Genomic DNA, 56,296 nt, shown 5'->3' with positions numbered 1-56,296 from the left:
AGCGCCGCGATGAGCTTGAAGAGCACGTAGGCGAGCGCCAGGCGCTTGGCCGTCGGGCTCGCGCCAATCGCCGCCAGCGCCGAACTCGTCGCTGTGCCGATGTTCTGTCCGATGATGAGCGCCGCCCCCTGCTCCAGCCCCACGGCACCGGCATAGAAGGCAGAAATGGTCACTGCGATGGCGGCAGTCGAGGATTGCATCACCGCCGTCATCGCGAGACCGACAACGATCAGCGTCAGCAGGCCGAGCAGCCCGGAAGGCCAGCCGACGCCGGGCATGCCGAGGACGGCCGGCAGGTCGGAGGGATTGAGGCTTTCGGCAAGGCCACCCATGCCCTGCTGCAGGGTCGTCAGCCCGTAGAGCACCAGCGCAAAGCCGGCAAGCGCCCCACCGGCGGCGGCAACCCGCCCGCCGCCCAGAAGCTTCATCAGCGCGCCCAGGAAGATCAGCGGCAGGGCATAACTCGACAGCGATACCCGCACACCGATCAGCGCCACCAGCCAGCCCGTTCCGGTCGTGCCGACATTGGCGCCGAAGACGAGGCCGAGCCCCTGCGGAAAGGTCAGCAAGCCGGCGCTGACGAGACCGATCGTCGTCATCGTCACCGCGCTCGACGATTGCACCAGCAGCGTGACGATCGCGCCCCAGAAGGCGCCGGAAAGCGGCGTCGCCGCCGCCTTGCCGAGCACCGTGCGCAAGGCGGATCCCGCCAGCGCCTTCAACCCGTCCGTCATGATCGTCATGCCGAGCAGAAACAGCCCGACCCCGCCGAGAATGGCAATTGCTGTCGACATTTACCCACCCCGCCTGCAAAGCAAACACGGCTCTCGCCAGGAAGCCCACAATGCAGCCGAAATGCACGCGGCGGAAGTACGTAACGGTAACGCGGCCCTCTCAAGCCATCACGGCATCTTCTCGACATCCGGCAGCTTCCAGGTCTTTTCGAACAGCGGCTTTTCCGGGCCGTAGAGCCGGAACAACAGCTCGAACTTGCGGCTCGGGTCGACCGGCACCCAGTTTGCCTCCTTGCCTGCGGGCGCCTTTGCGCCGAAATAAACGTCGACCGAACCGTCGGCGTTCTTCTTCACCCCTTCGCCGATCGAGGCGACGCTGGCCTTCTCCATGTTGCGGATCAGCGCATGGGTCTCGCGGTCATAGGCGGTCACCGACCAGTATTGCTTGACCGGGGCATCTTTCGGCACCACCAGCCGATAGTTGGCGGCGCCGTCGAAGGCGTTGCCGTCCTTGTCCTTGTTGGCCATCAGGTAGAACTGCGCCGTGCCGATGTGCTTGATGCCGGTAAAGCCGAGCGTGTAGGTCACGCCGCGGGCATCGACCGGGTAGCTGTTCGGGTCGGAATAGGCGTCCGAGGCGGCGGCCACCATGTCCGGGAGGCCGGCCGGAAACCAGCGGATGCCCTCGTTGATGACAGGAAAGCCCGCATCATAGTGGGCGGAAAGCTCGGCCCTCGCCTCGGCTGCCGCCGCGTCGAACAGCGTCTTCGTCTCGGCGCTGGGCTCGAAGGGCTTGCCCTTCTCGATGCCGAGCGACTTCAAATGATCGATCATGATCCGGTCGCGCTCGAGCCAGGGTTCCGTCTGCACGACGCGGTTCAGGTTGTCGAAGAAGCTCGCATCATAGCGGATGGTGCTGTCGAACAGCACGTCATAGGCATCGGTGAAGGTGGTCGCCGGTGGCTTGCCGGCGGCAGACATCGGATAGATCTTGATCGTCTTGCCATAGGCGACCGATTTTTCGATGTCGGCATCGCTGTGGCTCTTCAGGTTTGAGCGCAAAAGCGCAAAGCCGGTGAAGGTATCGGAGCGGAGCGCGATAAAACCTTCCGGCACCTCGCCCATATAGTCCGGTGGCAGGATCAGGTATCTGCCGCCCTCGCCCTTGTCCGCTCCTTCAGGGCCCGTATCTTCGAGCGGCATCTGCCAGGCATTGACGATATTGCCGGCGATCGAGCCGCCTTCGGCCGGCGGGATCTCGATGACAACAGGTCCGTCCTTCACGTTCCAGAACGACATGAGGTAGATCGAGTCCGGATTGGGCGTCAGCGTCTGGTTCTTCCAGTTCACCGGCCGCGACCAGTAGACGATCTCGTTGACCTTGGCCTTGGTTTTCGACAGCGCCTCCTGCAGCATGAGATCGGCATTGACCGCAGGCATGCCCCAGATGACGGCATCCGTGGCCCGGCGCTCGATGGCGCGGCGCTGAAGGCTCTCCGGCGAAAGTTCCTGCGCGGCGACCGCCACCGTCCCGGCAAGGAGGGCGAACGCGGTAAGGGCGATGCGAAGCATATCCATCCTCACTTTCGGCATCTGGGAACAAAGGCGCCAACCCACGCAGCACGCGGGCGCCTCGCCGATGAAATCTGCAGTCACCAAGTAGAGCCCGCATGCGCAAGGGGAAGTCCGTAACAGTTACCACTCACGGAAATCTGCTCGACAACGCGGCCCGGTTTGCACCCCTCAGTCTCGAGCCCTTGACTTCCGGTGAAAATAGGTAGATCGGTCTACCTAATTCATTGGAGACGACCATGACGGAAAAAGCGCCGGCACGAGAGCGATTGCTGAAGGCTGCAGCCGAATTGTTCTACCGCGACGGGGTCGGTGCCACCGGCATCGATGCGATCACGGCCCATGCAGGCGTCGCCAAGATGAGCCTCTACAACAACTTCTCGTCCAAGACCGATCTGGTGAACGCCTGTATCGAGGCCCGCCACAGGGAATGGCAGGCGCTTTACCGCGAGCGCCTGGCGCGCGCGGCAAGCCCACGAGAGCGCGTGCTGGCGATCTTCGACAGCTATGTCGACCACGCCGAAATGGCCTATTCCTGGGGGTTCCGCGGCTGCGGCCTGCTCAATGCGGCCGCCGAACTGTCGGTCGGCGATCCCGCCCGCGCCATTGTCGCCTCGCAGAAGGACGAGGTGGAAACGCTGTTCAAGCAGTATCTGCAGGACATGCGGCCCGACGCTGGTGCTCAGATCGACGAGACGGCCGAACACCTCTCCTTCCTGCTTGAAGGCGCCATGTCGCGCGCCGGCCTCGACGGTCACGACGCCAGGCTGAAGACCGCGCGCCGCATCGCCATCTCGATCATGGACCAGCTATGACCTCCCAGAATTCCGTTTCCTTCGTCGGCTTTGCCTGCGTGCTCGTCGCCTCGGCACTTTGGGGCACGACCGGCACCACCGCCACCTTTGCTTCCGGTGTCAGCCCGCTCGGCATCGGCGCCGTCGCCATGGGCCTCGGCGGCCTGCTTCTGGCGCTGACGGCACTGCACTCGATCGTCAAGAGCCGCCAGCGCATCGCCTCACACTGGCCGATGCTGATCCTCGGCTCGCTGTCGGTCGCGATCTACCCGCTCGCCTTCTACAGCTCCATGCATCTGGCCGGCGTCGCCATCGGCACGGTCATTTCCATCGGCTCCGCCCCGCTCGCCGCCTCGCTGATCGAGCGCATCTTCGACGGTCAGAGGCTGACGACGCGGTGGCTTCTGGGTGCCGCCACGGGACTGGCCGGCGCTGCGCTTCTCACTTTTTCCGAAAGCACCGGCCACGGCGGCACCAATGCCCAGGACGCAACTGCGGTGCTTTACGGCATCCTGCTCGGCCTCGTTTCCGGCCTGCTCTATGCGCTCTATTCCTGGGTGGCCCGCCGGCTGATGCAGGCGGGCATCCCGCCGCGCGCCGCCATGGGCTCGATCTTCGGCGTCGGTGGCATGGCTCTCCTGCCGGTGCTGGCCATGACCGGCGCTCCGCTTCTCACCTCCTGGACCAACGTCGCCGTTGGCATCTACATGGCGCTGGTCCCCGTGCTCGTCGCCTATGTGCTCTTTGCCTATGGCCTCGCCCGCGTCTCGGCCACCATGGCAACCACGCTCTCGCTGCTCGAGCCGGTCATCGCTGCCGCACTTGCCGTCGCCATCGTCGGCGAACGCCTGCCGGCCGAGGGCTGGGTGGGCATGGGGCTGATCGTCGGCTCGCTGTTCATCCTGACGGTGCCGTCTGGTCGCCGACGCCGTGGCGCCGATGGCGGCCGGTCCGCGGCGTCCAAGCGCGAGGCTTCCTACGCGCTCCCCTTGGACGCTTGAGATCATGAGCGAGTGCACAGCGCTCCCGACCAGCCAGCCAAGCCGCGTCTGGACAATCCTCGTCCTGGTCCTGCTCGAGGCTGCGCTGGTCATCTCCTGGAGCGCCGGCTTCGTCGGCATCCGTTTTGCCATCGACCATGCGCCGATCTTCCTTATCCTGATGTGGCGAAGCCTCGTTTCCGGCCTGCTGCTCCTGCCCTTCGCGCTGACGCTCGGGCCGAGGATCCGCCTGAAGGATGCCGCCCCGCAGATGCTGTTCGGTGCGCTCGCCATGTCCGGCTACCTCGCCGGTTTTGCGCTCGCCATCGACCATGGCGTGCCGACCGGCCTCGTGGCGCTGATCGCCGACATGCTGCCGCTGGCGGTCGCCATCCTCTCCTGGCCGGGGCTCGGCCAGGCACTGACAGCGCGCCAATGGCTCGGCTCGCTGATCGGCCTTGCCGGCGTGCTGATCGCGTCGGGCTGGTCGCTCGATGTTGGCAACGTGCCGCTCCTGGCCTATGGCCTGCCGGTTATCGGCACCCTGTCGCTGGCGCTGGCGACGCTTTTGCAGAAGCGCAGCCGGACAAGCGCCATGCCCGTCCACCAGAGCCTTTGCATCCAGTGCCTGTCGGCCGCCGCGATCTTCGCGCTTTTCGCCTGGCATGAGGGCGGCGTGTTTCCGGTCCTCGCGCCGGGCTTCATCGGCGGCATCCTGTGGCTGGTTTTCGTCGCCACCTTCGGCGCCTGGAGCCTCTATTACCTGGCGCTCAAGAAGTCCTCTCCCGCCCGCGTCACCGCGATCCTCTATCTGAGCCCGCCGGTGACGATGATCTGGGCATGGGTGATGTTCTCTGAGCCGCTCTCCTGGGCCATGGCCGGCGGCCTCCTGGTTTCGCTCGCCGGCATTGTCATCGTCGCACGCGCGCAGAAATCGACGCACGTTTAGGGAGTTCATCCACTGGCGGCTTGCATCTTGGAGTGGTACTTGCGAAAGTTCGAACCAAACCACGACGGATCGTTGCCGCGCCATGAGCTTTTCCGAAGTCAAACCACGTCACGTGCTCTGCCTGCTCGGCGGAAAACGCCCCTTCTCCGAGCTTTGCGACATGCTTCAGTCGGCGATCGACAGCTTCGCCGCGGGCTTCGAGGTCGACTATACGTTTTCCGAGGGCGCGCCCGATGACCGCATGCCGATGTCCTTCGAGGTATGCTGGGATCGCGTCCAGAAAGGCGCGTGGACAAAAGAGGACGAAGCGGCAGTCGGCGACCATCGTTCGGTGATCTATGTGCTCGGTCCGCCGATGACGGCCAAGGACGCCGTCCAGACCTCCGCAACCGCGCTTCGGCTTGTGGCACATGCACTGAGCCATGGCATCATTGCCGCCAAGGGCGAGAGCGCCGGCGTTGCGCACGGCATCGCCCGGTGGAATGAGCTTGCGCGCGAGGCGGAAGACCAGAAGGGCAGCGCCTTGGCCCGCCTCTGCCGCCTCGCCTTCGCCAAGCGCCCGATCGGCACTGCCGAGGTCGTCTACAGCATCGGCTTCCATCTCATCGGCCAGCCCGAGGTCTACGCGCCAAGAAGCCTTTCCGACGACGAACGGGCGTTGAGCGCGCAGATCGATACGGTTGCCGAGGAGGTCGCCCGCGACGGCGTCGAGGCGATCCTGACGCGCCGCGGCGCCAAGTTGCTGCCGGTCGACGCCTATGACGAGGACGAGTTCAAGTACAATCCCTATGGCGCCATCCATCTCGCGCCTTAGCTGGCTTTGGCAGATGCTTCTGCGCCTGTGCAGTCCACAGGGATTGTCTGTGGCTTCGTGCTTTGTCGGGCGGGAGGTTGGCGATGCGACCCCCGTCTTGCAACGCATCTCGATTCGTAATAATTGAAGTTACATGAAAAAAGACAGCCGCCTTTCCTCCGTCCTGCACGCGCTTCTGCACATGGCCGAGCGTGACGAGCCGATGACATCCGATGAGCTTGCGCTCTGCATGCGCACCAATCCGGTCGTCGTGCGCCGCACCATGGGCTTCCTGCGTGATGCCGGCATCGTCTCGTCCGCCCGCGGCCATGCCGGCGGCTGGGCGATCACCGCCGACCTCAAGACCGTGACGCTCCGCCAATTGCACGAGACGCTCGGCGAGCCTGCGATCTTTGCCATCGGCAACCGGCAGGAAATGCCGGACTGCCTCGTCGAGCAGGCGGTGAACGCCGCCCTCGACACCGCCTTTGCCGAGGCCGAGGCGCTGCTGCTCGACCGTTTTGCTCACGTCACGCTTGCCGATCTCGCCGAAGATTTCGCAAGGCGGCACAAGCTTCGATCGCATTGACTTCAGATCGACGCGCCTCATGGCGTGATTGATCCAGATACATGCGGGCGGGGCCGCACACATTCCCCGCTCGCGTACGCGGCAGTTCCAGGACCGAACATTCACCTCCGGAACTGCATCCATTCACGGAATCCCGGGACCGCGTGAAAGCGGTCTTCCGGCTGGAAGTCCATGTTCAAAGGCTCGGATCGAGGCACTGGTTCAGGAACCGGTGGGCTGGCTCGCGCCCAACAGAAAGGAAGATCCCATGCAACAGGACGTCATCATCATCGGCGGCAGCTATGCCGGCATGGCCGCCGCTCTCCAGCTGCTGCGCGCCCGCCGCCGCGTGGCAATCATCGACGAGGGCATTCGCCGCAACCGTTTCGCCAGCCACTCCCACGGCTTCCTTGGTCAGGACGGCATCGACCCCTCGCAGATCGCCGCCACTGCCCGCGAGCAACTGCTCGCCTATCCGACACTCACCTGGATCGACGGCCGCGCCGAGAGCGTGAGCGGCAAGCAGGACGCCTTCACCGTCACCACCGCCGATGGCGCCTCCCATCAGGGCCGGCGCATGCTTTTTGCCACCGGCGTCAAGGACGGCCTGCCCGAGATCGAGGGGCTTGCCGAGCGTTGGGGCAAGAGCGCCTTCCATTGCCCCTATTGCCACGGCTACGAGCTGAACGAGGGCGAGATTGCCGTGATCGCGGCAAGCCCGATGTCGGTCCATCAGGCACAGCTCATACCCGAATGGGGCAAGGTGACGTTTTTCACCAATGGTGCGCTTACGCTCGAGGCCGAAACGCGCGTCGATCTCGTCAGGCGCGGCGTCACCATCGACGAAACCCCGGTGGCGCGCCTTGGGGGCCATGCGGAGGTGGTGCTGACCGATGGCCGCCGCCTGCCCTTTGCCGGTCTCTTCGTCGCCACCCGCACCACGCCCGCAAGCGATATTGCCGAACGCTTCGGCTGCGACATCGAGGAAACGCCGATGGGCCTGCAGATCAGGACCACGGCCGCCAAGGAAACGACCATTCCCGGCGCCTTTGCCTGCGGCGATGTCGGCCGCGTCCCCCATTCCGTATCGCTCGCCGTCGGCGATGGCGCCTGGGCCGGGGCGCAACTGCACCGCTCACTGGTCTTCTGATCGGAGAGCGGCCGCCGTCCGGGGCCTCCCGGGGCACAGGTGGAACGGCCGAACGTGCGCATCCGTCTGCGCCGGTCGGCTTCCAGTCTTGTCAAATCAACGGCCAGCGTGCTTTGCATCGTTCCGTTCGAACGTAAGCTGGAGCTATCGATGCCCATCGCCCTCACCTGCTTTCAGGGTCGCGCCGGCGACCACAATGACCTGGCCATTCCGGGCGCCCGATCGATCGCCTCCCATCTCGCTCGAAGGCTCGGTCTTGAAACCGTCGTGATCGGAGAGCCGGAACCGGCACTGAACGGCCATTGGACGGTCGAGCTCGAAGCCGCGATGCCGGCACTCCGGCGCATGCAGGATCGCTTCGACGCGGTTTACGCCGAAGGATCGTTCTCGCTGGCGGCGACGAGCCGTTGCGCGGTGTCGCTGGCAACCCTGCCTGCCGTCGCCAGGCACCATGACGATGCCGTCGTCGTCTGGTTCGACGCGCATGGCGACCTGAACACGCCTGATACCAGCAGCACCGGCTATCTCGGCGGGCTGGCGCTTTCGGGGCCGTGCGGCCTCTGGAAATCCGGCCTTGGCCACGGCGTCTCTGTTCGCAACGTCGTACTGGTCGGCCAGCGCGACCTCGATGCCTTCGAAATCGACCTCATCAACGAGCGCAAGATCCCCCATGTACTACCCGGCGCCGGCCTTGCGCAAAGGCTGGCTGAAGCTGTCGCCGGCCGCCCCGTCTACGTGCACCTCGACTGCGACGTGCTCAATCCCGGCATCGTTCCGACCGACTATCGGCATGAGGACGGGCTTTCCCTCGATGATCTCAGCGCCTCCTGCGAAGTCCTTGCCAAAAACCGGGTCGTCGGCCTCGAAATCGCCGAATTTCAGAACGCCTGGTCAGAACACGGTGAACCCGTTTCGCCTCAACCACTTATCGAGGCATTGCAGCCGCTCCTCTCAGCGCTTCAACGCTGACGGCTGAGCTTCCAGCATTGCGGATCAGCGGTTTCAGCGTAGCATGCTTATTTAGCGACTGCTGAACCGCCCCGGCCACCATGAAACTGCGATCCGCATTTCTTGCCTGCGCTTGTCTCCTGGGCGGCAGCACCTCCGCCCAGTCGTTGCGCGTCGACCTCGCACTGGTGCTCGCCGTCGACGTCTCCTATTCGATGGAAGTGGACGAACAGCATCTGCAACGGCAGGGCTATGTCGCAGCCTTTCTCAACCCCGAATTGGTGCGCGCCGTTAAAGATGGTCCGCTCGGGCGCATTGCCGTCACCTATGTCGAATGGGGCGGAACCGCGGTGCAGGTCACGCCCTGGACGCTGATCGACGGCCGCGAGACGGCCGCGGAATTTTCAGGCGTGCTGCGTCGCCAGCCGATCCGGCGCATCGCCTTCACCTCCATTTCCAACACGCTTGCCTTCTCGCGACGGCTGTTCGACCTCAGCCCCTTCGAGCCAGGCCGCCGGGTCATCGATATCTCCGGTGACGGGCCGAACAATTCCGGCGTCCCTGCCCCGGTTGCCCGCAACTCCACCGTCGCGCGCGGCATCGTCATCGACGGCCTGCCGATCATGCCGCGCACGCAGGCCGACACCGCCTTCATTCCCGACCTCGACGTCTACTACCGCGAATGCGTGATCGGCGGCGAAGGCGCCTTCCTCATCAAGGTCACCGATGCCAGCCAGTTCGCCGAGGCCATCCTGAAGAAGCTCGTCATCGAGATCTCCGGCCTGCAGATGAGCCGCCTCGCGCCAAATGAGCAGCCGCAGCCGGTGCAATATGGCCTGGGCTACAATTGTTTCATCGGCGAGGAGATGCAGGAGCGGCTGATCGGGCGGTAGGCTGGCGACAATAAAGTGGTCGGAGAGCACCATTTCTCCACTGTCATCCTCGGGCTTGACCCGAGGATCCCTGCGCCGGCAACACCAGACCCTCCGACCACGGCTCCGGATGCGGTCAAGCCCGAGCATGACGACGGGAGCCGGACGCCAGCCAAGGCGCGCGGCGCTGGCGTCGGCAGCACCGTTGCAGGCGCGCCGCTCCTGCCCACGACCGGGATCTCCATCCACAGCCAACGACAGTGCAGCGTGTTGACACAGGGTTTGCAGCAGCATGAAACGATTTTCCGATCGATTTGCCCGATTTCAGACTGACAAGCAGACACGGAAAGCAGACCATGCCGCATTACCTGACCGAACTTTACAGCGCCAAGCCGGCGTGGCTGGCTCTCTCCCGGCAGGGACGCCAGCAGTTCTTCACCGCAATCGGTTCCGCCATGCCGGCGCTCAACGCCCTCGGCGTCGAGCTGATCACCTTCGGCAAGGTCGACCAATCCAAGCTGCATGCGGCATCGCAGACCTTCTTTGCGGTGTGGCGCTGTCCGGATGCGACGGCGCTGGAAGCGCTTGTTGCGGGGATCGCGCAATCCGGCTGGCACGAGTATTTCGACACCATCAACGCCGGCGGCAAAGGCACCGATCTTGCCGGCCACCTCGCCCAGCTCGGCGAGGCCGCTTGAGTCTTGCCGCCTCACTTCTCACTGCGGCGGCGCCACGCCTGAAAACCCCTGCCGCGTCCACTGATAGACCGACGTGTCGGTGCGGAAGCTGCCCACGCGTGCCGAGGCGAGGTCGAGGATGTTGACGATGATCGACGTCCAGACCAGCGTCAGGAGCACGATCAGGACACGCACCGGCCTGCCTTTGAGGCCGAACTGGTAGCCAAGCGCCCCCATGCTCAGGACCATCACCCCGATCAGCAGCCAGAAGATCTGCCATGGCAGGCGGATGCCGAGCGCATAGCGCTCCGCGGTACTGGCATCGAACGTGTCGTTGACGGCCGCCATGAGGGAGGCGGCGACCGGATCCGGGCGCGCGCGCACGATCGTCGTCACCTGCTGCCAGATCTGCTGCTGCAGCCTCGAAGTGTCGTCATTGGCCTTGGCCAGCGCCTCGCTGTTGCGCCCGGCCCGCACGAAGTCCTCGCGCGCCCTGGTGTAGTCCTCGAGAAGCTTGGCGATATCGAGCGCTTCCGGCGAACCGATCGCGGTCGCCCGCAGCCAGGCGGTGCCGATCGCATTGGCCTCAGTCAGCGTGCCCTGCCGGCGCTCGGTAAAACGCGTGGTCGAAAAGGAAAGCGTCAGCGCCAGCACGAAGGCGAGCAGCCCGAGCATGCCGGCAACGACCACCCCGACATTTTCGATCTGACCGCCCGCCCGCTCCTTGGTGCGAACGCCGAAACGGTAGCCGATTTCGTGGGCGGCAAGCTGGCCGACCAGCAAGACGGCGGCAAAAGCGATGACGCTGATCTCGGCAAGCGAAATGAGAAAATCCATCAAAGTCTCGCATCGTGTCGGGGCAACGGACTGTCTCCTGGAAAGAGATCCAAGCCGTGTGCTTTCTCGCCAGCCTGTGGTGGCGGTCAACAGGCGTTCCCGCCGCCAGCATCGACCGGCGGCGGGACTCTGCTGCGTTTACCGAGGAGCCAAGCGTTCCAGGTCGCCGAGGCGCTTCATCGCTGCCTGCTGCGCCAGCCAGCCGTAGTTGATACCGCTTGCATTCAGCGTGCTTCCGGTCTGGAACGGATAGTCGTTGAAGTCCTGGAAGAACTCCTTGATCTTGCTTTGGATCGGTACTAGCAGCCACATGTTGCGGGCGAGGAACTCGATCGCCCCGCCGCCGTCTTCCATGCCGCGTTCATAGGGGTCCATCCGCAGGTTGGCAATGACGGCCCAGCTCGGCACCTCGCGGGTGGCGGTGGCGATGTTGCCGTGGCTTGCCTGGGCAAAGCTCAGCTTCCAGTCGTTCCAGCGTATGGCGTTGAGGTTGCCGCCCTGGTCGAAATAGTAGACCGTGTCGCGCGGCGGCTCCTTCGCCTCGCCCTTCAACATTCCCGTCAGGTCGTAGCCGTCGAGATGCACTTTGAAGGTCTTCGACGTGCCCTTGAAGCCGGCCTTCATCTCCTCCTTGACATCGGCAATTCCGGCAGCCGCCGCAAAAGTCGGCAGCCAGTCCATCAGCGTCACCGGCTCGTTGATCTGCGTGCCCGGCTTCACCACGCCCGGCCAGCGCACCATCATCGGAATGCGGAAGCCACCTTCCCAGGTCGTACCCTTTTCGCCGTGGAACATCGTCTGTGCGCCATCCGGCCACAGCGCCAGTTCCGCGCCGTTGTCGGTGGTGTAGAGCACGATCGTGTTGTCGGCGATGCCAAGGTCGTCGAGTTGCTGCAGGAGCTGGCCAACATGGCCGTCATGCTCGACCATGCCGTCTGCATGGATGCCCTTGCCGGTCTTGCCGAGCGACTCTTTCTTCAGATGCGTGAAGACGTGCATGCGGGTCGAGTTGAACCAGCAGAAGAACGGCTTGTCGGCCTTCACCTGCCGGTCGATGTAGTCCTTGGCGGCCGCCAGGAATTCCTCGTCGATCGTTTCCATGCGCTTGGTGTTGAGCGCGCCGGTATCCTCGATCTTGCCATCGGCGCTCGACTTGATGACGCCGCGCGGGCCGAACTGCTTCTTGAATTCCGGATCCTTCGGATAGAAGTAACCTTCCGGCTCTTCCTCGGCGTTGAGGTGATAGAGGTTGCCGAAGAACTCGTCGAAGCCGTGCTTGGTCGGCAAGTGCTCGTCGCGGTCGCCGAGATGGTTCTTGCCGAACTGGCCGGTCGAATAGCCCTTGGTCTTGAGCACGTCGGCAATCGTCGGCATCCAGTCCTGGATGCCGTGCGGATCGCCCGGCATGCCGATCGTCAAGAGCCCGGTGCGGAACGGCTCCTGGCCGAGGATGAACGAAGCGCGGCCCGCGGTGCAACTGTTCTGGCCGTAGCTGTCGGTAAAGATCGCGCCTTCGGCGGCGATGCGGTCGATGTTCGGCGTGCGGTAGCCCATCAGGCCCATCGTATAGGCGCTGATCTGGGGAATGCCTATATCGTCGCCGAAGATGACCAGGATGTTCGGCGGCTTGCCGCTGGCGGATGTGGATTGCTGGGCCTTGGCCGGGCTCACCGAGGCGCCTGATGCCACCAGCGATGCGGCCGCAAAGATCGTTCCGCTCAAGAGCAGGTCACGGCGGCTCACGTCCGTTGCCCCATTTTCGGCCACCGATGGAATGGCCTTGCTACCGTCATGCGCGCTCATCGTTATCTCCTTGGCTTAGACGATGGTGAAATGCACTGCGATTTCGGGTTGCGGAGATGATGCGCTTCGAAGGCAGCCGGACAAGTACGTAACAGTTACGATGTGCAGGCGGCCGGCGCGCTCAACGGGGGCGGAGTTGAAGCGGCGCCAGTCGTTCGTGGAGGGTACGATGATCTGCGGCTGCATTTCGCGAGCACCACCGACAATGCCCGCGAATTGCGCGCTGGCTCTGCCGCCTAGCGCTTTCCATAGGCCGTGAAGACAAAGTCCGTCGCTTCCGCGGCCTGGTGACACGCAGCACCGCACTTGGCATCGTTGCCCTGCAGCTCCGTGTTCGGCGCAAGCGTATCCGATGCCGGATCATAGTCGAATTGGGCGTATCCCCAGCCGCCGGTATCGGCAAAGCGGCGGCTATCCTTCACCATGCAACCGACGCTCGCCAGCGTGTCGGGAACCTTCACGGCAAAAGGCGCAGCGCTGTGGTTCTTCGGCGTCACAGGATCTTCACGATCTTGGAACCGTCCGGGAAATGCTCTCCTTTTGCCGCTATTCCAGCCCGATAGGCCTCGATCATCGTCGGATTTGCGACGATCAGGTTGAGCTTGACCTCAGGCTCCTCCGGCAGGCTGCCGGCCAGTCGTCGTAGCCCCGACATTCCGACAGCGACAAACCACCGGCAACCTGCACGGTAAACTTGTCCTGCGCCGCGATCGCCACGCCTGCGACGACGACGAGTGCAACGGGGATGATCAAGCCAGTCCGGGGTCTTCTGCTCATGACACGTTCTCCTGAATGATCCTAAGGAAAGCCCGCGGGCCCCTGCGAGACGGGTCGGCGCGACACGCAAAGCTCGAAACTGTCGACATGAGATAGCCCGGGCGCGAAACGCCACTCTGCAGCCGCGGGTGCCGGCATTTTCCCACGCGGCGTCACGGGGGTCCATTGTGAACATCGGTGCGACAGAAACCAGAAGAGACCGTGGAGCCCGGCACGAGCCCGTAACCGTTAAGACGTGGAACGCCATCGCAGGCTGGCGCGTTTTCGCAAGCCGAGCGTGCGGACAAATATTCGGTGGATGAACCGGGCCTGGCCTGCCCGTTGCCCTCAGCCACCACTTCCGCATCGAGCCGGCGCAACTAAAGTGTCAGCAACCTGCCGTCGCTGTTGAAAAGGGAAACATGGGCTCGACAAAAAAAGGCAAAGGGCAGAAGACCGGCAAGACCGGGACGATCTTGCAGCAACTTGCGAGAGCGCCGGAGAAGCTGTTTTCGGGAGCCTTTCGCCAGCAATATGCAGCCCTGTGCTTCCGCCGCCCGAAGGACGGTCCCGGCATCGAGATCCTGGTGGTGACGTCGCGTGAGAGCGGCCGATGGGTAATCCCCAAGGGATGGCCGATGAAGCGCAAGAAGCCGTTCGAGGCGGCGGCGATCGAGGCCTTTCAGGAAGCCGGCGTTCGCGGAAAGGTCAGGAAGAAGCCGGTCGGCAGCTACACCTATCTCAAGGTGCTCGACGATGGCGACGTCGTCCCATGCGTCATCGATATATTTCAGATCGAGGTCGATGAACTCGTGGACGAGTTCAAGGAGCGCGGCGAGCGCACACTTGCCTGGGTAAGCCCCGACGAGGCGGCGCGCCGTGTTCGCGAAATCGAGCTGAAATCGCTCCTCGTCGATTTCGTGCCGCGTTGACGTCGTGCGGCCAACGGCATGACAGATTGACGCAATCGGCGGTCGCCATTTGGCGCAGGCCTTCGCAGCCCCTATATGAGGCCGGCAAAGCCAAGGATATGAGATGGACAACGAGTTGCAGGGCCGCCCCGCCCATGTCGCCGCAATCCGCGAGCGTGCGGAAAAAGAGATGCAGGCGATCGGCATCGATGAGGCCTTTGTCGGCCACCTGGTCGATACCTTCTACGCGCGCGTGCTTGCGCATCCCGAGCTCGGCCCGGTTTTCGACGCAAGGCTTTCCGGGCGCTGGCCGGAGCATATGGAGAAGATGAAGAGCTTCTGGTCGGCCGTCGCCTTCCGCACCGGCGCCTATGGCGGCAAGCCGGTGCAGGCGCATACGGGCGTCGCCAACATGACCCCGGACCTCTTCCCGAAATGGCTGGCGCTCTTTTCCGCGACGCTCGACGACATCGCACCGAACCAGGAGGCCAAAGCCTGGTTCATGGCAACGGCCGAGCGCATCGCCCGCAGCCTGACGCTGTCACTGTTTTACAACCCGGCGCTCGACGATCCCGCACTGAAGCGCGCTTAGAGCAATTCCAGCAAAAGTGTGAAGCGGTTTTGCGTCCGGAATTGCGTTCTTTCAAACAGTCTACGACCGCGCCCGCGATCCGGCGTCAGAGCGAGCGGCCCTCGATCAGGATGTCCTCGGCCTCCTCAAGTGACATCGCAAACACCCGCTTGCCGAGCTCGAAGCTGAAGCCGCCCCGGGCAAAGGCGGAAAGCTCCTTGCTCGCGCGCTTCTCGTCGAGATCCACCTTGCGGAACGGGCCGAAGGCACGCTTTCTCGCCAGCACGACAGCCGCATAGAGGTCGTCCACTTCGGCGACGGCCTGGGCAACCGCGTCCTTGGCGACCCCCTTCTCCGACAGCTTCTGCGCGATCACCCGCTTCGACTTGCCGCCGCGCGCGGCCGAGCGGGTCTTGATCTCGGCATAGGCCTGATCGTTGAGCGCGCCGTTGTCATAGGCGAAGGTGACGGCAGCGGCGGCCAAGAGTTCCACTTGGCTGGCGCTGACATCCTCGAACTTCTCCCGCGCCTTGCGCGCAATCGCGTCGAAGAGCTGCTTCTCCGTCATCATCTGGCGCGCCAGACGGTAGGCGGCCGAATTGCGCGCCCAGGCAAGCATGCGCGGCGTCGGCTGATCCGATTGCTCTTGATCGTCGATGAGGTCCAAGCCTGCCCTGCCCCTTTGAAGTACGCCCCAAGAAAAAGGCGCCGCTCACGCCTGAGATCGCCGCCGCGCGGAAGATGCGAGATGATCTGACTCTCCGGATCAAGGCAATCGCGCCGGAGCGCGCCTCACACTTTTCATGGCATAGGCGCTTGGTGGAGCGCGCAGGTGCTGGACAACGCCTGCGATCCGGATGAGGGCACAAGGCCGCGGATCCATCGCCGCTGGAAGCGCGACGCGGCGTCTGCACACCCGCCCTCCGTTGTCCTGTGCCGCCTATTCGAACTTTTCGGTGCTGTCGGCCTTGCCCTTGACCCAGTATCCGGAAGCCTTGAGCCAATTGAGCGGCAGGCCGCGCTCCTCGACGAAATGTGCCCGGATGGCGCGTGTCACCGCGGCTTCGGCCGCGATCCAGACGAAGGTGCCGGGCTCAATCGCCACCGAGCGCACCACCGAAAGCAGCGCTTTCGGATCGCTCGCCTGTTCCAGCGGGCGATAGGCCCAATGGGTGGAAAGCGTGGCTTCGGTACGGAAGGTCTGGCGCTCCTCCGGTCCGGTGACGGCGGCGATGCTGGTGATCTCATGGCCTGATTTCGCCTCCTCGATCCGGCGGCCGATCGCCGGCAGCGCCGTTTCATCGCCAATCAAAAGCAGGCGGCCGACATCGCCTGAGAGGACCGCCGAACCGCGCGGCCCGCCGATTTCCAGCGGATCACCCACTTTGGCGTTCATCGCCCAGGCGGTCACGGGACCTGCCTCGTGCAGGGCGAAATCAAGCGCCAGCAGCCGCGCGTCGTTGTCGTAGCGCCGCGGCGTATAGTCCCGGCGCTCTTCGCTGCCGTCAGCGCCTTTGACGAAGACCTTGACGTGGTCGTCCGCGCCGAGGCTGACGAAGTCGGCAAGGTCGTCGCCCGAAAGCGTGATCCTGAGCATGCCGGGTGTAATCCGCTCGATGCCCGAAACGACGAGAAAACGGCGCCTGGTCTCGTGTCGGACACGCTCGATGCGTGGCGGACTGAATTGCGAGTAGTTGAGAGAGATATCCATCTGTATCCTTTGAGGCTTTGAACCTCGATCCGCAGGACACAGTCGCGCAGATCGAAGCCGCTTCAAGCCGTTCGATCATACGCGTTGAGTGACGTTAACGCTTACGTGGCCGGGATACGCCCGGTCATGTCACGGAAATCTGTCTACCGGAATGACCTGCATCGATCAATGCGTCATCTTGACCAAAACACGAAGGTTTTACCAGACAAAAGAAAACGCGCCCGCCGGAGCGAGCGCGTTTAACAATTTCCGGAAAGTTCCTGCCTTAAGCGGCGAGCGCGACTTCACCGCGGATGAGGTCGCCGAGGCGGCGGATGCCCTCGTCGATCATCTTGTCGTTGGCGCAGGAGAAGGAAACGCGCAGCGTGTTTTCGCCCGAGCCATCGGCAAAGAAGGCGCGGCCGGGCACGAAGGCGACCTTGGCGGTCTCGATCGACTTGGCCAAGAGCGCCGCGCCGTCCATGCCCTTCGGTAGCGTCACCCAGACGAACATGCCGCCTTCCGGCTTCGTCCAGGACACGCCTTCGGGCATGTACTTCTCGAGCGCCGCGAGCATGGCGGTACGGCGGTGCTTGTAGACCTTGTGGATCTTCGCCACCTGCTGATCGAAGCCGCGCTCGGCAACGGTGCAGATCGCCATCTGGTTGATGGTCGAGGAATGAAGATCGGCGGCCTGCTTCAGGAGCACCAGCTTGCGGATCACCTTTTCCGAGGCGCAGACCCAGCCGACGCGAAGGCCGGGCGCCAGCGTCTTGGAGAACGAGCCGCAATAGATCGTGCGGGTGCTGTTGATGTCACCCTTCTTGGCGATTTCGAGCGCCAGGATCGGCGGCACCGGCTCGCCGTCATAGCGCAGCGACTGGTAGGCAGCGTCTTCGATGACGGCGATGTCGAGCTCTTCGGCAAGCTGGAGAACGCGCTCGCGGCCTGCCCGGTCGACGGTCTCGCCGGTCGGGTTGGCGAAATCGGCAGACAGATAGGCGAACTTGACGCGGCCGCCAGCTTGGGAAGCTGCCTGGCGGTAGGCTTCCGGCGTGCGGTTGCCGTTCGGGTTCAGCTGGTCATAGGTCGGCTCATAGGCATTGAACGCCTGCAGCGCGCCGAGATAGGTCGGCCAGGTAACGAGCGCCGTGTCGTTCGGCGACAGGAACAGCTTGCCGATATAGTCGAGACCCTGCTGCGACCCTGATGTGATGAAGATGTTGTCGGCGCCGGCGGGGATGCCGATCTTTTCCATCTCCTTGGCGAGCCATTCGCGCAGCGGCTTGTAGCCTTCGCTGACCGAATACTGCAAAGCGGCGCTCACCGCCGGGCCGGAAAAGATCTCCGCATAGGCGTCCTTGAATTCGGCGTCTGGAAACAGCGCAGGATCGGGAATGCCGCCAGCAAACGAGATGATGTCGGGGCGATCGAGCAGTTTCAACAGTTCGCGGATTTCCGAGGCGCGCATCCGGCTCGAGCGCGTCGCGAAGATATGTTCCCAATCCAGCATGGGGTGTTTCCTCAAGAGATTATTGGTGCGGAAGCGGTTCTCCGCTTCCTCCACGTCATTTCAGAGCGCCGTGCGTTACCATGAACGCACACGGGACCTCTACTGCATGTTTCCTTTAATCGTAACCGATCAGAAAAAACATCCAGCCCTTCGAAGCGCTACGGCGACCTTTTCACGCCTGACAGGTCGCGCGTCGCTGTAGTCTTGTCGTTCTAGAACATCTTTCCGCTTCAAGCGATCCCGCTTGAGTGCGGAATGCTCTCGACGGCCACGCGACAGGACCACGGCCGCCAATTTATGTCAATATTATTGACCTAAATTGGCGTGTTTTTCGGCCTTTTCGGGCCGCTGCGCGTTGCGTCAAACGCCTGACGTTACGTGAGTTCGCCCGCATGTCAGGCGGCTCGCCGCAAAACAAGGCGCAACGTAACCGTTACATCCTTGCCGCCTGCACGCCAGCGGCGCACAGTCGCGGCCGACCACCGATTGCCTTTGCCCGAACCTCGATCCCCCACGGCGTATGGAGCAACGTGCCATGAGCAAGCATCCGGTAACCGATCCCGAACACAACGAACCATCTGAGAGCGCCCCGCACCTGAGCGTCAGTCGTCGCGAACTCCTGCTTGGCGGCAGTGCCCTTGCCGCCGCGGCCCTCACCGTCTCGGCCACCGCCGCCAGGGCGCAGCAGTCCACGGCGCCGGCCGCCGGCGGCAAGCCCAACATCCTGATGATCATGGGCGACGATATTGGCTGGTTCAATCCGAGCATCTTCCATCGCGGCATGATGGGCTACCGCACGCCGAACATCGACCGCATCGGCAACGAAGGCGCCATGTTTACCGACTGGTATGGCGAGCAGAGCTGCACCGCCGGCCGCGCCGCCTTCATCACCGGCCAGTCGCCGATCCGCACGGGCCTGACCAAGGTCGGCCTGCCCGGCGCCGATCTCGGCCTGCAGGCCGAAGATCCGACCATTGCCGAATTCCTGAAGGCGCAGGGCTACGCCACCGGCCAGTTCGGCAAGAACCATCTGGGCGACAAGGACGAGTTCCTGCCGACCAACCACGGCTTCGACGAGTTCTTCGGCAACCTCTATCACCTCAACGCCGAGGAGGAGCCGGAAAACCCCGACTACCCGAAGAGCCCGGAATTCCGCAAGCGCTTCGGCCCGCGCGGCGTCATCCACTCCTTTGCCGACGGCCGTGTGGAAGACACCGGGCCTCTCAGCCGCAAGCGCATGGAAACCGTCGATAGCGAGTTCCTGGCAGCCGCGCTCGATTTCATCGACCGCCAGCACAATGCCCAGAAGCCCTGGTTCTGCTACTTCAATTCCACCCGCATGCACGTCAACACCCACCTGAAGCCGGAATCCACGGGCAAGACCGGCAAGGGCGTCTATGCCGACGGCATGGTCGAGCATGACGGCATGGTCGGCGAACTCCTGAAGAAGCTCGACGATCTCGGTCTCGTCGAAAACACCATCGTCGTCTACACCACCGACAATGGCGCCGAGGTGATGACCTGGCCGGATGGCGGCAACACCCCCTTCCGCGGCGAAAAGGCCACCAACTGGGAAGGCGGCTACCGCGTGCCCACCTGCATCCGCTGGCCGGGCGTCATCAAGCCGAACACGATCTACAACGAAATGTTCTCGCATTACGACCTGATCCCGACACTGTGCGCAGCAGCGGGCGAGCCCGACATCGTCGCCAAGTGCAAGGCGGGCTACCAGGCCGGCACCAAGACGTTCAAGGTGCATCTCGACGGCTACAACATGATGCCCTTCTTCCGCGGCGAGGTGAACGACGCACCACGCCGCGAATTCCTCTACTGGAACGATGATGGCGAGCTGGTCGCCGTTCGCATGCAGGACTGGAAGGTGGTCTTCAAGGCGCAGGAAAGCACCGGCATCGGTGTCTGGCGCGACCCGTTCACCAATCTGCGGGCGCCGAAACTCTTCAATCTCAGGGCGGACCCCTTCGAGCGCGGCGATGAATCGATCGAATACGAAAAGTGGTTTTTTGACCGCTCCTTCGTCGTCGTGCCCTCGCAGGCGCTGGTGGCGCAATGGCTGTCGAGCTTCGAGGAGTTCCCGATCCGCCAGAAGCCGGCAAGCTTCAACCTCGATGAGGTCATGACAAAGCTGTCTGCCGGCGGCAAGCAATAGTCGCGGTCGCCGTCTCGCCCCGCAAAGCGCAGTGTTTGCGGGGCGTTTTGATGCCCTCCGTCGCGTTTGCAGGCCACCCGGCCAACCGCTTCCTTTCGCGCGGAATTCCGCTACAGCTTGATGCAAGGACCGCTGCAAGGAAGCGAGATGGCAAACCCCGACGACACCCTCGCCTTTTACCGCGACAACGCCGCCGCCTATGCGGCGCGCGATCGCAAGCCGCCAACCGCGCGACTCGCCGCCTTCATGGAACGGCTGCCATCCGGCGCCGCCGTGCTCGATCTCGGCTGCGGCGGCGGCCATGACAGCCTCGTGATGCTGGGGCACGGCTTCAACGTCACCGCCTGCGACGGCTCGGCGGAACTGGCACGCGAAGCCGAGGCAAGGATCGGCCGGACGGTCGAGGTGGTCCGGTTTCAGGCGATCGACTGGCGTCGGCATTTCGACGGCATCTGGGCGGAAGCGTCGCTGCTGCACGTGCCGCGCGCCGAACTCGCCGACGTGCTCGCACGTGTTTATCGGGCACTGAGACCCGGCGGCTTTCTCCACGCGAGCTTCAAGGCAGGCGAGGCGGAGGGACACGACCGCTTCAAGCGCTACTACAACTATCCTGCTGTGGACTGGCTGCGGGGCTGCTTCAAGGAGGCAGGCTGGCCGGACATCGAGGTTGGCGAGGCCGATGGTGGCGGTTACGACGGCGAGCCGACACGCTGGCTGCACGTGGCGGCAATCCGCCTCACGCCTCGCGGCTGAAGTAGCTCAGGATCAGAAGCGTGCAGATCGCCGCGACGATCAGGGCGTCGAAAAGTGCAAAATGCTCGAAGAACGAGAGCATGGCAGTCCTCCCTTCCAACTAAACCTATGAGAGCACAGATCTTTTATATTTGGAAGAAGAATTCGCCACTATACTGAAGCAACGCGAACATTACGCCATGGTATTGTTGCCATGCAGCAAAATTTATTCGGCATTGCACAATGAGATTTCAGCATTAAGCGCCGACTCGACTTGAACGCGAGGAACGTCGAACAGCTTGATTTCCTTCGCCTCCGCGGGGATCAAGCCTGTTTATCCGCTGCAACCATGATCAATGTCTGGCGTTCGTCCTGCCGGTCCGCGCCCGGTACCATGCAAAGCATCACCCGGCTCTGCCCGCGCCAAACCGATTGACGGCGCTACCGGCAGGTGTAGATATTAGGACTATCGAATAAAGCGACCCACCGTCCGGCGGGCCGATTTTCCAGGGGGTACGCATGTCTGAACTGCAAGCGGGCCAGACGAGCACGAACGCTCGTCACCTTGAAACGATCGGTACCGGCAACCGCAAGACGGGCACGACGCGCCGGCGGGCGCTGCTCGGTGGAGCGGCGGCGATCGCCGTTGCCGCCGGCATGCCCCTTGGCCTTGGTGGGCTCTCGCCCGCCCCGGCCCGCGCCAACGGCACGACACCGCCGAACATCGTCTACATCATTGCCGACGATCTCGGCTGGGCCGATGTCGGCTTCCAAGGCTCCGACATCAGGACACCCAATCTCGACAGGCTCGCCGCAGCCGGCGTGACCTTCGACGCGTTCTACACCCAGCCGATGTGCACGCCGACGCGCGCAGCCTTCCTGACTGGCCGCTACCCTTTGCGTTATGGTCTCCAGACCGGGGTGATCCCCTCGCCCGGTTCCTATGGGCTGGCGCTCGACGAATATCTGCTGCCTCAGCTCATGAAGGACGCCGGCTACCGAACCGCGCTCGTCGGCAAGTGGCATCTCGGCCATGCCAAGGTGGAATATTGGCCGATGCAGCGCGGTTTCGACAGCTTCTACGGTGCACTGGTCGGCGAGATCGACCACTTCAAGCATTCCTCCCATGGCGTGAAGGACTGGTACCGCGGCAACAAGCCACTCGAAGAGACCGGCTTTGACAACAGCCTCTTCGGCGACGAGGCGGTCCGGGTGGTGGAAGGCCATGATGCGTCCGCCCCGCTGTTTCTCTATCTCGCCTTTACCGCCCCGCACACGCCGTTCCAGGCGCCCGAGGATTATCTCGGCCGCTACAAGCACATCGCGGATGAAAACCGCCGCGCCTATGCGGCGATGATCTCCGTGCTTGACGATGGCATCGGCAGGCTGGTGACGGCCCTCGAAAAGCGCGGCATGCGGGACAACACGCTGATCGTCTTTCACAGCGACAATGGCGGCGTGACGAGCTCGCTCTTTGCCGGCGACACCAAGGTCAGCGGCGGATTGCCGGCAAGCAACAGTCCCTACCGTGACGGCAAGGGCACGCTCTACGAAGGCGGCACCCGTGTCGCAGCGCTTGCCAACTGGCCGGAGCGGATCAAGCCGGGCAAGGTCGAGGGCATGATCCATGTCGTCGACATGTACCCGACGCTTGCGGCGATCGCCGGTGCGCCGCTCGGCAAGAACAAGCCGCTCGACGGCATCAACCTCTGGCCGGACTTGAGCGAAGGCAAGCCGTCCGCGCGCAACGACCTCGTCTACAATGTCGATCCGCTGGCGGGCGCCGTGCGCAAGGACAAGTGGAAGCTCGTCTGGAAGGCGGCGCTGCCGTCACGAATCGAGCTGTTCGACCTTGCCGCCGACCCGTCCGAGACCAGGGACCTTTCGGCCGAAAACGCCGACAAGGTGCGCGAGCTTCAGGATTGGATCACCCGGCTTGCCGGAGAGATGACCCCGCCGCTTCTTTTCATGGATGCCGCGCGCCTGACCTTCTACGCGCCGCCGGTCGTTGCCGATCCCGCGACGTTGTTCAGCCTTGGCGACTGATGTTCGCGAAGGCGCCACGAGCGTGTATCGTGCTCGGCCTTCAAACGGATCCTGCTACGGATCGCCCGCTCTCTGGAAGCCGCCCGCAAATGCATAGCCGCGCCTGATCCGGGCGCTCAGCGTCGAATTGTCGATCCAGGCCTGGATCTCGCTTGTCATCGGGCCGAGGAAGACGACTTCCGAAAGGGTGGCAACTTCGTGCAGCGCCGACATTTCGGGCCAACCCATGGCAATGTCATGATGGCCGATCCATGCGGCAGGGCCGCTGTAGTCAATGACCCCGCGCGCCGTGCCCTCCGACGCATTCACGAAGAACCTGCAGGAAAGAACGCCAGGATCGCCTTCGGCTTCGACCCTGCGCGCCAACGCGCCGATCGCGCGCGCAAAATGATCGGGCGGCGCCTTCAACTCATACAGATTGAGGATGGTGAGGCGGTCGTTCGTCAGCATCGGCCTCCCGCTTCCCGAGATCCCAAAACACTCTGTCGCCGGCGAACCGACACCGGCACGGCGGCCAGGCCGGCATGAGAGGCAACGGTTGTGCTGCCAAGTGCCGGTCAGGCGGCCGGCTGGACCGATTTCACGCTGCCCGTGCTATCGACGACGCAGTTGAACTTGCGCCCGCCGGCGTCGAGATCGACGCTGTAGTTGGTCGCATCGAGCGCCCGAGAACTGACCGGCAGGACCTTGGTGCTATCCACATGCGCCGTGCCGGCGACGGCGTTGGCGCAGATCAGTTGCAGGTCGGCCGGCGCCGTCTGCAGGCTGGTGCGGGCCATATCCTCCGGCTTTGGCGCCGACTGGCAGCCGCCGATGACGGCAAGCGCTGCCGCTGCCAGAAGAAAAGCTCTCGAACGCAACATCCCCTCGTTCACCACGTATCCTCCCCTTGCCGACCTCATGTCGGATCCTATGCCTGCCCTGGTTCCTGCAATCGACCGGCCATCCTTGCCCCCAAGGGCAGCCGCTTCGAAATCCTGTCGCTGCCCTCGCGGGCATGTTTGCTTGAGCGCACATGCGTCGATGCCCTGGCCCGAACGCAGCCGACATCAAGCGCCGCGTCAAACACCCTTGTAGAGCGCCGCCCCCTGCATCAGCACGATCACCTTGGCGCCGATCTCGATGCGCGAATGCAAGTCGACGACGTCGTCATTGTTCATGCGGATGCAGCCGGAGGAGACATCGAGCCCGATCGTCCACGGCTCCACCGTGCCGTGGATGCGGTAGATCGTGTCCTGGTCGCCTTCGTAGAGATAGAGCGCGCGGGCGCCGAGCGGATTGTCCGGGCCGCCCGGCATGCCGGCCGCCCATTTGGCGGCATTGGCATCGCGCGCCACCATCTCGGCCGGTGGTGTCCAGGTCGGCCATTCGGCCGTGCGCCCGACCCGCACGATGCCGGCCCAGCCGAAGCCTTCGCGCCCGACGCCGATGCCATAGCGGATCGCCTGGCCACCGGGCTGGACGAGATAGAGAAAGTGCTGGTTGCCGTCGATGATGATCGTTCCCGGCTTTTCCGCCGTGCGGAACGGCACCACCTGGCGGCGGAAGGCCTCCGGCAGCTGGTTGTTGCGGGCGTAGTATTGCCGCGCTTTCTTCTTGTCGTAGTTCACCCATTTCTTGGTGCGGGCGTCATAGATCTGCGTCTGCGCCAGCGCCGCCAGCGGCCCGAGGCAGAGCGCGGCAGCAAGAAGGCCGATGCCGATCCTGCGGCCCTTCTTCTTCGCCGCGCGGTTACCGCGCTCAAGTTTGGTGTCGTCAGATGTACCGGTCATGGCTTGGCCCACCCGTCGATGCGGGCCGCATTGTCCTCGGCCCATTTTTTCGCATAGTCGGCCGGCGTCTGGCGCTCGACCTCCAGCGCATAGCTCATCTTCGTCACTTCCTCGGGCGAGAAGTCCACCTTGTCGAGGAACTTCGCGACATCGGGGTGTTTCTTGCCGAAGGCGGTGGCATAGGCGATCTGGAAATGCCCCGCCTCCCAGGCGGTCGAGGCACTCGATTTGGAGACCCACAGCGGATCGCTCGGCGGCAGGATCTTCCACTTGGCGGCGTCGTGCGGCGGTTCCTCGAGCCTGACGATCTTGTGCAGTTCGAAGACGTGATGCGGCGCGTAGCAGTAAAACACCATCGGCCGCGCGGTCGCGACCGCCGCGTCGACCGCCGCCATCGCCACCTCTTCTTCCGCCTCAAACAGCGTCAGCGTCTCGCCATAGCCGTAGCCCGCCGCCCGCGCCCGCTCGATGCCGGTCGACAGCCATGCCTGAGCACCGATCCACATCTCGCCCTTGCCGTCGCCGTCGGTGTCGAGGATCTTGGTCTTCTCAGGGTCACTGAGATCGGCTGCCGACTTGATCGTCGCTGCCGCCTCGGGCGTCGCGCAAAGCCCCTGCCAGGCCGGCACGCTGCGCTCGGCAAGCTGCCCGACGCCCTTGTCGGTGACATATTTACGCACGACGTCCTCGAAGTTCGGCCGCCAGACTTCCGGCTGGATGTCGACCGTGCCCGCCTCGAAGCCGACAAAGGCATTGAGCGTGCCGTGCTCCTTGACCTCGGCATCGAGCCCGAATTTCCTGGCGATGCTCTCTTTCAGGATATTGGCCGTCGCCTGGCCGGACGGCCAGTTCGGCATGGCGATCACCAGATCGGCGGCCGCAGCCGGCAGGCCCGCGCAAGCGGCAAATGTTGCAGCCAGCACCGCTGGCAAATACCTCGACTTTCCCTTCACAGTCCCCTCCGGCCTCGAGCAATCGATGCGAATGACGTCGTGAATGCGGTATCAGGTATGCGTCCAAGTTCCGGGGCAACGCGAGGTGCGCGCCGCGGTCATTACGGTCAGATGTCTTCTGTTGCGGTGTTCCCTGTGCCGTCGTCCGGCATCTTCGTTCTTGGCTTCCAAGCGTCGTGGCCGGCAGGATGCATAGATCGGCCGCCGCCGTCAACGCCCCAACTACACTGCACGTTGCATGGATCAAGGCCGCCATCGTGGGTCGATGGCGGCCTTGCATCGAAATCTCCTACGTCCCGTCGCTCGACGTGATGGCGGAAGCGAAGGCGGCGATCAGCGCACCGGAAAGGCCGGATTGTCGATCAGATCCGCCTTGCCGGCGGTCCAGAGCGCGATGGTGCCGGGCGCGGCCAGCATCTCGTGCGGGAAGCCGCGGCGGGTGGCGCTGACGGCCTCGAGCCGATCGATCTGGGCATCCGTCAGGGTGAGATCGGCGGCGGCGAGATTGTCGGCCGCCTGCTCCGGCGTGCGCGGACCGATGATCGGCAGCACGCCGCGGGCAGCCGCCCAGGCAATCGCCACCTGCCCCGGCGAGGCACCCGCCTCTTCGGCAACCGCGAGCAGCGCATCAACCGTCGCGACTTTCACCGCATCGCTCTCGGCATGGGTGAGTACGCCGAGCCCCTCGGCCCTGCCCTTCTCGCCGCGCCGATACTTGCCGGTGAGCAGCCCGCCACCGAGCGGCGACCAGCCGACGGCCCCCAGTTGAAAGGCTTCCGCCATCGGCACCAGTTCGCGCTCGGCCGTGCGTTCCACCAGGCTGTATTCGAACTGGACCGCAGAAACCCCCGCCCAGCCGCGGGCCTCAGCCAGCATCGCGGCTGCAGAAACGCGCCAGGCCGGGAAATCGGAAAGGCCGGCATAGAGGATCTTGCCCGAGCGGATGAGGTCGTCGAGGCCACGGGCGATCTCGTCGATCGGCGTCACGCCGTCGGGCATGTGCACCCAGAGCAGATCGATACGGTCGGTATCGAGCCGCTTCAGGCTCGCCTCCACCGACTGGATCATCGCCCGGCGGCTGTTGCCGGTGGCAAGGAGCCCGCTCGTCGGCGCATCCGGCAGCGAGAACTTGGTCGCCACCACCACCTCGTCGCGCTCGGCCTTGACGAACTCGCCGACCAGCGTTTCCGACTGGCCGAACTGGTAGTTGTTGGCCGTGTCGATGAAGTTGCCGCCGGCGGCACGATAGGCGTCATAGATGCGCTTGGCATCCTCGCGCTCGCTGCCATAGCCCCAACCGGTGCCGAAATTGCCCGTGCCCAGCGCCAGCGCCGAAACACGAAGCCCAGTCCGCCCGAAAACCCTGTACCGCATCACCGTCTCCTTGTTTAATGATGACGTTCGTCATCTAATTGCCAAAAGATGACGACCGTCATATAAATTGTCAAGACGAATTCCAGAAAGGTTGAACATGAGGGTTTCCAGGGAGAAGGCGCAGGAAAACCGCGGGCGCATCGTTGCGGCCGCGGCCGCACTCTTTCGCGAGCGCGGCTTCGATGGCGTCGGCGTCGATGCGATCATGGAGAAGGCCGGGCTGACGCACGGCGGATTCTACAAGCATTTCAAGTCGAAGGAGGCGCTGGCGGTCGAGGCGCTGGAAGGCGCGCTTGCCGAGACCTTCGAGGTACAGAAGGCCTTCACCACGCTCAGCGACTATGTCAGCGGCTACCTCTCTCGGGAAAACCGCGATGAGATTGCAGGCGGCTGCGCGATTACCGCCATGAGCGCCGATGCGGCGCGGCGCCAAGACCTGCGCCGCCCTATGGGCGACAATGTCCGCGCCCAGATCGACAGCATCGCCGCCCTGATTTCAACCAGGGACAAGGCGGAAGCCCGCGCGGAAGCGATCGCAGCCCTTGCGACCATGGTCGGGGCGCTGGCGCTTTCTCGCGCCGTCGACGACCCTGCGCTGTCGGACGAGATCCTCGCCACATCGAGAGCAAAGCTCGGCGCATAAGCCCGCTTGATCAGACCCTCGAGAACTGGGCCAACGGCCCCATAGAAGACCAGAGGAAGGCCGAACGCCCTGCACGTTCGGCCCTCCTCCGTCAGGCGGCCCTTGCGTCGGTTGCCCGGCGCCGGTCGCCAATGCCGCGGCTCGAGGCGTCTGTACCCGGTTCGCGCCGCTCGGTGCGGCGGTTAAGCTGGAAGCGGTTGACAAGCTCGGTCAGCCGCTGCGCGCCTTCGGCCAGCCGTACGCTGACATCGGCGGTGCGGTCGACCATGCCGGCGTTTTTCTGCGTCATGGCGTCGATGTCATTCACCGCCACATTGATGTCGCCAAGGCCTGTCGCCTGCTCGGTGGCAGCCGTCGCGATCGCCCCGATCCTGACATCGATCGCCTCGACGTAGTCCTCGATCTCCCTCAGCGCATTGCCGGTATCGCCGACCAGGCGAACGCCTTCGGCAACCTCTGTGACCGAGTTGTGGATGAGTTCCTTGATTTCCTTGGCGGCCTTGGCCGAACGCTGGGCAAGCTCGCGCACCTCCGAGGCAACGACGGCGAAGCCCTTGCCGGCGTCGCCCGCGCGCGCCGCCTCGACCCCGGCGTTCAGCGCCAGGAGATTGGTCTGGAAGGCGATCTCGTCGATCACGCCGATGATCTGGCTGATCTCTTCCGATGCCGCCTTGATGCGCTGCATCGCCGTCACCGCGTCACGCACGACATCGGAGGAGGCATGGGCCGACTGGCGGGCGCTCTGCACCAGGGTCCGTGTCTCCTGGGTGTTTTCCGTGGAGGTGCGCACCGTCACCGTCGCCTGTTCCAGCGCCGCCGAGGTCTGCTCCAGTGCTGCGGCCTGCTGGCGGGTGCGCTCCGACAGATGCTCGGCCGCCCCCTTCATCTCGTGGCTGTTGTCGTTCAGTTCCCGGGTCTGGCTGAGAACGGCTGACAGCGTCTGCTGGAACATGCCGATCGAGGTGTTGAAATCGCGCCTCAAGCTTTCCAGTTCGCCGACGAAGGGCTCGTCCAGCGTCATGCGGATATTGCACTCGGCCAGTCGCCCGAGACCGGCACCGATCTGCCTGACCGCAAGCACGCGGTCGGAGACGTCGAGCGCGAACTTGACCACTTTCGACACCCGTCCGGCATCGTCGAGGATCGGGTTGTAGGACGCCTGAATAAACACCGTGCGTCCGCCCTTGCCGATGCGCATGAACTGGTCGGTGGCAAAACGCCCGGCCGCCAGATCCCGCCAGAACGCGGCATATTCGGGAGAGTGCGCATAATCAGGCGCGCAGAACATCTGATGGTGGCGTCCGACGATCTCGTTGAGCTCATAGCCCATCGTCTTCAGGAAGTTCTCGTTGGCGGTGAGGATCTCGCCCGAGGGCGTGAACTCGATGATCGCCTGGGCGCGCGAGAGCGCATCGATCTTGCCCTGGTCGTCGGCGCTTTTCGCCTTCGTCGCAGTAATGTCGGTCGCGAACTTCACCACCTTGTAGGGTTTGCGGCCCCGGAACACCGGATTGTAGGAGGCCTCGATCCAGATCTCGCGCCCGCCCTTGCCGATCCGCTTGTACTGCTGGCTGTCATATTCGCCGCGCGCAAGCCGCGCCCAGAAATCGGCGTAGGCGGCCGATGCCGCTTCCTGCGGCAGGACGAACATGCGGTGGTGCCGCCCGACGATCTCCTTCAGGTCGTACCCCATGGCCCGGCAGAAATTCTCGTTGGCCGTCAGAATGTTGCCGGCGAGATCGAACTCGATGATCGCCTGCGACCGGTTGATCGCATCGAGCATGGCTTTGGCATCGGATAGGAAAAGAGATGGCAGGCCAGTCATGGGGAGCGGAGCCTCATAGCTAACAATTCGGAAATGGATCCATGCAAATTGTAGCTATTCGTATGATAAATTCCTTAAGCGATCGTTTTCGCTATGGGCGCTTCCCGAACCCGCTTTTGCTCTCAGGCGGCCCCGCTTTCGACCACACGCCACGCCCTGAGATCGCACGCCGCCAACCCGCCTGCTACGGCCATGATCAGAAGCTCGAACGCGAAGGTCCAATGCAGGAGGAAGTTCAGGTACCAGGGTTTGTAGAGTGCGGGCACGTGCACCAGGTTCACCCGCACGTCCGAGAACGGCTGCAGCCAGCTGAGGTCGGCAGCGATCGAATCCATCACCAGATGCGCAAGCACGCTGATGAGGCCGACGCCGACGAGGATCAGATGCCTGCGCCGTCCGCTTGCCCATAGGAAGAATGCCGCGATCGCCGCCACGAGCAGCCAGAAGGCCGGCATGTGCACCCAGTAGTCATGGTGCGGCGACCGCCGCTGGTCGATGAGATAGAAATAGGCGAGATCGAAGTCCGGCAGCACCGAGAAGAGAAGCCCGACCCCGACGATTGCCTTTGCCTGCTCCGGGTGGCGACGGGCAAAGGGGCGGCTCAGCAGATAGCCGGCCGGAAGATGGGCAATGAACAAGGCTGGTCTCCTCCGCGGGCCCGAACTGGGAACACCTGGCACAGGTGCTGGCACGATTAACGGGAACAGCCGAGAAATTTCAACCGATCATGTCGGTTTCGTGGCCGTACGGCCGTGTCTGGCACGTGCCCCCGGAGGTTTTAGCAACACTTTGAATTGGCGCATGATTTTGCCGGGGCGGCGGCGCCACCGCTTGGAGAAACCGGCCATCACTCCTTACAAGCACGTCACCAGTTGCCGGGGTCTGCGGTGTGGTCGGTGTTGGCGAATTCATCCGCCTTGTCGCGGTCAAGCGTCAGCGGTGTTGCGGCCTTCGTCTCGTCCGCCACCGAATAGGTCAGCGGCGCCGGCTCGTTCGCCAGCTGCTGGTACATCAGCAGGGCCGCCTCCTCCGCGCTATCGGCCTCGAACTCCCTGACGACGCTGACGGAAAACTTGCGCATGACCTCAAATCCGCCCCTTGCTGTTTCGATCGGTCCTTGAGCAACGCCGGGAGACAGGCTTCCCGTCGGCCGTTGCGTCAGTTCCAGTGAAATATGAGATGGCGCATCCGCGCCGAACGTCAATGCGGCCGCTCATCAATGCGTCACCGGCCCATCCGCCTTCTTCCAGGCGGCAATGCCGCCTTCGATATGGCAGGCGCTCAGGATGCCGGCGAGCTGTGCAGCTTCCACCGCCATCGCCGATCGTTCGCCATAGGCGCAGTAAAAGACGATGCGTTTTCCCGTCGCTTCCGCCAGTTCGTGCAGCATGCCGCCGGAGGCGATGTTCTCGGCAAGATCGGAATAGGGTGCGTGCAGCGAGCCGGGAATGACCCCGTGTTTTTCCCGCTCCGGCTTTTCCCTGAGGTCCACCAGTGCGATGTTGGCGTGGCCGCAGAGCGCCAGCGCCTCCTTGGCCGAAAGCGCCCAGCCGCGCCGCGCGATCTCGTCCTGGTGCAGGCCGATATGGACATTGGCCGGCACCGCCACGTCCATCATCTTCGGGTTTGGCAGGTTGAGGCTGTTCATCACGTCGACATATTCATCGACCGATTTGACCCTGAGGCGCGGATTGAAGCGTTTCTCCTCGCCGATCGTCGAAACCGTATCGCCCTTGTAGTCATGCGCCGGGTAGACCAGCGTTTCCTCCGGCAATTTCAACAGCTTGTTGAAGATCGAGTCATACTGCTGGCGCGGATCGCCGTTCTGGAAATCCGTGCGTCCGGTGCCGCGGATCAAGAGCGTGTCGCCGGTAAAGACCCGCCGGCCCATGTCACCGCCCATCAGGAACGAATAGGAATCGTCCGTGTGGCCGGGCGTATACATGACGTCGAGGCTCAAGCCTTCGATCGACACCCGGTCGCCCTCCGTCACCCGCATCGAGACGACGTCTGCGGCCGTCTGCTCGCCCATGACGGTGATGCAATGGGTCTGGTCGCGCAGCGCCCCGAGGCCGGTGATGTGATCGGCGTGCAGGTGCGTGTCGACGGCTTTCACCAGCTTCAGATCGAGTTCCCGCACGAGCTGCAGGTAACGCTCGACCTTTTCGAGAACCGGATCGATGATCAGCGCCTCGCCGCCCTGCCGGCTGGCGATCAGATAGGTATAGGTACCGGACACGCTGTCGAACAATTGACGGAAGATCATCGGCGGCTCCCTTGCATCGAGGCGTCATGCAACCGATGGCGGTCCGCCCCTCATCCGCCTGCCGGCACCTTCTCCCCAAACAAGCAGGGCGAAGGGACGTTGCCGCACGCCCGAGTTTCACCTCTCCCGCTGCGAAGAGAAGCAAGTTTGCGCTGCGACCGCTCCAGCTGGGACCTCCAAACGTTGGAGAAGTCAAAATGCCGGTCGGGTGCAACGAGTCTCCTTCTCCCCGCCTGCGGGGAGAAGGTGCCAGCAGGCGGATGAGGGGTTATCCCCTCACCGCGCCAGGGAGGATCCCTCACCCTTTGCCGAATTCCCCGCCTCAGCCCTTCGGCTGCGGCACGATGCGGATATAGGGCTTCGGCGCGTGCCAGCCGTCCGGATAGACCTTGCGGGCGTCGTCGTCGCTGACCGAGCCGGCGATGATGACGTCGTCGCCCTGCTTCCAGTTCACCGGCGTCGCCACCTTGTGCTTGGCCGTCAGCTGCAGCGAGTCGATGACGCGCAGCACCTCGTCGAAGTTGCGGCCAGTGGTCATCGGATAGACGAGGATCAGCTTGATCTTCTTGTCCGGGCCGACGACGAAGACGTTACGAACCGTCTGGTTGTCGGCAGGCGTGCGCTGCGTCGGGTCGCCAGAGACCGGCGCCGGCAGCATGCCGTAGAGCTTCGAGACGGTGTAGTCGACGTCGGCGATCATCGGGAAGTTCGGCGCATGGCCTTGCGTTTCCTCGATATCGGCCGCCCAGCCGGCGTGGCGGTCGAGCGGGTCGACCGAAAGGCCGATGATCTTCACGCCGCGCCGGTCGAATTCCGGCTTGATGCGCGCCATGTAGCCGAGCTCGGTCGTGCACACGGGCGTAAAGTCCTTCGGATGCGAGAACAGCACCGCCCAGGCGTCACCGATCCAGTCGTGAAACCGGATCGTGCCATCGGTCGTTCCAACCTCGAAATCCGGTGCGAGGTCATTGATTGCAAGCGTCACGATACCCTCCAGTTGTGTGTGAGCGCCGCGCCCGCCTGGGCGCGAGGAAACACTCTATTTCTTGGCAGCGCCGTGCGTCCGACAAGGCGCCGAAAGGTCGCCGTAATCCCTTTGTCTTTTTCACCACTTGTTCTCCGGGGCAAACATGCCGGAGAAGAAATCCCCTAGAAAATGAAATACTTACAGCAACCCTTGGACAGCATTCGGACGCTCGGCGTCAAGGCGCGAGGCCCAGTGTGCCACTTTTGCTGGTTAAGGCAACCGGAAAGACGGTGCGTCGCGCGCGGCCACCAACTGTCGGCCGGCGACGCCCGTTTCGCAGCGGCGATCCTAGCTCAAGAGCGCCGCGAAAGTCGTCAGATCGACATTGCCGCCGCTGAGCACGATGCCCACTCTTTGCCCGCCACAGGCAAGCACGCCCTGTAGCACCGCGGCTGCCGCCAGGCAGCCTGTCGGCTCGACGATGATCTTCATGCGCTCGGCAAAAAACCGCATCGTCTCCACCAATTGCTCGTCGCTCACCGTGACGATTTCGGCGACGTCGCGCTTCAGGATCGGAAAATTATGTTGGCCGACATGGTTGGTCAGCGCCCCGTCGGCGATCGACTTCGGCACCGGGATCTGGACGATCTCACCTTTCCTCAGCGACTGCTGGCCGTCATTGCCGGCTTCCGGCTCGACGCCGATGATCCTTGCGCCCGGAGACCGCGCGCGGGCGCTGAGCGCGCAGCCGGCCAGCAGCCCGCCGCCGCCGAGCGGGGTGACGAGCAGGTCGAGCTCGCCCACCTCCTCGATCAGTTCCAGCGCCACGGTGCCCTGCCCGGCGATCACCTCGGGGTGGTCGAAGGGCGGGATCAGCACGGCGCCGCGCTCGCTCGCCAGCCGCGCGCTGATCTCGGCGCGGTCCTCGCTGTAGCGATCGTAGAACACGACGTCGGCGCCATAGCCGCGCGTCGCCGCCACCTTCATTTCCGGCGCGTCCTTCGGCATGACGATCGTGGCGGCAACGCCCTGCAGCCGTGCGGCATAGGCGATCGCCTGGGCGTGATTGCCGGAGGAAAAGGCGACGACGCCGCGCTTCTGGCCGCTTTCCTGCATGGCGGCGATCGCATTATAGGCGCCGCGAAACTTGAAGGCGCCGCCGCGCTGGAGGTTTTCCGCCTTGAAGAACAGCCGCGCGCCGGTGGCGGCATCGGCCGTGCGCGACGTCAGCACCGGTGTGCGGTGCGCCTGGCCGACAATGCGTCTGCGCGCATCCTGGACGTCATCGAATGTCGGAATGCGCAATGCCACGTCTGCTGCCGTCATGAGCCACTCCCTGAGCTTCACGCCCCAGACGCTAATAAACGCGGGCGCACAAGGCAAGGATGTCGCGCGGGGGATCAGCTGTGGCGGTAGTGATCGACCGCAAAGCTGAAGAGTACCTTCAGCATGAACAGGCCCGACGCGGCCGCCATCGCCGGGATCAGGTCAGGCAGAAGCGGCAGCCCGGCAAGACCGATGGCAAGCAAAAGGCCGCCGACGAAGGCCTGCGCCGCATGCCCGGCGAGAAGATTGACAGTGACGGCCGCCGCAATCGTATAGGCCCAGACGGCTATGGGAGCACCGAGGTCCACCCCGAGCAGCAGCGCGACCGCGACCAGGTGCACGTGAATGGCGATGAAGATCCAGCGATTGCGCGGCCGCGCGGCGTAAAACCGATTGGTCGAGGGCGTGAAATTGGCGACGCACCCGGCGGCGATATCAAGGACAAGCACGAGCGCCAGCACCGCCCGCCACCAGGAAAGCGAGACAAGAAGCGGCCAGGCCGAAAAGGCGAAGACCATGGCAACGCCGATGCCAAACAAAAGGATCGCGAGCAGAAAGACCAGCGGCTGCTCCTCGCCGAAAACATCGTGGAGATGGGGATGGATGCGAAGAGATCTCATGAGCGCCACAGTGTCACACCGGATGGTTGATCCATAGGGCCGGATGCAGCCGGAGCGCAAGCGGGTAACGGTAACGCGACGCCGGTTGTGGCCATCGCGGTCGCACCCCGGTTGCCGGCCTTAGCTGGCAACCCTCCTCACGGCTGTCATGATCTCAGCGGCGCTCGGGAACACGCCGAGTTCGTCGGGGCCGAACCGCGCCTCGATCTCGCTCCAGCGGATGATGCCGGCTGCATCGACCAGGAAGTGGCCGACCAGTTGCGTGCCGTGCTCGGCGGAGATTCGCAGATCGGTCTCGTCCGGCTCGAAGCCTTCGCGTGCATTGAGAAGCTCATTGGCCTGCATCGGGTGCGCCGGTTCGGCGAGTTCGCCGGTCGGGTTGATGCGCGCCGCCGCGAAATCGGCCGGTCGCGTCTTGTCGGGCCATCGCGGCGTCTCGGTGCTATCAGGCGGAAGCAGCGCGGCATGTGGCGCGCCGAAATCCCTGTGCGTCTTGCAGTCGGGATCCGCAAGCACCGTGACCGGCGTCGACTGGAAGCGGAAGTAAAGGCGCGCCCGCTCGATCGGGGTGTTGACCACCGCCAGCGTTTCCACACCGACTGCGCGCAGCGCCGGCTCAACGGCGGAAAATTGCCGCATCTGACGCCGGCAGAACGGACAATGCAGGCCGCGAAACAGCCCGATCAGAAACGGTCGGCCGCGAAGGCTCGCAAGCGAAACCGGATCCTCCCGATTGGCGCTCGCAAGTTCGAAGGCAGGCGCGGGTTGTCCCGGCTGCAACGGCTGCACTCTCCGGTTTGCCATCTGTTCCCCCTGTCAACGCCGCTGCGCCGCTCTGTCCCGACCCGAACTTCGCTCCCATCATCGACCGCCCCGATGCAGGACGATGGCGGGGCGCTAGCCACCCTATCACAGGTGGACGGGTGGCCCACGCGGAATGGTGGTCCAGATGGCGTTTTCAGCCGCCGGTGCTAGTCGAGCCATTCGGCTAGCAGCCTTGCGAGCGCTGCGACCCCCTGACCGATCTGCGGCACGTCCAGGCTTGCATAGCCCATGACGGCGCCCGCCCGATCCGGCCTGTGGGCCGCGTCCGCCGCGCTATAGAGCGGCGAGATCGGATAGAGCCCGATGTCGCGTTCCCGGGCTTTTGTGATCAGCGTGCTTTCGTCAGCCTTTTCCAGTTGATTGAACCAGACGGCGACATGCAGCCCGGCATCGGCGCCGGATATGGTGACCCGGTCGCCGAGCTCGGCCGCAAGCGCTGCAAGCAGCGCCTCGCGACGGCGACCATTGCTGCGGCGGCTGCGGCGGATGTGGCGCTCATAGGCGCCGCTCGAAATCATCGCCGCAAGCGCCTCCTGTTCGAGGCTGGGGGAATGGCGGTCGACAAGCTGCTTGGCAGCGGCAAAGGCCCGCTGCAGCGACGGCGGCACAACCAGGTAGCCAAGCCGCAGCATTGGCGACAGGCTCTTGGAAATGGTGCCGAGATAGATGACGTTCTCCGCCTCGGCCATCGTCTGGAGCGGCGGGATCGGCTGGATATCGTAGCGATACTCGCCGTCGTAGTCGTCCTCGATGACATAGGCACCCGTTCGCCTGGCCCAGGACAGAAGCGCCTGCCGGCGCCGCGCCGAAAGCACGCCACCGAGCGGAAACTGGTGAGAAGGCGTGACATAGGCAAGCCGCGCATCGTCAAGGTTATCGAGCAGTTCCGTCCGCAACCCCTCCCCATCGACGGCGATCGCGACGACGTCGGCGCCTGCCGCTGAAAACACCCGCCGCGCCATCACATAGCCCGGATCCTCCATCGCCACCCGGTCGCCGGGATCGACCAGCACGCGTGCGGCAAGGTCCAGCCCCTGCTGCGAGCCGTTGACGATGATGATCTGGCCGGGATCGCAGCGAAGCCCCCGCGCCCGCCAGAGATACGGCTGAAGAGCTGTGCGCAAGGGTAGAGCGCCGCTCGGGTCATCATAGGCCAGCCGGCGCGGCCGTCGCCTGAGCGCCAGGGTGACCGCCTTGCGCCAGGCGGCGTCCGGAAAATCTGCGCCCGACAGATCGCCATAGCGAAAATCGGCAATCAGCCCCGCCGCAACAGGCGGCGCCCAGGCCGGTCCTTCGCCGAGGCTTTGCCCGAACCGCGACAGCCGCGCCTGCGCGACCGGTCTGCGCTCTGCAGCAATCGGCCTTGGCTTTTGCCGCGGACGCGCCGTCTCATCGCCGCCAAGCATCGCCACGCGCGAGCGAGCGCCCTGCCGGCTTTCCAGATATCCCTCGGAAAGGAGTTGCTCGTAGGCCACGGTCACCGTGGTGCGCGAGACGCCGAATTCGGCGGCAAGGGCGCGCGTCGACGGCAAACGGTCTCGGGCCCCATAGGTCCCGTCGAGGATCTGCGCCTTCAGCGCCTGATAGATCCGCCGCGCGGTTCCAACCTTCGCCTCGTCCTCTCCACGCATCAACTGGCCCACTCATTTATGCAGAAACTGGACATTCGCTTTGGTCCAGTTTGCCTCTATCAATCAGCGAGCACAAGGAGCGAGACGATGTATATACCCCCGGCCTTCAAGGAAGAGACGCTGAGCGTGCTGCACGACATCATCGACGCGACATCGCTGTCGACCCTGGTCACGGCGACGGCCGACGGCCTGCTTGCCACCCCGCTGCCACTCCTGCTTGCCCGCGACGAAGGCCCCCATGGCACGCTCTACGGGCACCTTGCCCGCGCCAATCCGCAAGGCTCGATGGCGCCGATCGGCAGCGCCATGGCGATTTTCGCAGGCGCAGATGCCTATATCACCCCTTCCTGGTATGCCTCCAAGCGCGAACACGGAAAGGTCGTCCCGACCTGGAACTATTCGGCCGTGCACGCCTATGGAGACGTCGAGTTCTTCACCGACGAGGATCGGCTGCTCGAGGTCGTCACCCGCCTGACGCAGCGTCACGAGAGCGGCCGCTTCGAACCCTGGCAGGTGAGCGACGCTCCCGCCGCCTTCGTCAAGGCCCAGCTTCGCGGCATCATCGGCCTGCGCCTGCCGATCGAGCGTCTCGACGGCAAGCGCAAGATGAGCCAGAACCGCAGCGCCGAAGACCGGCAGGGTGTTGCCACCGGGCTTGCCGCAAGCCCGCGGGCCGAGGATCGCGCGGTCGCCGAACAGATCCCGGTTTGAGACGAACCTGCCGAAGGCGCGTCCGCTCCCTGCCGGTCCCGACCGCCCATGCCAGCATTACAATTTACCTTCAACTTTTCCGCGCAAGACCCTAAAACGATTCCCGAAATCCATCGGCCTTGAGACGAGGTGCAAACGACATGCCATCGCTCGACATTCTCCTCACCTTCTTCGTCACGACGGCGATCTTCGCCTATATCCCCGGCCCGGCCATGCTTTACGCCGCGGCCCAGACCATGGCGCGCGGCCGGTTTGCCGGCCTGATGGCGTCGCTCGGCATCCATCTCGGCGGCTATGTTCACGTGCTTGCTGCGGCTGCCGGGCTGTCCATCCTGTTTCACGCCGTGCCGACGCTCTATCTCGCGGTGAAGCTTGCCGGTGCCGCCTATCTCGTCTGGCTCGGCTTCACGCTGATGCGCGCCAAGGCAAGCGGTGAAGGGGCAAGCGGCGAAGGCGGCCTGCCGGTGGTCGAGGCGAAATCGGCACGCCGTGCCTTCTTCGAGAGCATCACCGTCGAGGTCTTGAACCCGAAGACCGCGATCTTCTTCGTCGCCTTCCTGCCGCAGTTCACCGATGCCTCCGCCGCCTTTCCGGTCTGGCTGCAGTTCCTCTTGCTCGGCACCGTGGTCAACCTGATGTTTTCGTCCGCCGATCTCGTCTGCGTGTTTCTTGCCGGCGCCGTGGTGTCCCGGATGCGCCAATCGGGCAAGGCGCAGCGGCTGCTGCAACGGGCCGGCGGCACGGTGCTGATCGGCCTTGGCGCCCATCTCGCCTGGCAGCGGACGTGAGGCGACGCACGCGAAATTTCGCCTCCTGAGACCGGTACACCCTGCCTTGCGCCGGCTCAACGTGCAGTTATCATGCTCTCACTGCCATCGGGGGGAGGCGCATGGGAGAAGGCGGCCAACGAATTCGCACGACCGGCGCGGACATGCTTGTCGACACGCTGCTCACAAATGGCGTCGACGTCTGCTTCGCCAATCCCGGCACCTCGGAAATGCATTTCGTCGCCGCCCTTGATCGCAAGCCTGAGATGCGCTGCATCCTCGGCCTCGCCGAAGGCGTCGTCACCGGGGCAGCCGATGGCTATGCGCGCATGACGGGCAGCCCGGCCGCGACCCTGCTCCACACCGGTCCCGGCCTCGCCAACAGCCTTGCCAACCTGCACAATGCGCGCCGCGCCCGCACGCCTGTCATCAACGTCGTCGGCGACCATGCCTCCTACCATCTTGCGCTCGATGCACCGCTGACGAGCGATATCGAAAGCCTCGCCCGCCCGATGTCGAACTGGGTGCGGCGGGCAAAGGATCCCTCGGACGTCGGACCGACGGCAACTGCCGCCTATCGCGCCTCTCTGACGCCGCCGGGCGTTGCCACCATGATCCTGCCTGCGGACGCGTCCTGGGGCGCAGTTTCCACCGACACGCCACCGCAGAAGGTGCTGATCGAAGCGCCGCAGCCCGCAAGCCCGGAAACGATCCGCAAAGTGGCCCGCCTCATCCGTTCGAACCCGGCAGGGGCCGCCATGGTCTTGAGCGGGACTGCGGCCCAGGCCGAGAGCCTCGCCATCGCCGGGCGGATCGCAGCGGCCTGCAATGTCGCGCTTTTCAACGAGGTGCTGGTCGCCCACACCCAGCGCGGCCGCGGGCGGGTGGCGCCGCGCCGCATCCCCTACCCGATCGACATGGCGCTCGAGACGCTCCGCGACGTCAGGGTCCTGATCCTCGTCGGCGCGCCGGAGCCGGTGGCCTTCTTTGCCTATCCGGGAAAGCCCGGACGGCTGGTGCCGGAAGGCTGCGACGTCGTCACCCTTGCCCGCCACGGCGAAGACCTCAAGGCGTCGCTCGAAGCGCTCAGCGACGAACTCGGCATCAGCCCGACCCATCCGCTTCCCGCCGCCGGCACGCCCATGGACGAGGGCGAACCCTCGGGTACGCTGACCGAAGACGCCATCGCCGTCATCTTCTCCAACCGTGCCTACGCCATCCTGCACGCCGAAATGCGCAATGTCGGCGTCGAGGAAATCGGCACCAACGCACGCCGCATGCTGAACCTCGACCAGCCCGCTTTCGACTGGGTGTCGCTTGCCCGCGGCTTCGGCGTCGAGGCGGCCGTCGCCACCTCCTGCGAAGCCTTTGCCGCCCTCTTCGATGCGGCATTGATGCGGCGCGGACCGTTCCTGATCGAGGCGCGACTGGCGTGATCTGAGGTGGCGTCGTCACGCCTGAGTCGGGCACGCATTACGCGCCCGAAATCCAGCCCGAAACGTCGGCTCCACGCACGGAAATCACAGGCTAACAGTCTGATATAAATCGATTTTTCACAAAAATTCACCCGTAAACTTGCGCCTGCGGACTTCTCGCTTATATTAGCGACGCCCTAGGTTCGCGATCTTTTATCTGAGTCGCATTTCAGTTTTGGGCCCCCTTCAACCGGCAACGTTCTTTGCCGGCGGACCAACGAAGGAGACATTTCATGTCCTTTAAGAAAGACCTAACCAAGGCTCCCGGCGCATCCTTGTCTCGCGTCAAAATTGGAGCCGCAATCAAGCGTTCGCGTGAAACCGCCGGCTATTCGGTCGATGACCTTTCGGTCACGACGGGCCTGACGGAAGTCGAAATCTCCAAGATCGAGCTTGGCGCCGATACCGATCCTGCCAAGCTGCAGCGCATAGCCTCCGCATTGCAGGTCTCGCCGCAGACTTTCACTGCCTGAAAGCCAATGCCGGTGCGTCGACCTGAAGCGCATCGTCAACTGACTACCTCTTGAAAAACAGCCCGGCAACGACCGCCGTCGATGCCATCGCCGAAACCCGGCGTTGCCGCATATCCTGGCGCTGGCTCCCCCGCCATCGCGCCCATTCACGCTGCGCGTGAACATTGCCCGACAAACGGTTCTGTTCCGGGTGCTGTCGCCTCGTCGGCGGCAGTGCCCGGCGCGCAAGCCGCAGCCGACAAGCGCTTGCGAACCGGCGGTCGTGGCTCACGAAAGTGCATTCGAAATCCAGGAAAATCGAAGCGACAAAATCCCGAAATATCAGGCCGATAGAGGTATATCTGCGGCTGCTTTCGAACGAATAATTTGATATTCGCATTGAATTTCGAAAAGTATCGTTTATATATCCCCGCATCGAATATTGCTTGTGACCTTTGACGTAGCGCTGTCGCGCGGCCAGATTTCCTCTCAAAGATCGATCATCACCAGAGAGATATTTCTCTGGCAAACTCAACGATTGAAAGGAAATCGTTATGGCTTCAGGCACTGTAAAGTGGTTCAACGGCACCAAGGGCTTTGGCTTCATTCAGCCCGACGACGGCAGCACCGATGTGTTCGTCCATATCTCCGCGGTAGAACGCGCCGGCATGGGCTCGCTCAAGGAAGGTCAGAAGGTGACCTTTGATGTCGTCAGCGACCGCCGGACGGGCAAGAGCTCGGCCGACAATCTCCGGGCGGCATAGTTTGTCATTCGCGCTCCTCTGACCACGGATGTACTGGCAGGGAGCCGCTTGAATGACGGGAAGAGGTCGGGCAAACAACCCGGCCTTTTTGCGTCTTTGGTCCCACGCGTTCTTGCGAACGGGAAGGCTGGAGCAAACGGGTTCTCCGCGCCGGCGGATCCGTGAGGCGCAGCGTTCAAGGCCGCCATCGACCACCCCTGGTACGGCCGCCGGCCAGAACCGGCAGGCACCGGATTGCGAGACCGGACGGTTACGACAGGGCGCCACAGATTAACGAAACTGACAAAGGAGTATGTATTTTGCAGGTACTTGTTAGAGACAACAACGTCGACCAGGCCCTTCGGGTACTGAAGAAGAAGATGCAGAGAGAAGGCCTGTTCCGCGAATTCAAGGCGCGGACCAGCTATGAGAAGCCTTCCGAAAAGCGGGCGCGCGAAAAGGCCGAAGCGGTCCGCCGCCAGCGCAAGCTGGCGCGCAAGAAGCTGCAGCGCGAGGGCCTGCTGCCGGCACCGAAGCGGGCGGCCCGCTGATGCCACTCCGGAAGGCGCGCCAAGCGCCTTCCCGACTGCCCCGCGCTTGAGCTTCGCAGCCATCAGAAAAGACTGTGCGCGCCTCTTGCTCCCCCTAGGCGAGAGCCGATTTAGGGGTAAAATTACCCAGAGAATCAAACGCCTACAACAAGCGCTGCGCGTGCAAAGCAACGCGGCGCTTCGAAGTGACGACTGCACTCCTGTGGCAGCCCCGCTCCTAGCGGCGACATGCCCTTTTCGTGGAGACATGCCATGACGTCCACCCGCAACAACATCTTCAAGCCCGGCAAGGGCTCGGCGAACGAGAAAGCGATCGCCAACGATCAATCGGCGCGCGGCATCGTTGCCGCGGAGAAGCTGGCGCGCGACAAGAAGACCGAAAAGCTCAAAGCGCTGCGCCTCGAACGCGCCGCAGCCGCACCGGCCACGGCTGCAGCAGCAGCGGCCGATAAAAAGTCGGAACACAACTGATTACGGCCATCGTTTCGGTCAGATTCCGCGCTTCATTGCAGCGTAGCACGCCTTCTGTTGCCGGAGACCCTTCGGCCCTTCAGAACATTGTCACTCTGCTTTCGACGGGACGGCCATGGCACTTCACATCGAAACCCCGCTGATTGAATCCGTTCCGCTAAGCCGCGCCTCGGGACGCTCCGTCTGGCTGAAGATGGACGCGCTGCAACCGCCGGGCTCGTTCAAGATCCGCGGCATCGGCGCTGCCTGCGAACACCACGCGAAAAATGGCAAGAGGCGCTTCGTCTCGTCTTCCGGCGGCAATGCCGGCATGGCCGTTGCCTATGCCGGTCGTCGCCTGCAGGTCCCCGTCTCCGTCTTTGTCCCGCAAACGACGACCGAGCGGGCCATTGCGCTCATCCGCCAGGAGGGCGCCGAAGTCATCGTCCACGGAGCGGCCTGGGATGAGGCCCATGTGCGAGCGCTTGCCTCCCTCGATGCCAACACCGCCTTCATCCACCCCTTCGACGATCCGCTTCTTTGGGCAGGGCATGCGACCATGATCGACGAAGTCGTTCGCGCCGGCCTCGCCTTCGACGCGGTCGTGCTCTCGGTCGGCGGCGGCGGGCTGCTTTCGGGCGTCGCCGAAGGCCTGGAGCGCAACGGGCTAGGCGACATTCCGATCGTCGCCGCCGAGACCGAAGGCACGGCGTCCTTTGCCGCATCGTTCAAGGCCGGAGCGCTGGTGGAACTGCGCTCGGTTACCGGGGTTGCCACCTCGCTCGGCGCCCGAAAGGTCTGCGCCCGCGCCTTCGAAATCAGCCAGACGCGGCCGGTCGAATGCGCCGTCGTCAGCGACGCGGTGGCGATCGATGCCTGTAACCGTTTTCTTGACGATCATCGGGTGGTGGTGGAGCCCGCCTGCGGCGCTTCGCTCGCCGTCGCCTACATCCACGCCGAACAGCTGGCGCGCTTCGAGCGCGTGCTGATCATCGCCTGCGGCGGCGCCACGGCGACGGTCGAACGGCTGCAGGCCTGGCAGGGCTGACCAGGCGCGCCGGTCGCGGCCTCACGTCGCCGCTGGGCCATCGCACCGTGCTTGTCATCGCCGCCACCGATCTGCGAGCTTGTCTGCCCGCAGCGACGGGCCCGGTGTTTCCCGCAACAAAGCGCAACCGCCCTTGCCTCCACCCCTCGCAGTCAGCGTTACGCGAACCTATCTGCTGATTAGAACCATAGATTGTTGTCAATCAGCCAGGAAGGCGAGCATGCGCGAGACGTTCCTTCTCATCGTCCGGTGCCTTTGGTGGGTCACGGTCGTCGGTGCGGCAACGACCTTCGGCGCTCTCTACGGCTGGCAAGGTTACGGCTGGGACGGAGCGCTCGGCTACGGCCTGATCGGGCTTGGCGCCGGTTCGACCTTTGCCGCTTTCCCGGGCGCTTGCCTGGACCTGTTCCTAAGCCTTGCGGATATCACCTAGAGCGGACATGCGCACGCCATGAGAAAAGCCGGAGCAATGGCCCCGGCTTCCTTCATTCAACCGTTCGAAAAGGCTTAGTTCTTCGCCTTGTCGACCAGCTTGTTCTTGCCGATCCAGGGCATCATGCCGCGAAGCTTCGCGCCGACTTCCTCGATCTGGTGGGCGTCGTTGACGCGGCGGATGCCCTTGAAGCGGGCCGCACCCGACTTGTACTCCTGCATCCATTCCGAGGTGAACTTGCCGGTCTGGATGTCCTTCAGGACGCGCTTCATCTCAGCCTTGGTTTCTTCGGTGATGATGCGCGGGCCGGTGACGTATTCGCCCCACTCGGCCGTGTTGGAGATCGAGTAGTTCATGTTGGCGATGCCGCCTTCATAGATCAGGTCGACGATCAGCTTCACTTCGTGCAGGCACTCGAAATAGGCCATTTCCGGCGCGTAGCCGCCTTCGACCAGCGTTTCGAAGCCGGCGCGGATCAGCTCGACGAGACCGCCGCACAGAACGACCTGTTCGCCGAAGAGGTCGGTTTCGCACTCTTCCTTGAAGTTGGTTTCGATGATGCCCGAACGGCCGCCGCCGACGCCGCAGGCGTAGGAGAGCGCGAGGTCAAGGGCGTTGCCCGAAGCGTCCTGGTGAACGGCAACGAGGCAGGGAACGCCGCCGCCCTTCTGGTATTCGCCGCGAACCGTGTGGCCCGGGCCCTTCGGCGCGATCATGACGACGTCGAGCGAAGCCTTCGGCTCGATCAGGCCGAAGTGAACGTTGAGGCCGTGGGCGAACGCGATCGCAGCGCCGTCACGGATGTTGCCGGCGATGTCGGCCTTGTAGATTTCGGCCTGCAGTTCGTCCGGGGTTGCCATCATGATGAGGTCGGCCCACTTGGCGGCTTCCGCGACCGAGAGAACCTGGAGACCGTCGGCCTCGACCTTGGCAGCCGTTGCCGAACCCGGCTTCAGCGCGATGCGGATTTCCTTGGCGCCGGAATCCTTCAGGTTCAGCGCATGGGCGCGGCCCTGGCTGCCGTAGCCGACGATGGCGACCTTCTTCGACTTGATCAGGTTGATATCGGCATCACGATCGTAATAGACGCGCATTTTAGTGGTCCTTCCCGTTGTTTTTCAGTTTGTCTCCGCTGCATGGCTTTGTGACCACGCAGCAATTCCTTCTTGCTGCAGCGACCTTTGCGCTTCTTGCGAAGCGCGGCGCTGCCATTCCCAGTGCTGCAGCGACCTTTGCACTTCTTGCGAAGCGCGGCGCTGCAGTTACCTTTTCGTGCCGTAAAGCGCGAGGAAGGCAGAAACCGCCTGCTCCGCCTTGCGGCCAAAACCTTTTTTCATCTCGCCGGCCTCTTCGCCGAGCAGCATCTTCAGATGCCAGTCGGAGACGACAAGGCCATAGAGGGCACCATAGGCCTCGTCGGCGTCGTCAAACGACAAGAGACCCGCCTTGCGCCCGGCCTCGAGCAGTGCTGCCGCGCGGCGGCCGATCTGCCGGCGCCCACGCTCCTGCAGCATGTGCCCGAGCTTGGAGCCGTCGCGGCTCGCCTGGCCGATCGCCAGCCGGTTGAGCGCCAGCGACACATCGCCCGCCAGAACCTCGAGAAGATCCTTGGCAAAGGTGATGAGATGGCCATGCAAGCTCTCGGCATTCAGCGTGCGTGCGGCGACATCCTGCGTGCGCACCTTGCTCGCCTGGAAGCCGATCATCGCCGAGATCAGGCCATCGCGATCCCCGAACCACTTGTAGAGGCTCTCCTTGGAGCAATTGGCCGCACGCGCGATGCCGGCCGTCGTCAGCGCCTTTTCGCCGCCGTCGACGAGAAGCCGCAATGCCTGCTCGAGAACGGCGCCCTGACGTTCCGTCAGCCCCTCCCCGGCATTCGCCTCCCTTATCGCCGCAGTCATCTGCACGTCGCCTCGCCCCCGATCAGTACCGTACGGTACGGTTCGCATTCTTCTAGTGAAGCGTCCTGGAGGCGTCAAGACGATTCTCACAACGGGGCGAAATTTCGGCGGTGACGGCACAGAAGCAGCGCCATAGGCTGCGACCCGAAGGGACAGAGATCGGCTTGCCCTCGTCAAAAGGTTGGTGGCCGGTCGTGGCGCGGCCGATCACCGACCGGTGAAATGGAGCCTAACGGATGCAGGAGCAGCCCCTCGGTATTCTGGTTGGAGGAAGCTCGCATGTCGGCAAATCGACATTCGCCAGAACCTTGGCGAGCACGCGCGGCTGGGAACTGATCTCAACGGACGATCTCGGCCGGCATCCAGGCAGGCCCTGGCCGTCTGTCCGCCCGCAGGTTGCCGAATACTATGCAAGCCTGACCGACGAAACCATCCATTATGCCGTAAGCCGGATTATGCCGCAGGGCCGATCTGCAGGGTGGAAACTCCTCCAATTGCCATGCGGCGGTTCGGCATAGTCAGAGGGATTCAAGGAACGCAAGCAGTTCGTCGTCAGGACGATACCGTCCAGAATGAGTCTCCGATCTGGCGACCTGTGAGACGGCCTTCTCCTTCAAGCGCGCTCAAGGCAAAGCACGGCCGGTGAACATCGGGCCGGCACTCAGGCGGGCACACTCAATCGGTCGTCGCGCGGGTGACACAATTCACAGGCGCAGGCTGTGATTTGCAAGCGCCAGGGTTCGTGAAATCCTGTTCCTGGATTAGGCCGGTTACCAGACCCCACGATAATTGCTCATCCCACGGGACCTCGTACACCCCCTCCTGGCTATGGGCCTTCTCAACCAGCTCGGTTTTGATGCCCATCTCCGAGAGATAAGTTGCGATCTCCTGTTTAGCCTTACGCATCATCCGTTCGGCACGCTTGGCGTCTTTCATGGCCTTGAACGATTTGTTGTCCCTGGAATAGATAACCATGGATCCCTTGTGCAACCCAACCACGTTGCCCGGAGCGTTAAGCCGGACCACCCCACCGCCAAAAAGATAGACGCAGCCCGAAATGCAGTTGATTCCGTCGAATCTGGGGGTTCCAGGGACGAACGGTATCTTTCGGCAGACACTTGGTTTCGCCTGGCATTTGATAGTGTTGGCAAAACCTATTGCGACTGTCAGCTTTTGTTTCCTGATGATCCGGCCGACTTCCAATGCCGCTGGGCGATCCCCACCGTTCGACGCAATCACGATCGGCAAGCGGCGAGATCCAAGCGTCTTGAGCAGTTTCCGCAAGGACGCCGGCGTATCGGGTTCAATGGAGCCTGCAGCGACGATCCACTCCGGGCAGGTGGGCTCACATTCGGGCGAGGAACTTCGCACAATCTGGAAGGTCATCGGACTATCCGGAGCATACGAGGAGGCTAGGGCGCCGGCAAAGGGGGAAGCCGCAATCACGATCGCTAGCAGGAAGGAAAGAAGGTAGCGCATGGTGCCCTTTCTCGGATGGACTTGCAGCCAGGCATTGGCTTCTGAGGCTTCCTCTCGCAGTTTAATGGCATGGTCGCAGTGCTTCAGTCCGGCCACACGCTCTTCTTTCGTAAAGCGGCTCAGCCACCATGCGCTCGGCCTACAATCCCGCTCCAGTGGCCTTTGCCTCATCCCATAGACGCTCATCGGTTCCCCCCCACGCAGCACAACCTAGGCATTTCAGCGTCTCATAATGCAAGTTACAGTCAAGGTTTATTTGGTTTTTACTAAACTGAGGCGTGTGCCATCGTCCGCCTGGGGGATGACATGGGGAAGGTTGTCGACTTCGATCCGCGGAAGCGTCGGCCGCGCCGGCTCTCGCCCCAAGGCGTCCGCGTTCACCAAACACGTCGACATTTCCTCTATGTAGAACCGTCGCGGCTCTCCGCGGCCCCTCTCCCCACCTGCGGGGAGAGGCTTAGGGTGAGGGGCAAAGCCGAGTGGAACCCCACACACACCACCACGCCCAGCCTCTACCTCCACCCCCGCATCGTCTCCTCGATAAACGCCGCCACCGCCGCCACGCTCGGAACCCGCGCCCGCTCCGGGTGCATCATCAGGTAGACCGGGCGCTCGGCTACCGCCTCCGGTTCGTCGACCACCTCGAAACGAGGGTCGCGCAAGCCATTCACCTCCGGCAGCATCAGTTCGGCGCCGAGCGAAAGCGCTGCCTCCATCAGGATCTCCAGCTTGTCGGCGGTCAGCGCCACGCGCGCATCCGGCCGCAGCCGGTCGAGCGCCAGCATCTCCGGCACATGGGCAAGGGCCGGACCGTAGCGGACGATCGGGCAAGGCCCGGCCCCCTGCCCCTTGGGCCGGAACAACCGGAAACGCAGCAGCCCAAGGCTTTTCACCCGCACGCTGTCTTCGCCCGTGCGCGCCATGCGGATGGCGATATCGGCCTCGCGCCGCTCGATGCTCAGCATCTGGTTGTCGGCGACAAGATCAAGGGTGAGGCCCGGATGGCGCTGTTCGAGACGCGCAAGCGCCGGTGCCAGAATGGCGCTAAGCACAAAGCCGATGCTCGTCACCCTGACCTGGCCCTTCAGTTCCGCCGTGGTTCGCAACAGCGTCGCCAGCGACAGCGACGCCTCCTCCGACATTGCCCGCAGTCGGTCGACAACGGGGACAAGCACCGGCGTTGGCGTCAGCCGGCCGTCGATGCGGTCAAACAGCGCCGCCCCGACCCGCCGCTCGAGCGCTGCAAGCCTGCGCGACACCGTCGTCTGGTCGACGCCAAGCGAGCGCGCCGCCTGGCTGAGCGTGCCCCCGCGCACCAGATGGTCAAGCAGTTCGAGATCCGCCCACCCTGCATTCATGCAGATTGTCCTCCGAAAACTTCGGATCACTCTGCGCAAATGCAGCCGATAAGATCAAGCCAATCGACAGTCCGCATCAACAAGCCGGGTCAGGAAGCCCGGCTCGAGAACGACAAGCCCCGCTTCCACAACCGAACTTTCACGAGCCAAGGAGCCCTGCCATGACCGCACACGTTTCGTCCACGCCCGCCGCTACGCTCTTCACCCTGGCGGGCGTCACGCTCACCCCGCCGCCGCTCAGCGCCGCCACGCTGGTGCTGAGCGACTACCAGAACGAATATCTCGCTGGCCCCTTGCGGCTCGTCGAGCCGGAAGCGGCGATCGAAAAGGCGCGCGACCTGCTCACCGCCGCCCGTGCTGCCGGTGCGAAGATCATCCATGTCGCCCACAAGGGGTCTGCCGGCGGCATGTTCGATCGGGCGGCCCACCGCGGCGCGATCGTCGACGCGCTGGCGCCGATTGCGGGCGAAACCATTGTCGAAAAGACCCGGCCCAACGGTTTTTCCGACACGAACCTTGCCGAAGTCGTCGGTCCGGCCGGCACCCCCGTCATCTTCGCCGGCTTCATGACCCACAATTGCGTGTCGTCCACCGCCCGCGCCGCCAAGGACCTCGGCTACGGCATCACGATTGCCGCCGACGCCTGCACCACCCGCGACCTGCCGTCATCATCAGGCACGATCTCCGCCCGCACCCTGCACGAGGCCGAACTTGCCGGCCTTGCCGACCACCACGGCGCCGTCGTCGAGGTCGCCGAACTCGTCGCACCGCGCGGCTGACACGCCATTCCCAAGGGCCGCACAGGGGCGCCGGCACCAACCGGGCGCCCCTTCGCCCCCTCACCTGCCGAGTCCAGGATGACGAAAATATAATGATCTCAATGCTTTTCGTCGGGGCCATTCCATTTTTGACCTACCAAAATGGCATCCGCGATGCCCGATAGGGCGAAGCGATGAACAAGACAAGGAAGACGGCCCGGGCCGAAACGGCGCCGCGCGACGACACGACCCCCAACGTCACCTTCATTCCCGGCGCGGACGCGGAAAGATGCTCTGGTCACTCGTCGCAAACGGGAAACAGGAGTAGAATTACGAAGGCGGGAAAGGGTGTTCCCGTCCACCGAATGAGCCGATAAACGTGGCTTTCGTCACCTCGCCTGAGAGGGTGGGTCATGGGAGAGGACCATGCTGAGCGGCGGCTGGTTGCAATTCTCGCCGTCGACATTGTTGGTTATTCGCGACTTATCGAAGCTAACGAGGCCGGTACGCTTGCCGCGCTGAAGGCGTTGCGCTCCGAAGTCTTCGACCCATTGGTGGCGGAATATCACGGCCGCACAGTGAAGCTCATGGGCGATGGCGCGATCGTGGAATTCGGCTCTGTCGTCGATGCTGTCCTATGCGCCGTGGCCTTGCAAAAAAAGGTTGCCGCACGCCAGGCGGATATCCTGCCCGAACAGCGCCTTCTCTTCCGCATGGGCGTCAATCTCGGCGATGTTGTCGTGGAGGGCGATGATTTGCTGGGCGATGGGGTCAACGTTGCCGCGCGCCTGGAGCAGATATGTGAGTCTGGCGGCGTTTTCATATCCGGTACGGCTTTCGATCATTTGCAAGGCAAGCTCGAACTGCCGCTTGAATTTATCGGCGAGCAGCATGTCAAGAACATCGCGCGCGCCGTACGCACCTATCGCGTGCGCTTCGATGGAAACACCAGGAGTTCGCAGTTCAAGATCCAGCGCCTTCGCAGCTGGGGGCCGCTCGCGGCGGTGGCTCTCGTTCTGCTGGCTGCCTTCCTTGCCATTTGGCTAAGTCAGTGGAAGGCGGGTGCGGAAACGGCATCGATTGCGCGCATGGCACTTCCCCTACCTGACAAGCCGTCAATTGCGGTCCTGCCGTTCGACAATCTCAGTTCCGATCCAGAGCAGGTCTATTTCGCCGACGGCATAACCGAAGATTTGATCACAGACCTTTCAAAACTGCCCACCATCTTCGTTATCGCCCGGAACTCCACCTTCGCCTACAAGGGAAAACCCACCAAGGTGCAGCAGGTGGCCGAAGAACTCGGGGTCCGATATGTGTTGGAAGGCAGTGTGCGTCGCCAGGGGGACCAGGTCCGTATCAACGCACAGCTGATAGACGCGCTCGGCGGCCATCATCTATGGGCGGAACGCTATGACGGCGCGATGAGCGACATCTTTACGCTTCAGGACAAGGTCATCGGCGAGATCGTGTCTGCACTCGCAGTCGAGTTCACAATGGTGGAGCGGGCGCAGTCCGAGCAGGCGGAGACGAGCAGCCCACAGGCTTACGACGCTCTGCTGCAAGGCTGGGATCACCTGCGTGCCGACAGCGAGGATGAAACCCTCAAGGCAATGCCCCTTTTCGAGAAGGCAATCGAGCTTGACCCCGATTACAGCCGCGCGCATGCGGCGCTCGCTTCGGCGAATTGGAGAATTGCTGTTTCCAACTGGGAATCCGCCAATCTTGGCTTCCAGAGGGCTATGGAACGTGTGGATCAGCACCTGGCCTTGGCGATGCGGAAGCCCAATCCGCTCGCCTATGCGATCTCCGCTGAGGTGCTGGCAAGGCAGGGCCAGTATGCGGAAGCCTTTGCCAAGATCAGTCATGCGATGGAACTCGATCCCAACGATCCCGAAAACCACATCAGCAAAGCACGAATTTTGAACGCCACGGGCCGTGCTCCGGAGGCCGAACGCGAAGTGCAACAGGCCATGCGTGTCGACCCACAGTATCCGCCGAGCTATCTCAGGGTTCTTGCGATTTCACAGTTCCACCAGGAGAAATATGCCGACGGGGTAAAGAGCCTGGAACGCCTGGTGACCTGGCAATCCGACGTGGCCGAAGACTATGCCACGCTGGTGTCATGCCTCGGTCACCTCGGACAGACGGATGGCGTTCAGGAAAACATCGAAAAATACAACGCGCTCGTTGTTCCCGCTGGATTCTCGCCACTCACGGTTCAGGAATTGGGATGGTATTGGTACGGCGACATCTTCAACTACGACAGGACCTATCGCGACCGCCTGCAGGAAGGGTTGCGCAAGGCGGGAGTGCCGGAGGGAGCCGGCACGGATATTTCGTATGACGATTACGCCCGCCTGATGAACAAGAGCAACGGGGAATACAACGTCAAGGGAACCACGAAAATAGACGCCCCGACGGCCAAGCGACTGCACGATCGCGGCGTCAAGTTCGTTGATGTGCGCACCACCCTGAGCTTCGATCGCGGGCATGCGCCAGGTGCTATCAACCTGTCGGTTGTCGAGGTTTTGGCGAAAGACACGCTCTCGAAAGCCGTGAGCAAGGATGAGGAAGTGATCTTCTCATGCCATGGTAAGTATTGTGGAGATTCCGCCTACGCATCGGCCAAAGCTTTGGTCTGGGGATTCGAGAATGTCTATCATTTTGCCGGCGGTTTCCCTGCCTGGGAGGACGCGCACTACCCAGTAGAGACCACTCCGGCACATTAGGCGGGTACCGACCCGGATCGCATAGCGTAGCATATGGGCGGCGTGCGTTCCGCTTGTTCGTGCGAACGTGCGCCATGCCCTGTCACCGTTGCACGCTGAACGGCGCCGCCGCAGCACACTCCCCTCGCCGGCCCTGGACACATTACGAAAATATAATGATCTCAATGCTTCTCGTCGGGGTCGTTCGCTTCTATTTTTGACCTATCGAAATGGCATCCGCGATGCCGGATAGGGCGAAGCGATGAACAAGACAATGAAGACGGCCCGGGCCGAAACGGCGCCGCGCGACGATAAGGCCCCCAACGTCACCTTCATTCCCGGCGCGATCAAGCCGGTGAAGCGCAAGCGGAAGAGCCGCTCCTGGCTGTGGGCGCCGGTGGTGCTCGCCGTTGCCGGTGCCGCCTGGTACGGCTGGACCCGCTATGGCGAGGCGCCGGCGGCAACCGCGATGGTGACCGACGTCGTCACCCGCGGCGACATCGAAAACGCCGTCACCGCTGTCGGCACGCTCGATGCGGTCAAATCCGTCGATGCCGGCGCCCAGGTCTCGGGCCAATTGAAGGCGCTGCATGTCGAGATCGGCGACAAGGTCCAGGCCAACCAGCTGATTGCCGAGATCGACCCGGCGACCATCGAAAACCGTATCGAGATCGACCAGGCCGAGCTTGCCAATCTTCAGGCCCAGCTCATTTCCAAGAAGGCACAGCTGGTGCTGAAACAGGCCAATATCGACCGCCAGCGCAATCTCGTCGAAACCAGGAGCGTGGCGCAATCGACGCTCGACCAGGCGATTGCCGATCTTGCCGCGGCCGAGGCCGACGTCAACGCCATCGAGGCGCAAATCCGCAAGCAGCAGGCAACCCTTGCCGGCGACAAGGTCGATCTCGGCTATACCAAGATCTATGCGCCGATGACCGGCACCATCGTCGCCAACCCGGCCAAGGAAGGCCAGACGCTGAACGCCAACCAGACGACGCCAACCATCGTCACCATTGCCGACCTCTCGACCATGACCGTCAAGGCGCAGGTGTCGGAAGCCGACGTCACCAGGCTGAAGGTCGGCATGGACGTCTATTTCACCCTGCTCGGCCAGCCGGGCAAGCGCTTCACCGGCAAGCTCCGGCAGATCCAGCCGATGCCCGACACCGAAAACAACGTCGTGCTCTATTACGCGCTTTTCGACGTGGCCAACCCTGAAGGCGAGTTGATGATGTCGATGAGCGCACAGGTGTTCTTCGTGCAGGCTGCCGCCAAGGACGTGCTGATCGTGCCGAGTGCTGCCCTGAGCTATCCGGCAAGGGAGACAGGGGATGCGACCGGCCACCGAAACGGCCAGGCAGAGGGGGCGCGCGGCGAAAGCCACAAGGCCGAGGTTTCCGTCGTCACCGCTTCCGGCGCGCTTGAAAGGCGCGATGTCGAGGTCGGCATCCGCAACCGCGTCAGCGCCGAAATCAAGAGCGGCCTTGAGGAAGGCGACAAGATCGTCGTCAGCACCGGCTCGGGCACCGCGGGCAGCGCCCGTGACAGCCGCAGCCAGCGCGGCATGCGCATGCCGCCGATGTTCTGACGATCGCTAAGAGAAAGCTTAGAGACCGGCCATGTCCCCGCTGATTTCGCTCAAGAACGTCACCAAGACCTATCGCAACGGCGATCTCGCCGTCGAGGTCCTGCACGGGCTGTCGCTCGACATCGAGGCGGGCGAATTCGTGGCGATCGTCGGCCAGTCCGGCTCCGGCAAGTCAACGCTGATGAACATCCTCGGCTGCCTCGACCAACCGACCGGCGGTGACTACCTGATCGACGGCGAAAGCGTCGCGACGCTGGATACCAATGAGCTGGCAGCGCTGCGCCGCCGCACCTTCGGCTTCGTCTTCCAGAGCTACAACCTCATCCCGACGGCAAGCGCCAAGGAAAATGTCGAGGTGCCGGCCGTCTATGCCGGCATGTCGGCCCGCGACCGGCACGACCGTGCCGAGGCACTGCTGGAGGCGCTGAAGCTCGGGGAGCGGCTCGACCATCGGCCGAGCCAGCTCTCCGGCGGCCAGCAGCAGCGCGTCTCCATTGCCCGTGCGCTGATGAACGGCGGCCGGGTGATCCTGGCGGACGAACCGACCGGCGCGCTCGACAGCCAGAGCGGCTCGGACGTGATGGCGCTGCTTCGCGACATGAACGAACAGGGCCACACGGTCATCGTCATCACCCACTCGCGCGAGGTCGCCGAACAGGCCGACCGGCTGATCGAGATCCATGACGGCCGCATCGTTGCCGACCGCGCCAAGAAGGCCCGCGTGAATGCCGAAGGGGCCGCCGCCCTCGCCCGCCATGTCAGCGAGGGGTCGGCTGCGATCGCCGATGTCACCGAGGCGGTGAAGATGGCGTTCCGGGCGCTCAAGGCCAACCTCTTTCGCACCATCCTCACCCTGCTCGGCATCGTCATCGGCGTCGGCTCCGTCGTCGCGATGCTGGCGATCGGCACCGGCGCGCAGAATTCTGTTCTCAGCCGCATCTCGTCGATGGGCTCGGACCTGCTCGTGGTGCGCCCGAGCATGGCGAATTTCCGCGGCAGTGCCGGGGGAAGCAACGTGACGCTGGTGCCTGCCGACGCGGATGCGATCCTCGAGGTGCCGAACGTCGCCTTCGCCGTGCCGGAATTGACCAGCAACGTCACGCTCCGCCGCGGCAATATCGACTACCAGACGACGGCCAACGGCACCGTGCCGCAGTTCACCACGGCAAAGTCCTGGCAGATGGCCAGGGGCGAGTTCATCAACCAGAACGACATGGACACCTACGCGCCGGTCGCAGTGCTTGGCCAGACGGTGGTGAAGACGCTCTTTCCCGACGGCGACAACCCGATCGGCCAATATGTGCTCGTCAACAAGATCCCGTTCCAAGTGATCGGCGTGATGGCCGAGATGGGCGCCACCTCCTTCGGCAACGACCAGGACGACGTGGTGCTGGTGCCCTTGACGACGGGTAGCATCCGCCTCTTCGGCCAGCGCAATGTGCGCACCATCACCGTGCAGGTGAAGGATGGCTCGGCGATCGACATCACCCAGCAGGCGATCCAGGCGCTGCTCGACCAGCGCCACAAGCGCCAGGACACCCAGATCACCAACATGTCCTCCGTGCGCGAGGCCTTCACCGAGACGTCGAACACGCTGAAACTGTTCCTCGGCTCCGTCGCGGCGATCTCGTTGCTTGTCGGCGGCATCGGGGTGATGAACATCATGCTGGTCTCGGTCAGCGAGCGCACCCGCGAGATCGGCGTGCGCATGGCAACCGGCGCCCGCCAGCGCGATATCCTGCTTCAGTTCATCATCGAGGCGCTCGTCGTCTCGCTGATCGGCGGCACGCTCGGAGTGGTCTTGGGCCTTGGCACCGGCGCGCTCGCCGGCCAGTTCGGCATGCCCGTCTCCTTCACCTTCGGCCCCGTCGCGCTCGCCTTTGCCTGCGCCTTCATGACCGGGCTTGCCTTCGGCTTCCTGCCAGCCCGCAACGCTTCCCGCCTGCAGCCGGCAGTGGCGCTGAGTGCGGATTGAGGGGCGCCAGCGATGGAGCATTTGCAATCACCAAGAATCGCCCGGTCGCATAGAGACATCAACCGTTGCGATAACTCCCTATAAATGCAACAAGAGCGAGCAGTCTATCATCAGATGCATTGAGCACCCGACATGCGACGTGAAAAGCCACTCTACCGAAAAGTGAACAGCCGAACCCACGGAGTGCGTCACGGTAACGGCGGTGATTGGAGATGGTCTCGAAACACCAAGGCGGCCCTACAGGACCTCTCCCAAAACGGTTCAATGCACTCGCACCACCGGCATGGATTGGACTATACGCCACTGTTCCGGTTTCTCCTTTCGCGGGTAGGCAACGATTGGGACGAAACTTACCGCGAAGCCGTCGCTCGGATCGATCACTCTGAGCCCATCTTTTGGTTGGTCGCCCGAAGCGAGGGGGAACGACAGTCGTATGTGCGCCTCGGCGAGAGCTCATACTACAGTGGCCTGTATGTTGATGAGGACGGGCGCCTGGCATTGGTGGACCCGACACTTACTGTCGACGATATGAGGCCAACTTGCAGATGCTGCACACACACCTTCAACGGAGAACGCTTCGCGTAGCGCTATGACGGGAGTTGAGGGCAGGTAGCCGCCGAGCTTCTGCCGG

The 56,296-nt window shown here is 63.6% G+C and carries 55 protein-coding genes (1 of these 55 only partly in view); 28 read left to right on the top strand and 27 right to left on the bottom strand.

Going from position 1 to position 56,296, the window contains the following annotated elements:
• Window positions 1–794: the 5' end (the start) of a Na/Pi cotransporter family protein gene (locus tag MKZ91_RS00840; protein ID WP_336167025.1), read on the bottom strand. It extends 889 nt beyond the left edge of the window; 794 of the gene's 1,683 nt are visible here — the first part of the coding sequence; it begins with the start codon at window positions 792–794; the stop codon falls past the left edge of the window.
• Window positions 795–902: 108 nt separating this feature from the next.
• Window positions 903–2,312, bottom strand: a complete 1,410-nt coding sequence (locus tag MKZ91_RS00835; RefSeq protein ID WP_336167022.1) for a DUF1254 domain-containing protein — start codon at window positions 2,310–2,312, stop codon at window positions 903–905.
• Between the two features lie 233 nt (window positions 2,313–2,545).
• Between MKZ91_RS00835 and MKZ91_RS00830 the strand changes: the two genes are divergently transcribed.
• The 9 genes from MKZ91_RS00830 (at window position 2,546) to MKZ91_RS00790 (ending at window position 10,058) form a co-directional block, all read left to right on the top strand.
• Complete coding sequence (locus MKZ91_RS00830) at window positions 2,546–3,121, top strand: TetR/AcrR family transcriptional regulator (RefSeq protein WP_336167020.1); 576 nt, start codon at window positions 2,546–2,548, stop codon at window positions 3,119–3,121.
• A complete protein-coding gene (locus MKZ91_RS00825; protein ID WP_336167018.1) occupies window positions 3,118–4,101 on the top strand; it encodes a DMT family transporter in 984 nt (327 codons plus the stop codon). The genes MKZ91_RS00830 and MKZ91_RS00825 overlap by 4 nt, the downstream gene beginning before the upstream one ends.
• A gap of 4 nt (window positions 4,102–4,105) precedes the next feature.
• Entirely contained in the window at window positions 4,106–5,029 is a 924-nt protein-coding gene (locus MKZ91_RS00820; RefSeq protein ID WP_336167016.1) for a DMT family transporter, read from the top strand.
• A gap of 82 nt (window positions 5,030–5,111) precedes the next feature.
• Window positions 5,112–5,843, top strand: a complete 732-nt coding sequence (locus tag MKZ91_RS00815; protein WP_336167014.1) for a hypothetical protein — start codon at window positions 5,112–5,114, stop codon at window positions 5,841–5,843.
• Window positions 5,844–5,976: 133 nt separating this feature from the next.
• On the top strand, window positions 5,977–6,411 hold the full coding sequence (locus MKZ91_RS00810) for an Rrf2 family transcriptional regulator (protein WP_336167012.1): 435 nt from the start codon (window positions 5,977–5,979) through the stop codon (window positions 6,409–6,411).
• A gap of 247 nt (window positions 6,412–6,658) precedes the next feature.
• Entirely contained in the window at window positions 6,659–7,540 is an 882-nt protein-coding gene (locus MKZ91_RS00805) for an NAD(P)/FAD-dependent oxidoreductase (protein ID WP_336167010.1), read from the top strand.
• A 150-nt stretch (window positions 7,541–7,690) separates the two neighbouring features.
• Window positions 7,691–8,509 carry an arginase family protein gene (locus MKZ91_RS00800; protein ID WP_336167008.1) on the top strand — a complete coding sequence of 273 codons (819 nt, stop codon included), beginning with the start codon at window positions 7,691–7,693 and terminating at the stop codon, window positions 8,507–8,509.
• Window positions 8,510–8,589: 80 nt separating this feature from the next.
• Window positions 8,590–9,381 (top strand): DUF1194 domain-containing protein, encoded by a 792-nt coding sequence (locus MKZ91_RS00795; RefSeq protein WP_336167006.1) that lies wholly within the window; start codon window positions 8,590–8,592, stop codon window positions 9,379–9,381.
• A 335-nt stretch (window positions 9,382–9,716) separates the two neighbouring features.
• Window positions 9,717–10,058, top strand: coding sequence for a DUF6616 family protein (locus MKZ91_RS00790; RefSeq protein WP_336167004.1), 342 nt, complete (start codon window positions 9,717–9,719; stop codon window positions 10,056–10,058).
• 18 nt (window positions 10,059–10,076) lie between these two features.
• Here MKZ91_RS00790 and MKZ91_RS00785 read toward each other — a convergent pair whose 3' ends face one another.
• From MKZ91_RS00785 to MKZ91_RS00770, 4 genes are all read right to left on the bottom strand, one after another.
• Entirely contained in the window at window positions 10,077–10,874 is a 798-nt protein-coding gene (locus MKZ91_RS00785; RefSeq protein ID WP_336167003.1) for a bestrophin-like domain, read from the bottom strand.
• 138 nt (window positions 10,875–11,012) lie between these two features.
• Window positions 11,013–12,677, bottom strand: coding sequence for an arylsulfatase (locus MKZ91_RS00780; protein ID WP_336167001.1), 1,665 nt, complete (start codon window positions 12,675–12,677; stop codon window positions 11,013–11,015).
• A gap of 236 nt (window positions 12,678–12,913) precedes the next feature.
• Window positions 12,914–13,174 (bottom strand): cytochrome P460 family protein, encoded by a 261-nt coding sequence (locus MKZ91_RS00775; RefSeq protein WP_336166998.1) that lies wholly within the window; start codon window positions 13,172–13,174, stop codon window positions 12,914–12,916.
• A gap of 94 nt (window positions 13,175–13,268) precedes the next feature.
• Window positions 13,269–13,454, bottom strand: coding sequence for a hypothetical protein (locus tag MKZ91_RS00770; RefSeq protein WP_336166996.1), 186 nt, complete (start codon window positions 13,452–13,454; stop codon window positions 13,269–13,271).
• A gap of 401 nt (window positions 13,455–13,855) precedes the next feature.
• On the opposite strand from MKZ91_RS00770, the gene MKZ91_RS00765 reads away from it, so the two are divergent.
• Together MKZ91_RS00765 and MKZ91_RS00760 are read left to right on the top strand one after the other, a co-directional pair.
• Window positions 13,856–14,365: an NUDIX hydrolase gene (locus tag MKZ91_RS00765; RefSeq protein WP_336166995.1), complete on the top strand. Its 510-nt coding sequence runs from the start codon at window positions 13,856–13,858 to the stop codon at window positions 14,363–14,365.
• Between the two features lie 103 nt (window positions 14,366–14,468).
• The gene (locus tag MKZ91_RS00760) at window positions 14,469–14,936 is read left to right on the top strand and encodes a group III truncated hemoglobin (protein ID WP_336166994.1); all 468 of its coding nucleotides are present in this window, start codon (window positions 14,469–14,471) and stop codon (window positions 14,934–14,936) included.
• 85 nt (window positions 14,937–15,021) lie between these two features.
• On the opposite strand, the gene recX is transcribed toward MKZ91_RS00760, so the two are convergent.
• The 3 genes from recX to MKZ91_RS00745 all read right to left on the bottom strand — a co-directional run bounded on the left by recX (window position 15,022) and on the right by MKZ91_RS00745 (window position 18,118).
• Window positions 15,022–15,582: a recombination regulator RecX gene (gene recX / locus MKZ91_RS00755; RefSeq protein WP_442892167.1), complete on the bottom strand. Its 561-nt coding sequence runs from the start codon at window positions 15,580–15,582 to the stop codon at window positions 15,022–15,024.
• Window positions 15,583–15,855: 273 nt separating this feature from the next.
• Window positions 15,856–16,626, bottom strand: a complete 771-nt coding sequence (locus MKZ91_RS00750) for a siderophore-interacting protein (RefSeq protein WP_336166993.1) — start codon at window positions 16,624–16,626, stop codon at window positions 15,856–15,858.
• A 265-nt stretch (window positions 16,627–16,891) separates the two neighbouring features.
• Window positions 16,892–18,118: an aminotransferase-like domain-containing protein gene (locus MKZ91_RS00745; protein WP_336166992.1), complete on the bottom strand. Its 1,227-nt coding sequence runs from the start codon at window positions 18,116–18,118 to the stop codon at window positions 16,892–16,894.
• A gap of 535 nt (window positions 18,119–18,653) precedes the next feature.
• Between MKZ91_RS00745 and MKZ91_RS00740 the strand changes: the two genes are divergently transcribed.
• The 3 genes from MKZ91_RS00740 (at window position 18,654) to MKZ91_RS00730 (ending at window position 23,063) form a co-directional block, all read left to right on the top strand.
• The gene (locus tag MKZ91_RS00740; RefSeq protein WP_336166991.1) at window positions 18,654–20,285 is read left to right on the top strand and encodes an arylsulfatase; all 1,632 of its coding nucleotides are present in this window, start codon (window positions 18,654–18,656) and stop codon (window positions 20,283–20,285) included.
• 147 nt (window positions 20,286–20,432) lie between these two features.
• Entirely contained in the window at window positions 20,433–21,038 is a 606-nt protein-coding gene (locus MKZ91_RS00735; RefSeq protein WP_336166989.1) for a class I SAM-dependent methyltransferase, read from the top strand.
• Window positions 21,039–21,536: 498 nt separating this feature from the next.
• Window positions 21,537–23,063: an arylsulfatase B gene (locus MKZ91_RS00730; protein WP_336166988.1), complete on the top strand. Its 1,527-nt coding sequence runs from the start codon at window positions 21,537–21,539 to the stop codon at window positions 23,061–23,063.
• Between the two features lie 54 nt (window positions 23,064–23,117).
• On the opposite strand, the gene MKZ91_RS00725 is transcribed toward MKZ91_RS00730, so the two are convergent.
• From MKZ91_RS00725 to MKZ91_RS00705, 5 genes are all read right to left on the bottom strand, one after another.
• Window positions 23,118–23,513, bottom strand: a complete 396-nt coding sequence (locus tag MKZ91_RS00725; RefSeq protein WP_336166986.1) for a hypothetical protein — start codon at window positions 23,511–23,513, stop codon at window positions 23,118–23,120.
• A 107-nt stretch (window positions 23,514–23,620) separates the two neighbouring features.
• Window positions 23,621–23,965, bottom strand: coding sequence for a hypothetical protein (locus MKZ91_RS00720; RefSeq protein ID WP_442892166.1), 345 nt, complete (start codon window positions 23,963–23,965; stop codon window positions 23,621–23,623).
• A gap of 159 nt (window positions 23,966–24,124) precedes the next feature.
• Window positions 24,125–24,835 carry a L,D-transpeptidase gene (locus MKZ91_RS00715; RefSeq protein WP_336166983.1) on the bottom strand — a complete coding sequence of 237 codons (711 nt, stop codon included), beginning with the start codon at window positions 24,833–24,835 and terminating at the stop codon, window positions 24,125–24,127.
• Window positions 24,832–25,767 carry an ABC transporter substrate-binding protein gene (locus MKZ91_RS00710; protein ID WP_442892183.1) on the bottom strand — a complete coding sequence of 312 codons (936 nt, stop codon included), beginning with the start codon at window positions 25,765–25,767 and terminating at the stop codon, window positions 24,832–24,834. Before MKZ91_RS00710 ends, MKZ91_RS00715 begins: the two co-directional genes overlap by 4 nt.
• A 354-nt stretch (window positions 25,768–26,121) precedes the next feature.
• Window positions 26,122–27,162, bottom strand: a complete 1,041-nt coding sequence (locus tag MKZ91_RS00705; RefSeq protein WP_336166980.1) for an aldo/keto reductase — start codon at window positions 27,160–27,162, stop codon at window positions 26,122–26,124.
• A 97-nt stretch (window positions 27,163–27,259) separates the two neighbouring features.
• Between MKZ91_RS00705 and MKZ91_RS00700 the strand changes: the two genes are divergently transcribed.
• Window positions 27,260–27,805 (top strand): helix-turn-helix domain-containing protein, encoded by a 546-nt coding sequence (locus tag MKZ91_RS00700; protein ID WP_336166978.1) that lies wholly within the window; start codon window positions 27,260–27,262, stop codon window positions 27,803–27,805.
• A gap of 91 nt (window positions 27,806–27,896) precedes the next feature.
• Here MKZ91_RS00700 and MKZ91_RS00695 read toward each other — a convergent pair whose 3' ends face one another.
• From MKZ91_RS00695 to pdxR, 9 genes are all read right to left on the bottom strand, one after another.
• The gene (locus tag MKZ91_RS00695; protein WP_336166976.1) at window positions 27,897–29,630 is read right to left on the bottom strand and encodes a methyl-accepting chemotaxis protein; all 1,734 of its coding nucleotides are present in this window, start codon (window positions 29,628–29,630) and stop codon (window positions 27,897–27,899) included.
• Window positions 29,631–29,752: 122 nt separating this feature from the next.
• Complete coding sequence (locus MKZ91_RS00690) at window positions 29,753–30,268, bottom strand: metal-dependent hydrolase (protein ID WP_336166974.1); 516 nt, start codon at window positions 30,266–30,268, stop codon at window positions 29,753–29,755.
• 227 nt (window positions 30,269–30,495) lie between these two features.
• Window positions 30,496–30,711, bottom strand: a complete 216-nt coding sequence (locus MKZ91_RS00685; protein WP_336166972.1) for a hypothetical protein — start codon at window positions 30,709–30,711, stop codon at window positions 30,496–30,498.
• Window positions 30,712–30,846: 135 nt separating this feature from the next.
• Complete coding sequence (locus tag MKZ91_RS00680; protein WP_336166971.1) at window positions 30,847–31,896, bottom strand: MBL fold metallo-hydrolase; 1,050 nt, start codon at window positions 31,894–31,896, stop codon at window positions 30,847–30,849.
• Window positions 31,897–32,218: 322 nt separating this feature from the next.
• Entirely contained in the window at window positions 32,219–32,881 is a 663-nt protein-coding gene (locus MKZ91_RS00675) for a peroxiredoxin (protein ID WP_336166969.1), read from the bottom strand.
• Window positions 32,882–33,211: 330 nt separating this feature from the next.
• Window positions 33,212–34,189 (bottom strand): threo-3-hydroxy-L-aspartate ammonia-lyase, encoded by a 978-nt coding sequence (locus tag MKZ91_RS00670; RefSeq protein WP_336166967.1) that lies wholly within the window; start codon window positions 34,187–34,189, stop codon window positions 33,212–33,214.
• A 74-nt stretch (window positions 34,190–34,263) separates the two neighbouring features.
• Entirely contained in the window at window positions 34,264–34,809 is a 546-nt protein-coding gene (locus tag MKZ91_RS00665) for a hypothetical protein (protein ID WP_336166965.1), read from the bottom strand.
• Between the two features lie 120 nt (window positions 34,810–34,929).
• Complete coding sequence (locus MKZ91_RS00660) at window positions 34,930–35,613, bottom strand: peroxiredoxin-like family protein (protein WP_336166963.1); 684 nt, start codon at window positions 35,611–35,613, stop codon at window positions 34,930–34,932.
• A gap of 167 nt (window positions 35,614–35,780) precedes the next feature.
• On the bottom strand, window positions 35,781–37,265 hold the full coding sequence (pdxR, locus tag MKZ91_RS00655; protein ID WP_336166961.1) for a MocR-like pyridoxine biosynthesis transcription factor PdxR: 1,485 nt from the start codon (window positions 37,263–37,265) through the stop codon (window positions 35,781–35,783).
• Window positions 37,266–37,352: 87 nt separating this feature from the next.
• Between pdxR and MKZ91_RS00650 the strand changes: the two genes are divergently transcribed.
• The 9 genes from MKZ91_RS00650 (at window position 37,353) to MKZ91_RS00610 (ending at window position 43,895) form a co-directional block, all read left to right on the top strand.
• The gene (locus tag MKZ91_RS00650) at window positions 37,353–37,976 is read left to right on the top strand and encodes an FMN-binding negative transcriptional regulator (RefSeq protein WP_336166960.1); all 624 of its coding nucleotides are present in this window, start codon (window positions 37,353–37,355) and stop codon (window positions 37,974–37,976) included.
• Window positions 37,977–38,116: 140 nt separating this feature from the next.
• Window positions 38,117–38,764, top strand: a complete 648-nt coding sequence (locus MKZ91_RS00645; RefSeq protein WP_336166958.1) for a LysE family translocator — start codon at window positions 38,117–38,119, stop codon at window positions 38,762–38,764.
• A gap of 101 nt (window positions 38,765–38,865) precedes the next feature.
• Window positions 38,866–40,179, top strand: coding sequence for an acetolactate synthase large subunit (locus tag MKZ91_RS00640; protein ID WP_336166956.1), 1,314 nt, complete (start codon window positions 38,866–38,868; stop codon window positions 40,177–40,179).
• Window positions 40,180–40,451: 272 nt separating this feature from the next.
• The gene (locus tag MKZ91_RS00635) at window positions 40,452–40,691 is read left to right on the top strand and encodes a helix-turn-helix domain-containing protein (RefSeq protein WP_336166955.1); all 240 of its coding nucleotides are present in this window, start codon (window positions 40,452–40,454) and stop codon (window positions 40,689–40,691) included.
• Window positions 40,692–41,224: 533 nt separating this feature from the next.
• Complete coding sequence (locus MKZ91_RS00630) at window positions 41,225–41,434, top strand: cold-shock protein (RefSeq protein WP_336166954.1); 210 nt, start codon at window positions 41,225–41,227, stop codon at window positions 41,432–41,434.
• A 299-nt stretch (window positions 41,435–41,733) separates the two neighbouring features.
• The gene (gene rpsU, locus MKZ91_RS00625; protein WP_336166952.1) at window positions 41,734–41,964 is read left to right on the top strand and encodes a 30S ribosomal protein S21; all 231 of its coding nucleotides are present in this window, start codon (window positions 41,734–41,736) and stop codon (window positions 41,962–41,964) included.
• Between the two features lie 252 nt (window positions 41,965–42,216).
• Complete coding sequence (locus tag MKZ91_RS00620) at window positions 42,217–42,435, top strand: hypothetical protein (RefSeq protein WP_336166950.1); 219 nt, start codon at window positions 42,217–42,219, stop codon at window positions 42,433–42,435.
• Between the two features lie 115 nt (window positions 42,436–42,550).
• Window positions 42,551–43,462 carry a pyridoxal-phosphate dependent enzyme gene (locus MKZ91_RS00615; protein ID WP_336166948.1) on the top strand — a complete coding sequence of 304 codons (912 nt, stop codon included), beginning with the start codon at window positions 42,551–42,553 and terminating at the stop codon, window positions 43,460–43,462.
• A gap of 220 nt (window positions 43,463–43,682) precedes the next feature.
• The gene (locus MKZ91_RS00610) at window positions 43,683–43,895 is read left to right on the top strand and encodes a hypothetical protein (protein WP_336166946.1); all 213 of its coding nucleotides are present in this window, start codon (window positions 43,683–43,685) and stop codon (window positions 43,893–43,895) included.
• A gap of 74 nt (window positions 43,896–43,969) precedes the next feature.
• Here the strand turns inward: MKZ91_RS00610 and ilvC are convergent, their stop codons facing one another.
• The 4 genes from ilvC to MKZ91_RS00585 all read right to left on the bottom strand — a co-directional run bounded on the left by ilvC (window position 43,970) and on the right by MKZ91_RS00585 (window position 48,636).
• Window positions 43,970–44,989, bottom strand: coding sequence for a ketol-acid reductoisomerase (gene ilvC, locus MKZ91_RS00605; RefSeq protein ID WP_077960625.1), 1,020 nt, complete (start codon window positions 44,987–44,989; stop codon window positions 43,970–43,972).
• 168 nt (window positions 44,990–45,157) lie between these two features.
• Window positions 45,158–45,799, bottom strand: a complete 642-nt coding sequence (locus tag MKZ91_RS00600) for a TetR/AcrR family transcriptional regulator C-terminal domain-containing protein (RefSeq protein WP_442892165.1) — start codon at window positions 45,797–45,799, stop codon at window positions 45,158–45,160.
• A 675-nt stretch (window positions 45,800–46,474) separates the two neighbouring features.
• Window positions 46,475–47,374: a hypothetical protein gene (locus tag MKZ91_RS00590; RefSeq protein WP_336166938.1), complete on the bottom strand. Its 900-nt coding sequence runs from the start codon at window positions 47,372–47,374 to the stop codon at window positions 46,475–46,477.
• Window positions 47,375–47,790: 416 nt separating this feature from the next.
• Window positions 47,791–48,636 (bottom strand): LysR family transcriptional regulator, encoded by an 846-nt coding sequence (locus tag MKZ91_RS00585; RefSeq protein WP_336166936.1) that lies wholly within the window; start codon window positions 48,634–48,636, stop codon window positions 47,791–47,793.
• 161 nt (window positions 48,637–48,797) lie between these two features.
• Between MKZ91_RS00585 and MKZ91_RS00580 the strand changes: the two genes are divergently transcribed.
• The 4 genes from MKZ91_RS00580 (at window position 48,798) to MKZ91_RS00565 (ending at window position 55,665) form a co-directional block, all read left to right on the top strand.
• Entirely contained in the window at window positions 48,798–49,415 is a 618-nt protein-coding gene (locus MKZ91_RS00580) for a cysteine hydrolase family protein (protein WP_336166934.1), read from the top strand.
• Between the two features lie 392 nt (window positions 49,416–49,807).
• Window positions 49,808–52,123, top strand: coding sequence for a rhodanese-like domain-containing protein (locus MKZ91_RS00575; RefSeq protein WP_336166932.1), 2,316 nt, complete (start codon window positions 49,808–49,810; stop codon window positions 52,121–52,123).
• Between the two features lie 241 nt (window positions 52,124–52,364).
• Window positions 52,365–53,690, top strand: coding sequence for an efflux RND transporter periplasmic adaptor subunit (locus MKZ91_RS00570; protein ID WP_336166930.1), 1,326 nt, complete (start codon window positions 52,365–52,367; stop codon window positions 53,688–53,690).
• A gap of 31 nt (window positions 53,691–53,721) precedes the next feature.
• Entirely contained in the window at window positions 53,722–55,665 is a 1,944-nt protein-coding gene (locus tag MKZ91_RS00565) for a MacB family efflux pump subunit (protein ID WP_336166928.1), read from the top strand.
• Window positions 55,666–56,296 lie beyond the last annotated feature (631 nt).

This window comes from Ensifer sp. MJa1, assembly GCF_037026475.1.
Taxonomy (GTDB): domain Bacteria; phylum Pseudomonadota; class Alphaproteobacteria; order Rhizobiales; family Rhizobiaceae; genus Ensifer.
This window is presented reverse-complemented; position numbering and strand designations above follow the sequence as displayed.

Excerpts from the sequence above, each read along its gene's own strand:
- MKZ91_RS00835 (WP_336167022.1), bottom strand. The coding sequence starts at position 2,312 with ATGGATATGCTTCGCATCGCCCTTACCGCGTTCGCCCTCCTTGCCGGG.
- MKZ91_RS00830 (WP_336167020.1), top strand. The coding sequence starts at position 2,546 with ATGACGGAAAAAGCGCCGGCACGAGAGCGATTGCTGAAGGCTGCAGCC.
- MKZ91_RS00825 (WP_336167018.1), top strand. The coding sequence starts at position 3,118 with ATGACCTCCCAGAATTCCGTTTCCTTCGTCGGCTTTGCCTGCGTGCTC.
- MKZ91_RS00820 (WP_336167016.1), top strand. The coding sequence starts at position 4,106 with ATGAGCGAGTGCACAGCGCTCCCGACCAGCCAGCCAAGCCGCGTCTGG.
- MKZ91_RS00815 (WP_336167014.1), top strand. The coding sequence starts at position 5,112 with ATGAGCTTTTCCGAAGTCAAACCACGTCACGTGCTCTGCCTGCTCGGC.
- MKZ91_RS00810 (WP_336167012.1), top strand. The coding sequence starts at position 5,977 with ATGAAAAAAGACAGCCGCCTTTCCTCCGTCCTGCACGCGCTTCTGCAC.
- MKZ91_RS00805 (WP_336167010.1), top strand. The coding sequence starts at position 6,659 with ATGCAACAGGACGTCATCATCATCGGCGGCAGCTATGCCGGCATGGCC.
- MKZ91_RS00800 (WP_336167008.1), top strand. The coding sequence starts at position 7,691 with ATGCCCATCGCCCTCACCTGCTTTCAGGGTCGCGCCGGCGACCACAAT.
- MKZ91_RS00795 (WP_336167006.1), top strand. The coding sequence starts at position 8,590 with ATGAAACTGCGATCCGCATTTCTTGCCTGCGCTTGTCTCCTGGGCGGC.
- MKZ91_RS00790 (WP_336167004.1), top strand. The coding sequence starts at position 9,717 with ATGCCGCATTACCTGACCGAACTTTACAGCGCCAAGCCGGCGTGGCTG.
- MKZ91_RS00785 (WP_336167003.1), bottom strand. The coding sequence starts at position 10,874 with ATGGATTTTCTCATTTCGCTTGCCGAGATCAGCGTCATCGCTTTTGCC.
- MKZ91_RS00780 (WP_336167001.1), bottom strand. The coding sequence starts at position 12,677 with ATGAGCGCGCATGACGGTAGCAAGGCCATTCCATCGGTGGCCGAAAAT.
- MKZ91_RS00770 (WP_336166996.1), bottom strand. The coding sequence starts at position 13,454 with ATGAGCAGAAGACCCCGGACTGGCTTGATCATCCCCGTTGCACTCGTC.
- MKZ91_RS00765 (WP_336166995.1), top strand. The coding sequence starts at position 13,856 with ATGGGCTCGACAAAAAAAGGCAAAGGGCAGAAGACCGGCAAGACCGGG.
- MKZ91_RS00760 (WP_336166994.1), top strand. The coding sequence starts at position 14,469 with ATGGACAACGAGTTGCAGGGCCGCCCCGCCCATGTCGCCGCAATCCGC.
- MKZ91_RS00750 (WP_336166993.1), bottom strand. The coding sequence starts at position 16,626 with ATGGATATCTCTCTCAACTACTCGCAATTCAGTCCGCCACGCATCGAG.
- MKZ91_RS00745 (WP_336166992.1), bottom strand. The coding sequence starts at position 18,118 with ATGCTGGATTGGGAACATATCTTCGCGACGCGCTCGAGCCGGATGCGC.
- MKZ91_RS00740 (WP_336166991.1), top strand. The coding sequence starts at position 18,654 with ATGAGCAAGCATCCGGTAACCGATCCCGAACACAACGAACCATCTGAG.
- MKZ91_RS00735 (WP_336166989.1), top strand. The coding sequence starts at position 20,433 with ATGGCAAACCCCGACGACACCCTCGCCTTTTACCGCGACAACGCCGCC.
- MKZ91_RS00730 (WP_336166988.1), top strand. The coding sequence starts at position 21,537 with ATGTCTGAACTGCAAGCGGGCCAGACGAGCACGAACGCTCGTCACCTT.
- MKZ91_RS00725 (WP_336166986.1), bottom strand. The coding sequence starts at position 23,513 with ATGCTGACGAACGACCGCCTCACCATCCTCAATCTGTATGAGTTGAAG.
- MKZ91_RS00720 (WP_442892166.1), bottom strand. The coding sequence starts at position 23,965 with ATGAGGTCGGCAAGGGGAGGATACGTGGTGAACGAGGGGATGTTGCGT.
- MKZ91_RS00715 (WP_336166983.1), bottom strand. The coding sequence starts at position 24,835 with ATGACCGGTACATCTGACGACACCAAACTTGAGCGCGGTAACCGCGCG.
- MKZ91_RS00705 (WP_336166980.1), bottom strand. The coding sequence starts at position 27,162 with ATGCGGTACAGGGTTTTCGGGCGGACTGGGCTTCGTGTTTCGGCGCTG.
- MKZ91_RS00700 (WP_336166978.1), top strand. The coding sequence starts at position 27,260 with ATGAGGGTTTCCAGGGAGAAGGCGCAGGAAAACCGCGGGCGCATCGTT.
- MKZ91_RS00695 (WP_336166976.1), bottom strand. The coding sequence starts at position 29,630 with ATGACTGGCCTGCCATCTCTTTTCCTATCCGATGCCAAAGCCATGCTC.
- MKZ91_RS00685 (WP_336166972.1), bottom strand. The coding sequence starts at position 30,711 with ATGCGCAAGTTTTCCGTCAGCGTCGTCAGGGAGTTCGAGGCCGATAGC.
- MKZ91_RS00680 (WP_336166971.1), bottom strand. The coding sequence starts at position 31,896 with ATGATCTTCCGTCAATTGTTCGACAGCGTGTCCGGTACCTATACCTAT.
- MKZ91_RS00670 (WP_336166967.1), bottom strand. The coding sequence starts at position 34,189 with ATGACGGCAGCAGACGTGGCATTGCGCATTCCGACATTCGATGACGTC.
- MKZ91_RS00665 (WP_336166965.1), bottom strand. The coding sequence starts at position 34,809 with ATGAGATCTCTTCGCATCCATCCCCATCTCCACGATGTTTTCGGCGAG.
- MKZ91_RS00660 (WP_336166963.1), bottom strand. The coding sequence starts at position 35,613 with ATGGCAAACCGGAGAGTGCAGCCGTTGCAGCCGGGACAACCCGCGCCT.
- pdxR (WP_336166961.1), bottom strand. The coding sequence starts at position 37,265 with ATGCGTGGAGAGGACGAGGCGAAGGTTGGAACCGCGCGGCGGATCTAT.
- MKZ91_RS00650 (WP_336166960.1), top strand. The coding sequence starts at position 37,353 with ATGTATATACCCCCGGCCTTCAAGGAAGAGACGCTGAGCGTGCTGCAC.
- MKZ91_RS00645 (WP_336166958.1), top strand. The coding sequence starts at position 38,117 with ATGCCATCGCTCGACATTCTCCTCACCTTCTTCGTCACGACGGCGATC.
- MKZ91_RS00640 (WP_336166956.1), top strand. The coding sequence starts at position 38,866 with ATGGGAGAAGGCGGCCAACGAATTCGCACGACCGGCGCGGACATGCTT.
- MKZ91_RS00635 (WP_336166955.1), top strand. The coding sequence starts at position 40,452 with ATGTCCTTTAAGAAAGACCTAACCAAGGCTCCCGGCGCATCCTTGTCT.
- MKZ91_RS00630 (WP_336166954.1), top strand. The coding sequence starts at position 41,225 with ATGGCTTCAGGCACTGTAAAGTGGTTCAACGGCACCAAGGGCTTTGGC.
- MKZ91_RS00620 (WP_336166950.1), top strand. The coding sequence starts at position 42,217 with ATGACGTCCACCCGCAACAACATCTTCAAGCCCGGCAAGGGCTCGGCG.
- MKZ91_RS00615 (WP_336166948.1), top strand. The coding sequence starts at position 42,551 with ATGGCACTTCACATCGAAACCCCGCTGATTGAATCCGTTCCGCTAAGC.
- MKZ91_RS00610 (WP_336166946.1), top strand. The coding sequence starts at position 43,683 with ATGCGCGAGACGTTCCTTCTCATCGTCCGGTGCCTTTGGTGGGTCACG.
- ilvC (WP_077960625.1), bottom strand. The coding sequence starts at position 44,989 with ATGCGCGTCTATTACGATCGTGATGCCGATATCAACCTGATCAAGTCG.
- MKZ91_RS00600 (WP_442892165.1), bottom strand. The coding sequence starts at position 45,799 with ATGACTGCGGCGATAAGGGAGGCGAATGCCGGGGAGGGGCTGACGGAA.
- MKZ91_RS00585 (WP_336166936.1), bottom strand. The coding sequence starts at position 48,636 with ATGAATGCAGGGTGGGCGGATCTCGAACTGCTTGACCATCTGGTGCGC.
- MKZ91_RS00580 (WP_336166934.1), top strand. The coding sequence starts at position 48,798 with ATGACCGCACACGTTTCGTCCACGCCCGCCGCTACGCTCTTCACCCTG.
- MKZ91_RS00575 (WP_336166932.1), top strand. The coding sequence starts at position 49,808 with ATGGGAGAGGACCATGCTGAGCGGCGGCTGGTTGCAATTCTCGCCGTC.
- MKZ91_RS00570 (WP_336166930.1), top strand. The coding sequence starts at position 52,365 with ATGAACAAGACAATGAAGACGGCCCGGGCCGAAACGGCGCCGCGCGAC.
- MKZ91_RS00565 (WP_336166928.1), top strand. The coding sequence starts at position 53,722 with ATGTCCCCGCTGATTTCGCTCAAGAACGTCACCAAGACCTATCGCAAC.